Here is a 56396-nt window from a genome sequence, read left to right on the forward strand (position 1 = left end):
CGACGAGCGCGACGGTCTCGACGAGGATCTGGGTCAGCGCGATGTCGGGCGCCCCGTGCAGGACGAACAGCAGCGCGCACCCGTAGCCGGTGACCCCGGCGAGGATGAACGCGCGCAGGCGGCGCCGGGAGCGCACGGTCATGACGGCGGCCGCGATCATCACCAGGCCCACGGCGGGCTGGCCCAGGGAGTCCCAGGCGAAGACCTTCAGGTCGGGACCGTCGACCAGGGCGAGCACCAGCGCGGTCCCGGGTCCGGCGGCGACGACCAGCAGGATGATGGCGAGGTAGGACGCCGCCGATCCTCGTTGGACCGTGCCGGTGACCTCGACCGCGAGCCGGTCGACGCCGCGCAGGGTCGCGCGGTAGACCTGCCCGCCGGACACCGGCAGCTCGACCCGGTGCTGGAAGGCGCACAGCGGGTCGCGCACGACGAACAGCGCGGCCCCGACCACGACGGTCACCGCGGACAGCAGCAGCGGCAGCTCGAGCCCGTGCCACAGGGCGAGGTACTCCTCGTGGTCACCGGCCTCGAACCGGTCGGCGTACGGCTGGAGGGCGTCGGTCAGACCGGCCCCGAGGAAGCCGAGGACGAGCCCGAGGGCGGCCAGCAGCACGGGTCCGGCGGCGAACGGGACGGCGAGCGGGCGCACCGCCGTCGGCGCGACGCCGGGCTTGGTCGCGAACGCGCCCCACCAGAAGCGCACGGTGTAGGCCGCGGTGAGGCTCGACCCGAGCAGCACCCCGGCGACCAGCAGCCACCCGGCCCAGACGGGCACCCCGGCGGTGTTGCCGTCGTGGGTCAGCTCGAGCAGGGCGGTCCACATCGTCTCCTTGCCCAGGAACCCGACGAGCGGCGGCAGGCCGGCCATCGAGGCGCCCGCGAGGGCCGCGGCGACGGCGAGGGCGGGCAGCCGGCGACCGACGCCGCTGAGGGTGTGCAGGTCGCGGGTGCCGGTGAGCCTGTCGACGACGCCGACGACCAGGAAGAGCGTGGACTTGAACAGCGCGTGCGCCAGCACCAGGGCGGTGCCGGCCAGCGCCGCCGTACGGCTGCCGACCGCCAGGACGACGAGCAGGAACCCCAGCTGGCTCACGGTGCCGTAGGCGAGCAGCAGCTTGACGTCGATCTGGCGCAGCGCGCGCCACCCGCCGGAGACCATGGTGGCGACGCCGAGGGTCAGCAGCACCGGGCGCCACCCCGGGGTGTCGGCGAACGCGGGCACCAGGAGCGCGACGAGCAGCAGGCCGGCCTTGACCATGGACGCGGCGTGCAGGTAGGCGCTGACCGGGGTCGGCGCCGCCATGGCGCCGGGCAGCCAGAACTGGAACGGGACGATCGCCGACTTGCTGAGCGCACCGACGAGGATCAACCAGACCGCGACGGTCGTCGCCGCGCCCGAGGGCGGGTCGGCCACGATCGCGGCGAGGGAGAAGGTGCCGGCCACCTGGCCGAGCAGCAACATGCCGACGAGCATGGCCAGGCCGCCGAGCGTCGTGACGAGGAGCGCCTGGATGGCGGCGCGGCGGCTGGCCCGGTTGGTGGGGTCGAACCCGATGAGCAGGAACGACGCGATCGTCGTGAGCTCCCAGAACACGAACAGCAGCAGCAGGTTGTCGGCCAGGACCAGGCCGAGCATCGCCCCGACGAACGCCGAGAAGCTGCTCGCGAAGCCGACCAGGCCGCGCGAGGAGTCCTCGAAGTACCAGGCGCAGTAGGCCAGGACCACCACGCCGACGCCGGCGACGATGAGGACCATCAGCCAGCGCAGCGAGTCGAGGGTCAGGTCGAGGGTGAACCCCAGTGAGGGGATCCAGGCCGACGACTCCTCGACCACGCCGCCGTCGAGGACGGTGCCGGTCTGCGTGAGCGCCCACACCACGGCGGCCAGCGGGACCAGCGCCAGCGCCAGGAACGCGCGTCGGCCCAGCCACCGCACCAGCCCGGGCGCGACAGCCGCTGCGAGGCCGTGAGCCACGACGAGAGCGAGCAGGGAACGGCCTTCCAGAGGTCGATCGGGTGCGAGACTCGTGGTGAGGGTCGAGCAACGCGTGGGAGGACGCCGACGAGCCGGCGTCCGCTGAGTTTACTAGGGGCGACCACTGGCGCCGTCGCCGCCCGAACCGCGTCATCGCGGACGTCGTCCGTCCGCGTGCCCCGCTAGCGTGGTCCGTCATGACGACAGCTCCCTGGGAACCCCCGCTGGCCGGGACCGACGTCGAGCACCTGGTCGGGTCGCTCGAACGCCTGCGGGCGACGTTCCGCTGGAAGGCCGACGGCCTCGACGCCGCCGGGCTGACCACGACGATCGGCTCCTCGAGCCTCACCCTGGGCGGCCTGCTCAAGCACCTGGCCCTGGTCGAGGACTACCACCGCGTCACCAAGATCGGCGGCGGCGACCTCTCCGACGACGCCGACTCGCCCTACCGCGCGCATGACGGCACCGACGACTGGGAGTTCCGTACGGCGGCCCACGACTCCCCCGCCGAGCTCTACGCGCTGTACGACGGCGCCGTCGAGCGCTACCGGAGCGACCTGGCGGCCCGCATCGCCGGCGACGGCATCGACCAGCTGGTCGCCGTCGCCGACGGCGAGGGCCACCACGCCTCGCTGCGGCGGATGGTCTTCGACATGGTCGAGGAGTACGGCCGCCACACCGGCCACGCCGACCTGCTCCGCGAGGCCGTCGACGGGAGGGTCGGAGAGGACCCGCCCGCCGACTGGCGCCCGAGCGCCTGACGGCCCGCTGGCCGCCCGTGGTGCACGCTGGTGCCATGACGGAGCTCAACGTGCTGGACGAGGAGCTCGAGCCCTGCGGGACCGAGCCGATGACCGGGTTCTTCCGCGACGGGTGCTGCCGGCCCTCGGAGCAGGACCCGGGCAGCCACACCATCTGCGCCGTGGTGACGCCGGAGTTCCTCGAGCACCAGCGCGCGATCGGCAACGACCTGGTCACGCCGCTGCCGATGTACGGCTTCGCGGGACTCAGGCCGGGTGACCGCTGGTGCGTGACCGCGCGCAACTGGGCGCGGGCCCACCGGGACGGGGCGGCCGCGCCCGTCGTGCTCGCCGCGACCAGCCGTGCCGTGCTCGAGCTGGTGCCGCTCGACGTGCTGCGCCAGCACGCGGTCGACGTACCGCCGGACCTCAGTGGGCTGGACGGCTGACGCAGCCACGGTGATCGAGGAAGGCGCGCTGGCGCCTGTCTCGAGACCACTCGACCGCAACGTCGGGTCGTGCGGGTGGGTCGGCTGCGGTGGTTTCGAGACGGTTGCCAGCGCAACCTCCTCAACCGACGTGGGCGTCAGGCCACGTCGGTGGTCAGGGCGATGGTGTGGACGAACCCGTCGACGCGCACCTGGACGAAGAAGCGGTAGGTCCCCGGAGTGCCGAGCGCGGTGTGGAAGGTGAGGTCGCTGCCGTCGGCGGTGGTCACGGGCGCGCCGAGGGGGTGGGCGTGGACGAACGCTCCCGTGGCGGTGTCGAAGCCGGTCAGGTGGGCGTAGGAGCCGAGGTAGGTGCCGAGGTTGAGCACGCCCTTGTGCCCGTCGGAGACGACGAGGTCGAACTGCGTGTCCTGGCCCGCCGGCAGGGTCTTGGGAGCCGTGATGGTGACCATGCCGTCGGTGTTGGTGCGTCCCGGCGCCTCGGTCTCGACCGGGGTCTTGCCGGCCACCACGGCCTCGTCGCCGAGCACGACGTGACTGGCCCGCGGGTTGCCCCGGGGGTCGTCGGGCACGAACTCGGCGACCACCCGGTAGCGACCCGGATCGGTCAGGTCGGTGCGGGCGGTCCAGGTGCCGTCGTCACCGAGGACCGGGTGCAGGTGGCGGAAGTCGGTGAGGTCGTCGCGCACGAGGTAGAGGTGGATCAGCTTGGTCTGCTCCTCGACGTAGTCCATGACGGGCTTGCCGCGGGAGTCGAGGATCCGGAACGACAGGTCCCCCGGCTCGCGCGAGACCTTCGGGAACCTCAGGCCGGCCATGGAGTAGCCCCCGGCGCCGGCGGTGGTGCCGTCGCCGATGAACGTGTCGTGGGTGTGCGGGGGGCCGTTGTCGGGGCTCAGCACCTGCCTACCGTCGGTCGGCGGGGCGGGGTCGTCCCCGCCGCACGCGGTCAGCGTCGCCGCCAGCAGCAGGCCGGCGGCCATCGACGTCAGGAGCTTCCTCATCACTTCACCTCGAACTCGACGGTAGTCACGGGGTTGTCGAACTCGGACGTGCGCAGGCTCACCTGCACCACCCAGGTGCCGGGCGTCGGGACGACCGTCTCGACGACGTAGGTGCCGGCGGCGGCGGGGACCACCGGCTGCTGCCCCAGGTCGACGCTCCCGTCGGCCGAGGAGACCGACACCGACGGCTCGGCGTACGCCGTCAGCGGCTCGCCGGACTGGTCCTGCACCTGCACGGTGATCGTGTTGGGCCCGGTGGTGCGTGGGGTCATCGTGGCCAGGACCTTCATGCCGGAGTCCTCCTCGAGCACCCCGACCGACACCCGGGAGGCCACGGGAGCCCGGTCGGGCGGGGCCTCGCGGGGCGACTGGTTGGTCAGGAAGCCCGTCACGCCCAGCAGGACGACGAGCAGCCCGGCCTCCACCCGGACGACGGTGCGCACCCGCAGCACGGCCCCCCGGCGGGCCTCGTGCCCCGAGACCCCCGCCCCGGCCGCCGCGGGCAGGACCCTCCACCGGTTGAAGCCGGCGACGAGGGCCACGACGGCGGCGATGCCGACCTTGATCAGCAGCAGGCGCCCGTAGGTGGTGTCGAACAGCGGCGCCCAGGCGCCGAGGATCCGCCAGCCCATCAGGGTGCCGCTCACGGCGAGCAGGCCGAGCAGACCGGCCGCGACGCCGGAGAAGCGGGTGAGCACCAGCGCCGCGTCGCGCTCCCGGCCGGCGAGCGGCTTGAGGACCAGCACCAGCCCGACGAGGCCGCCGAACCAGGTCGCGCCGGCGGCGAGGTGCAGGAGGTCGGTGGCCACCATCAGCCACACCGGATCGATCGCCCGGGAGTGGCCGACGATCGCCGGCGAGAGCGCCGCGACCGCGGCCGCCCCCACCGCGAGGCGGCGCGTGGTCAGGCTCGCGCGGACCACCAGCACCAGGGCGGCGACCAGTCCGACGGCCTGCAGACCCAGCACGATGACGTCGTCGCCCACCAGGGACAGGTCGACGGCGGCCGAGTCGCCGAGCTGGTCGAGCGGCAGGCCCTGCTGGTAGGCGCCGGTCAGCGGGATCAGCGCGACCCCGGCCACCAGGGCGACCCCGGTGGCCGACCAGGCGACCTTGAGGACCCGGTCGCGCACGGCGACGTCGAGGCGCACGTCCCGCACGGCCCAGGCCCAGAAGAGCACCAGGCCGGCGGCCAGCAGGAGCCCGACGTAGGACAGTGCCTGGAACACGCTCAGGACGTTGCGGACGTCGGCCGGGTCGGCGTCGGGCACCCGGGGGGCGGCGACCTGCGGGCTGGGGGCACCGATCGAGAACGTCAGCGAACCGGCGATCGGGTGCCCGTCGGCCGAGATGGCGCGCCACACGATCACGTAGCTGCCGTCGTCGAGCGACTCCGGCAGGTCGGTGGTGATCACCGCGTCGCGCGAGGAGGAGTCGGAGTCGACCGGCTCCCCCGTCGCGTCGAAGACCTGGACGGCCTTGCCGGGCAGCGAGACCGGCTCGTCGAAGGTGAACGTGACGACGTCGGGCGTCGAGGCCAGCACCGACCCCTCGGCGGGGTCGGTGCTGACCAGGGTCGCGTGCGCGGAGGCCGGACCGGCCGACCCCACCACGAACAGGATCGTGGTGAGGGCGGCGAGCAGCAGCCCCGCGCGACGCGTCATCGACGTCAGGCCGTACGACGGGTGCGCGCGAGCGCCACGGCCGCGACCACGATCCCGGCGAGGCCGGTCGCGAGTCCGGCGATGGCCAGCCCGTTGCCGTCCCCGTCGTCGTCGGAGGCGGCCTCGGTGTCGGTGGCGGCCGAGACCTGCGCGGTGTCGGCGCCCTTGTCGTCCTCGGTCGCGGCAGCGGCGCCGTGGCCGTCACCCTCGCCGGCTGCGGTCACCGCGACCGCCGGCGCCGGGTGCTCGAGGTCGTCCTCGCTCTGACCGTCCTTGGCGACCTCGGTCCAGGCCGTCTCACCCTTCTCGCAGGTCTGGATGACCGGGAACGCCAGGGTCTTGCCCTCGGCGTCCTCGGGCAGCTGCAGGGACAGCTCGAAGCTGTCCCGCTCCCCGTCGGGCAGCGGCGTGACGGCGGTGTAGGTGACCGTGCTGGTGCGCTCGGTGACCTCGTCGCCGTCCTCGGCCACGAGCGGCTCGGCGAGCTTCTCGGTGGTCGTGGACAGCTTGTAGAAGGGGTTGCGCGTCGCCGCCGCCTCGTTGATGCCGTCGGGGAGCTGGATGGCGACCTTGGTCGTCGGGGACCCGTCGCAGCCGTGGGGCACCGAGAAGGTCAGCAGGGTGTACGAGCCGGCGGCCGTGTCGGACGGGGTGACCGAGACGTGGGCCGAGGCCGCACCGGCCGCCAGCAGGGTGAGCGCGCCGGCGGCGCCGGTCGCGGCGGCGATGCGGGTGAGCGGGCGCGTGGGGGTACGTCGTGCAGAGGACATGGTGGATCCGTTCTGGATGGTGTGGGGTCGGGCAGGCACGCCTGACGGGTCCACGACCAGCACGGTCGATCGGAGGGTCAGGCGGTGGCGACCGGCGCCGGCGGTCCGCGGCGCGGCGCCGCGGCCACCACGAACCGGCTCGACAGCGCGCGCGGCAGCGGCACCGGAGCAGCCACCGGGCGCAGCGCGGGTAGCGGCGGCAGCGGCGAGCGGGTCCAGGTCACGACGACCTCGCCCGCCCGGGCGCGCAGCTCCCACAGCAGCGCGGTCAGCAGACCACCCGCGACGTGGACGACGAGCATCGTCGGGTCGAGCAGCGCGTGGGCGTGGTGGCCGTCCGACAGGTGGGCGTGGGCCAGGTGACCTGCGCCGTCCATGGGCGTCGACAGCGCCGTCAGCCACGCGTGCAGCAGCAGCTGCGCCGCCACCAGCACGGGCACGGCGACCAGTGGGCGCACGCGTCCGCGCAGCACCAGCAACCCGGTGCCGAACACGACCGACGCCATCACCAGCAGCCAGGGCACCGACGGCAGGCTGCCTCCGGCCCAGAGGTGGCCGACCGCGAGGGCTGCGGTCACCTCGACGGTCGCGGCGGCGGCGCGCAGGGTGACCCCCTCGCGCGGCAACACCCGGACCGTCAGCACGAGCGCCATTCTGCCTGGTCACACGACCGGCGGACCATGTGGCCCCAGGGCCTCCGGTTCCGACGTGACCCACCCCGCCTCACTTCCGGCACCGCCCGAATCACGAAAGTGACCCACCCCGCCTCACTCCTGGACACCGTCCAGATCATGAAGTGACCCACCCCGCCTCACTTACGGCACCGCCCGAATCACGAAGTGACCCACCCCGCCTCACTCCTGGCCGCCATCGAGATCAGGAAGTGACCCACCCCGCGTCACTTCACCTTCATCGATGCTCGCCAACCGACCCGGGGTGGGTCACCTCCCACTCACCGAGGCCCACCAACCGACGCACCGCGGGTCACTTCCCACTCACCGAGGCCCACCAACCGACGCACCGCGGGTCACTTCCCACTCACCCAAGCCCACCAACCGACGCACCGCGGGTCACTTCCCACTCACCCAAGCCCACCAACCGACGCACCGCGGGTCACTTCCCACTCACCCAAGCCCACCAACCGACGCACCGCGGGTCACGTCACGATCAGCGGTGTCCGCCCACCGACCCAGGCGGGGTCAGCGTCGCGTCGGCCGCATCCGCGCCGCCGGCGCCTCGGCGGAGCGGCGCGAGATGTTGAGCAGCAGCCCCACGGCGAGCATCGAGGCGAACATCGAGCTGCCGCCGTAGGAGACGAACGGCAGGGGGACGCCGGTGACCGGCATGATGCCGAGGCACATGCCGATGTTCTGGAAGGCCTGGAAGCCGAACCAGCAGGCGATGCCCGCGGCGGCGACCCGGCCGAAGACGTCGTCGGCACGCGAGGCGATCCGCAGGGCGCGCCACAGGACGACGCCCAGCAGGGCGATGATGACGCCGGCGCCCAGGAGGCCGAGCTCCTCGCCGGCGACGGTGAAGACGAAGTCGGTGTGCTGCTCGGGGACGAAGCCCGAGCGGGTCTGCGACCCGTGGAAGAGGCCCTGGCCGAAGAAGCCGCCGTTGCCGACGGCGATGCGGGCCTGCTCGACGTTGTAGCCGGCGCCGCGCGGGTCGAGGGACGGGTCGGTGAAGGCGAGGAAGCGGTCGACCTGGTACTGCTCGAGCAGGCCGCCGGCGACCGCGGCGACCGCGCCGGCGACCCCGGCGAGGCCCAGGGCGACCAGCCAGCGACGCGGGGCGCCGGTGGTGGCCAGGACGCCGAAGACGGTCGCGCTCAGCACCAGCATGGTGCCGAGGTCGGGCTGGGCGAGGATCAGGACCGCCGGCACACCGGCGATGAGCAGCATCAGGACGACGTCGACCCCGGTGGCGCCGTCGGCTCCCTTGAGCCGCCGTCCCTCGGAGCGCTCGGCGACCACGAGCGCCATCCCGATGACGACCGCGAGCTTGGCGAACTCCGAGGGCTGGATGGAGGCGCCGCCGACCATCAGCCAGGAGCGCGAGCCGTTGACCACCGTGCCCATGGTCAGCACGAGGACCAGGCCCCCGACCGAGGCGAGGTAGACCAGGGGCGCCACGATCCGCACCCACCGGTGGTCGGTGACGACGACCAGGAAGAGCAGGACCAGGCCGATGACGACGTTGACCACCTGCTTGAGCAGGTAGGCGCGCGGGTCGCCGCCGGTCAGGTCGTCGCGGGTGCTGGTCGCCGACCAGACGAGCAGGCAGCCGATCACCGTGAGCGCGAGGACAGCGAGCAGCAGCAGCCGGTCGGGAGCGGGTACCCGCGAGACCAGCGACGGCGTGGACGCCGCGGCCGGCCGGCTGGCCGGGCTGGGCCGGCTCGTCCGGCCGGGCCGGCTCGTCCGGCCGGTCCGGCTGGGCGTCGTGGTGCTCACGGGGTCTCCTTCACGGCCGGCGGGAGGATCGTGCCGTCCTTGCGGAAGGACGGCAGCCGGTCGGGCAGCACGGTGCCGGGGACGGCCGCCTTGTCGGGCGTGACCTGGTCGCCGTCGACGCCGTAGAGCGCCTCCCAGATCTTGCGGACGCCGGGCCCGACGGTGCCGGAGCCCGTGCCGCCCTGGCTGACCATCATCACCACGACGTAGTCGTCGGAGTAGGAGGCGACCCACGACGTCGACTGCTTGCCGTAGACCTCGGCCGAGCCGGTCTTGGAGCGGATCGGTACCTCGTCGAGCGGGAAGCCGTTCATCTTCCAGGCCATGGTGCCCTCGCGGGTGACTCCGCGCAGGGCCTGGTCGAGGTAGCCCTGGACGCCCTTGGGCAGGTCGACGTGACCGGTGACCTCGGGCTTGATGCGGCGGATCACGGTGCCGTCGGAGGCGACCACGGCCCGGGCGACGCGGGGGGCGTAGAGCGTGCCGCCGTTGGCGATGGCGGCGTACCCGCGGGCGAGCTGGAGGGGCGTGACGATGGTGTCGCCCTGGCCGATGGCGAAGTTGACCGCGTCGGTCACCTTGTACTTGTAGCCCTCGACGCAGAACTCGCTGGCGAACTTGTAGACGAAGTCGCTCGTGTCGGCGTCCTGCGGCTTGTCCGCGATGCCGCAGTAGAACTTCTTCATCGAGCGGTAGTAGGAGCGCTTCCAGTGCCGGTCGGCGATCCGGCCGGAGGCCTCGCCGGGCAGGTCGATGCCGGTCTCGGCGCCGAAGCCGTACTTCTCGGCCTCCTCGACCAGCGGGTCGCGGGCGTCGACGTCGGCGGCGTCCGAGCCGTACTGCTGCCAGTAGTCGTAGCCGACGCGGAAGAAGAAGGTGTTGCAGGAGACCTCGAGGGCCTTCGCGAAGCCGATGTCGCCGTAGGCCGCCGACTCGTGGTTGTGGAAGGCGCGGTTGCCGACCTGGAAGGACGACGAGCACGGCAGCGTGGTGTCGGTCGAGTAGCCGTGGGTCAGCGCACCGGCCGTCATGAACGGCTTCCAGGTCGAGCCGGGGGCGAACTGCCCCTGCGTCGCCCGGCTGAGCAGCGGCGTACCGGCGGCCTCGGAGTAGAGCCGGGAGAGCTGCTTCTTGGTGATGCCACCGACCCAGACCGACGGGTCGTACGTCGGCTGGCTGGCCATCGCGACGATCCGGCCGGTGCTGGCCTCCATCACCACCGCGGCGCCGGAGTCGGCGGCGTAGTTCTTGCCCGAGACCGGGTCGTGGGTGGCGCGAGCGGTCGTGATCATCTCGTGCAGCTGCTTCTCCACGACGCTCTGCACCTTGGCGTCGATGGAGGTGACCAGCGTGTCGCCGGGCTGGGCCTCGACGCTGCGGACGTTGTCGGCGTCGTCCTTGATCTCGCGGCCCAGCGAGTCGACCTTGACCTGCTGGTAGCCGGGCATCCCCCGCAGCCAGCTGTCGTACTGCTGCTCGATGCCGGCGCGTCCGACGACCGAGGCGCCGTTGACGGACTGGTCGCCCGACTCCTTCGAGGCGTCGAGCTCGTCCTCGGTGATCGGGCTGAGGTAGCCGAGCAGGTGGGCGGCGTTGATGCCGAAGGGCTCCGGGTAGGCGCGCACGGTCTGCTGCTCGACGACGACCCCCGGGTAGTCCTCGGGCTGCTCGCGGAAGCGCTGCGCGCGCTCCTGCGCGAGGTCCTGGGCCACCGGGACGGGCTGGTAGGCCGACCCGTTCCAGCACACGCCGGGCTCGGCGCCCTTGTCGCCGCAGGAGGTCAGCACCTTCTCGATCCGGCCGGGCGACATCGAGATCACCTTGCCGACACGGCGCAGCAGGACCCGACGCTCGGCGGCCGGGAGCTTGCCGAGCACGGTCCGGTCGAGGGCGACGACCCAGGTCAGCCGGTTGGCGACCAGGGGCCGGCCCTGGTCGTCGACGATGAGGCCGCGGGTGGGCTGGACGACGATCTCGCGGACCGACTGGGCCGCTGCGCGGCCCTGGTACTCGTCGCCGTCGACGACCTGGAGGTAGTAGAGCCGCACGAACAAGGTGGCGAACAGCGAGAAGACCAGGGCCTGGATCACGATCAACCGGAGTCCGCCGCGGCTGGGGTTGCCCGTCGACCGCGTCATCGGGCGGGTACGCCGTCGGGCTCGAGACGGGCGCGCGCCAGGGCGACCACGGCCAGCACGACCGCGGTGAGGGCGAGGTCCCAGGCGACCCCGGTGAGGACGACCTCGAGCAGGTCGGGAACCGTCGCGGACCGGTCCTGCAGCAGGAGCCCGGTCAGGGCGAAGACGGAGGTGCCGAGGAACGAGCAGGCGGCGACCGCCGCCAGGGTCGCGCCGAGGCCGGCCGGTGCGTCCTGACGGACCCGCCCGGCGACGTACCCGACGAGGAGCAGGGCGAGGGCCCAGCGACCGGCGACGTGGTCGGCGGGCGGTGCGAGGTCGAGCAGCAGGCCGGCGCCGAAGCCCAGGACCAGGCCGACCTGGGGTCCGCGCAGCAGGCCGCCGGCGACGACCACGAGGAGGACCACGTCGGGTCCGACACCGCGCCAGGCGAAGTGCGGGAACACGCTGGTCTGCAGGACGAGGGCGACGACGGCCGCCAGGGCGAGGAGCACGGTGCGCACGGCGCGGGACGACGTCATCGCAGGCTCCCGTCGGCCTCGACCACGGCGCGGTCGCTGCGGGTGCCGGAGGGGACGACGACGCCCACGATGTCGAGGCTGGCGAAGTCGACGTACGGGTCGATCACGGCGCGTTGAGAGGTGTCGCGCAGGCTGGAGAAGACCGACACGACCCGGCCGATCGGGACGCCGGCGACGTAGGGGCTGTCACCGTGCTCGCTGCCCCAGGTGACGACCGTGTCGTGCTTGCGCGGCACCACGGTCTCGTCGACGAGCTCGAGGTCGAGGCGTGCCGTGCGACCCATGACACCGCGGCCCTTGAGGAAGCCGATCTCCATGCTCTCCGCGAGCCGGCCACCGACGGTGGAGTCGGGGTCGACGATGAGCAGCACCGTGGCGGTGGTGTCGGTGACCCGCAGGACGCGGCCGACCAAGCCGTCGTCGTTGACGACCGTGAGGTCGGGGGTGATGCCGGAGTCGGAGCCGGCGTCGATGGTGACCGTGCTGGAGAACGACTGCGAGGACCCGATCGCGATGACCCGGGCCGGCACCAGCGCCTGGCTGAGCTCGGTGGCCGCGGCCGTGAGGCCCTCGAGCTCGGCGAGCCGGGCCGCGTCGTACGGCGCCTTGCGGACGCGGGCGCGCAGCTCGGCGTTCTCGGACTCCAGGGCGGTGAGCCGCCCGCGCAGGTCGTCCTGGCTCTCGAAGCGGTCGGACAGACCGGCGATCGGGCGTACGGCGCTGTCGGCCGCGGCCTGCGCGGGTCCGACGGCCTCGCCGATCGCCCGCCGGGCGGGGTCGAGCGCACCGTCGTCACTGCTGTCGAGGACCATCAGGCTGGCGCAGGCGAGCACCAGCGCGATCACCAGCGCGCCCGGTGGACGACCGGGGCGGTCCTCGCGCGGGGCCCGGCCGTAGCCGCGCCGGCCCAGCGCGCGCAGCGCGGTCGTCACCGGTACCGCCGGTGGTCGGCGACGAGCACGGCCTGCAGGGCCTCGAACTCCTCGACGCAGCGCCCGGCGCCCAGGGCGACCGAGACCAGGGGGTTCTCCGCGACGTGGACCGGCATGCCGGTCTCGTGGCGGATCCGGTCGTCGAGCCCGCGGAGCAGCGCACCCCCGCCGGTCAGCACGATGCCGCGGTCCATGATGTCGCCGGCCAGCTCGGGCGGGGTCTGGTCGAGGGTCACGCGGACCGCGTCGACGATCGCGTGCAGCGGCTCCTCGAGGGCCTGGCGGATCTGGGCCGGGGTGACCTCGACGGTGCGCGGCAGCCCGCTGACCTGATCGCGGCCTCGGACCTCGGCGGGCGACTCGTCGAGGGAGGGGAAGGCCGAGCCGAGGGTCATCTTGACCTCCTCGGCGGTGCGCTCCCCCAACATCAGGGAGTGCTCCTTCTTCATCCAGCTCACGATCGCCTGGTCGAGCTCGTCGCCCGCGGTGCGGATGCTGAGGCTGGTCACGATGCCGCCGAGCGAGATGACGGCGACCTCGGTGGTGCCGCCGCCGACGTCGACGACCATGTTGCCGGTGGGCTCGTGGACGGGGAGGCCGGCGCCGATCGCGGCGGCCATCGGCTCCTCGATGATGTAGACCCGGCGGGCGCCGGCCTGGTAGCCGGCCTCCTTGACCGCGCGCTGCTCGACCGCGGTGATGCCGCTCGGCACGCAGATGACCATCCGCGGCTTGGCGAAGTAGCGCCGCTTGTGGGCCTGCTGGATGAACCATCGCAGCATCTGCTCGGTCGCCTCGAAGTCGGCGATGACGCCGTCCTTGAGCGGTCGCAGCGCCGTGATGTTGTCGGGCGTGCGCCCGATCATCCGCTTGGCGTCGTGACCCACGGCGAGCACCTCGCCGGTGGTGTCGTTGACCGCGACGACGCTCGGCTCGTCGAGCACCACGCCCCGGCGCCGCACGTAGACCAGCGTGTTGGCCGTGCCGAGGTCGACGGCCATGTCACGACCGATGATGCTGTTCGCCATGCGCGCGCGCCTCACTGTCGTGCGCGGGGTCGGGGAAGACGGGGGAAGACCCGAGGCCCGTCACGCGCACGAAACGGCGGACCCGGTAGCGAGCGTAGGCAGTGGGACGCGTGTGACAGCGGAGGCGCATGGGGTGTGTCGCGCCGTACCCCGGCCGAGGCCGCGAATGCCCCACGCCGGTCGAGGTGCGAAGGCCGCCAGGCCTGAGCCTCGAGACCCCCGCCACCGACCCACCCGACTAGACCTGGACAGGACGCCACCAAGGTCTCGAGGCGCGCGACCAGAGCTCCTCGCGCCTCGACCGACGTGGGTCAGGTCAGGTCGTCGACGCCCCGGTCGAGCCACTCGTCCTGCTCGTCGGCGGGGATGTCGTGACAGCCGCCGGTGACGGTGACGAGCAGGAAGTCACCCGCGGCCGGTCGGGTCGTGACCGTCACGGTCAGGTCTCCCCAGGGCGCCGTGAGCCGACGGCCGCCCGGCACGGTGGACTCGACGACGTCGTCAGACCCGCTGAGGTAGGCCGGGACCGGCTGGAGCAGGTCGTCGGGTGCCGCCGGGCCGGCGTCGATGCGCACGGTGGCGACGTACTCCACCGCGGCGATGCCCTCGGGCGCACGACCACGGCAACCGCGGAAGCTCCCGCGGGGGCTCTGCGCCGCACCCACGAGCTCGGCGACCAGGCGCGGGGTGAGTCCGCGCACCAGCTCGCCGGCCTCGGCACGGTCGGACTCGAGCCGGGTCCGGTGGGAGCCGTTCGCGTCGGAGGTGGTGTCGGGGGAGGTCGCGCTGTCGTCGTCGGCCACGCAGCCAGTCAACCCGACCGGCAGCACCACGACCGCCAAGACCAGGCCCAGCCTCATCGGGTGACTTGGGTGGTGGGCTCGCGGTCGAGCTCGGGGTCGTGCACGCCGGCGTACCAGGGGTCGTGGTTGGGATCGGCGGTGAGCACGCCGTCGTAGTTGCCGTTGATGATCTCGCTGAGGTTGTGCAGCGACTCGGTGTCGTGGTCGAAGTAGAGCGAGTGCTGGTCGAAGTCGGGCAGGTCCGGACGCGAGACGTCCTCGGCCTGGAAGCGGTGGGCTCCGAAGTCGTCCTCGGCGGGGTCGTCGCCGAGCCCGGCCCCGCCGAGCGTCTCGCCGTGGAACCAGCCGTGGTTGGCCAGGTACGTGACCGGGTCGCGGCTGTTGGCACCGGCCCAGACGTGGTCGGGGTCGACCCCGGTGTCCGCGGCGCTGTCGGTGTCGCCGCCGACCCCGGGACTGCCGACGAAGACCAGGTCGTCGACGTCGAGGCCGTGGTCGTGGGCGGCGTGGCCCGTCGTGGTCGAGCCGTAGGAGTGGCCGATCGCGGTGAGGTGGGCGTCGTCGCCGTCGCGGGAGGCGCGCAGGCCGTCGACCAGGTCGGCGAGCCGGGCCCCGCCGTCCTCGGCGGCACCCTCGGTGGCCACGCCCGCGCCGTCCCAGCCCTCGCCGGTCCACGGGAGGTTGTCGGGGGCGTCGTACCCGATCCAGAACAGGGTCGCGTTGGACGCGGTCGGGTCGAGGAACCGGCTGGACTCGTAGACCGTGGCGGCGCGGTCGGCCTGGTACGGCGCCGACTCGCCGTCGGTGCCGAAGCCGGGGGTCAGCACGGCCACGTTGTCGGCGGTGTCGACGTTGCCGGCCGAGACCGCGATCGCCCCGTCGCCGTCGAAGGCGGAGGGGTCGTAGAGGTAGATCTGACTCTCGATCGGCAGGCCGGTCACCGGGTCGACGCGACCCTCGATCTCGTCGCGGGCGTCCTGGGCGGCCTCGGCGTTGGCGAGCCACTGGCGCTCGTCGTCGGTCATCACGCCCTGCGCGTCGGCGTTGCGCCAGTCGGCGAGGTCCCGGTCGAGGGCGACGGTGTTGGCGTCGTCCCGGGCACCGGCGGGGATGCCGTCGAGGTTGCCGATCGCTCCCGGCGCGGCGGCGATGATCGCCTGCTGCTGGGCGGTGGTCAGACCGTCCCACCAGGCGTTGACCGCCTGCGGCGAGGCGCCGGCGGGCGGCTTGGTGTCCAGGGCCGCGTCGGCGGGGTCGGCGACGCCGCCGTAGAGACGGTCGACCGCAGCCAGGTCGAGGACCCGGGTGAAGGCGTCGTTCATCGCCCCCTCCTCGGTCGTGATGGCCGTGCTCCAGGCGGTCAGGTCGGACTCGAAGGCATCGACCTCGCCCTGCACCCGCCGGCAGTCGTCCTGCAGGTCGGCGAGCTCCTCGGGAGTGACCTCGCCGGTCGCCCTGGTCTCGAGGTGGGCGATCTGCTGCTGCAGGTGGTCGCGACGGTCGACGAGGTCGACCCGTCGATCGCGCAGGTCGGTCATCTCGTCGGCGTGGGTCGCGACGCGCTGGGCCACACCGCGCAGGGCCAGCGACATGGCGTCGGCCCGACGCCCGGTCGGGACGATCGCGTCGTGGTAGGCGACCGAGGCGGGCCCGTGCCAGTCGCCGATGCGCGCCGTGCCGGCGACGAAGGTGCCGAGGTCGTCGACCTGGGTCGACGCCGCCAGCAGCTGACCCCCGGTACGCCGGATGGCGCCGGGGTCGACGGTGAGCACGGGGACGACGCGGGGCCGGCTCGGAAGGGTCACCACGGCCATGACCTCAGCGCTCCTCGGTCAGGTAGGGGGTCAGCGACCTGAGCTCGTCGAACGCGAGCCGGTCGGTCGCGACGTAGTCGGCGACGGTGACCCGCAGCCCGTCGGCGCGGGCCTCGCTGGTGGTGCCGAGGTCGCGCACGTGCCGCTCCCAGGCGGCCAGGAACCGGGCGGCCGGGCCCGACACCACGGCGGTGAAGCCCGCGGAGCCCGCACCGGCGACCTGCGCGGAGGCCGCCTGCAGGTCGAGGTGCTGCTCGTCCCACGCCTGCGCGGCCCTGCCGACCGAGACCGGTACGACCTCCATCAGCGCTCACCGCCGACCGCGGTCGGGCGGGCGGGTCGGGCGGGTCGGACGAGGGCGACGGCCCGGTCCGGGCCGACCACCAGGGGCTCGTGCGAGACCGTGAGCACGAGGGCGCCGCTGGGCTCGGCGTACGACGCGGTGAGGGTGAGGTCGTCGAGGCGTCCCGCCAGCCGCTCGACGACCCCGGCGGGCCGGGTCACCGCCCAGCCGTGGCTCTCGAGGTCGTGACGCAGGCCGACCAGCAGGTGGGAGCCGTCGCTGCGGCGCTCGACCACCCGACCGACCGGGTGGACCCGACCGGGGTCGGCGGCGTACGACCAGCGGATGCGGGGCTCTGCGGCGCTCGCGGGGGCCATCGTCGACCAGACCTGGCGGGTCGCGCGGGCGACGTTGCTGAACGCCGCCGCGACCTCGTCGTCACCGGCCTCCGGCACGTCCGCCGGTGGGGGCGACGGCGGCAGGACGACGAGATCGACGTCGGGGTGGCGACGGTGGAGCTCCGAGAAGAAGTCGGCCATGGTGGGTCAGCCTCCCCAGCGGGGCGGCACGGAAACAGCCGGTCAGGGGCCGGGCGGCCCCGGGCTGGCGCGCCAGGTCAGAGCGAGGGGAACCAGAGCGCGATCTCGCGGGCGGCCGACTCGGGCGAGTCCGAGGCGTGCACGAGGTTCTCGCGGTTGGACAGCGACAGGTCGCCGCGGATGGTGCCGGGCGCGGCCTTGCGGCCGTCGGTGGCCCCGTTGAGCGCGCGGACCACGTCGATCGCCTCGTCACCCTCGAGCACCAGCGAGACCAGCGGGCCGCTGGTCGCGAAGTCGCGCAGCGGCGGGTAGAAGTCGCGCTCGACGTGCTCGGCGTAGTGCTGGTCGGCCATCGCGCCGTCGATGGCGCGGTGCTCCATCGCCACGATCGTCAGGCCCTTGGCCTCGAACCGGGACAGGACCTCACCCACCAGGCCGCGGCGGACGGTGTCGGGCTTGAGGAGGACGAGGGTGCGCTGCGTCATGCCGCGCACCCTACCGACGTCGGTCGAGGTGCGAGCGCAGCGAGCCCCTGACGTCGGTCGAGGTGCGAGCGCAGCGAGCCTCGAGACCACGTCCCCGTCAGACGAGCTCGGCGGCACGGCGTACGACGTCGGGCGGGACGTCGTCGTGGGAGTCATCGCCTGAGACCGGACCGGTCGACACCCGTCGCAGCGGGATCACGCCGCCCCAGGCACCGGACGCGATGTCCTCGGGCTCGTCGACCGGCCCCCCGGCGCGCAGCTTCATCGACGCCTCGACCAGGGGCACGGCGAGGACCGAGGTCGCCGCGAGCTCCCGGCGCGTGTGGGGGCGCAGCGTGGCGGACCGCCCGGGGACCATGTGGTCGACGGTGAGGGTGAGGGCGTGCGCCTTCTCCTCGGCGTCCTCGACGATGCGCGCCTCGCCGATGACGACCACCGAGCGGTAGTTCATCGAGTGGTGGAAGCCGGACCGGGCCGCGACCAGACCGTCGAGCTCGGTGACCGTCACGCAGACGGTGCGGCTCTCGGCCCCGGTCAGCCAGCGCGCCGCGACCGAGCCGTGGATGTAGAGGGTGCCGCCCTGGTCCGGTCCCTCGAGGTCGACGGCGAAGGCGACCGGGAGCACGACGGGGTGGTCCCCCACGACCACGCCCACGTGGGCGACGAGCGCATCGGCGAGCAGTGCGTGCATCGGCGCACGGTCCTCCTGGGCCCGGTCGCGGCCGCGGCGGACGGTGGTGCGGTCGGTCGGCGAGAGGGGCGTGCTCATGGGGTCCATCCTCGGGGACGAGGCACCGGCGGGGCATCGGGGTTGCTCGCGGTCCCGCGCGGTCACACGAGGGTGCCGCGGAGCAGGCTGTGGGTCGGTGCCGACACCACGGTCTCGTCGTCCTCGACGCTGACGTTGAGCGCGTCGTAGCCCTCCGCCTCGTCGGCGGGCAGCGCGAAGACCGCCCGCATCACCGTCGCGTCGCTCTCGGGCATCACACCGACCTCGCGCGCCCGGCCGCCGACCGTGTCGATCAGCCAGATCGTGTAGTGGGTGCCGGCCGCGGGGGCCGTGAGTCCCGCGAGGGCGATCGCCATCTTCTGCTCGCCCCCCTCGCCCGTCATCGCCGCGGACCCTGCCACCGGTGCTGCCGTGCTGCCGACCGAGACCAGGGGCACGGGCGCGGCCGGCGCGGCCACCTCGGTGCGGCTCGACCCGTCGTCAGTCAGTCCGCGCCCCGCGCCGAAACCCGCGGCCACGAGCAGCACCGCGGCGGCCGCCCCGAGACCGGCCCGCACCAGGCGGCTGCGACGGGGCCGGGCCGCGGCCAGGGCCACCGGCGCGGTCACGGACGCCCCGATGTCGGGAGCCGTGGCGTCGGAGCGGTCCAGGCGCAGCGGTGGGACCTCGCCCGGCTCGACCGGGGCGTGGCGCACGGCGTCGCGCACCTCGCCCATCGCCGCGCCCAGCACGACGAACTGGTCGCGACAGTCGGCGCAGTCGCGCACGTGCGCGAGAGCCGCGCGCCGCTCGGACGGCGGGGTCTCCCCGGTCAGCAGCGCGGACACGTCGAGGTGGGGCTCCCGGTGGTGCTCAGTCACGGGGATCACGTCCGATCTGCTCTGCGAGGGCGCGGAGGCCACGGGCGGCTCGCGCCTTGACTGTACCGAGCGGCGCGTCCACCCAGTCGGCCACTTGCGCGAGGGTGAGGTCGTTGAAGTAGGCGAGGAAGAGCACCTGGCGCTGCTCCGGGCTCAACCGGCCCATGGCCGCCCGGACCTGGCGCGACCTCTCGAACCGCTCCACCAGGTCGTCGTGGTCGACGTGCTCGACCCTCGCCGGGTCGGGCTCGGGCACCTCGGCCACCGGCTCGGGCACGCGGCTGCGCAGCAGGTCGGTGGCTCGGTGCTTGGCGATGCCCATCACCCACCCGGCCAGCGGCCGGGACGGGTCGTACTGCAGGCGGGAGCGCCACACGTCGAGGAACGTGCGCTGCAGCACGTCCTCGACGTCGGCCGGCGGCAGCACGCGGCGCAGGTAGGCCAGCACCGTGGGCGCCAGCTCGGCGTAGACGTCGTCGATCGCGGAGTCGTCGGCGACCAGGCGCCGCCCGAGCGCGACCTCGGGGTCCTCGCGGCTCACGTCGACCAGCTCCGTCTCACCCTCCACACCCTGTCCTGCGCGACCAACGGCCCGCCGGGTTGCACCCCCAAGGTCACCAATTCCGGGTGTCCCTGGGGGTGTCCCTGAGTGCGCCCGACGCCCGGCCCGCGGACCACCGGTGCAACCGGATCGAGGTGACGTCGCGCAGTAGTCATCGAAGCCGGCACCCGGCCGGCCCGATCCCAGGAGTAGTCATGACCACCGTTCCCGTGCCGAACCGCACCCGGCTGCACGCCGCGATTCTCGCCGTCGCCGTCGCGCTCACCGCCGCCCTGGTCGCCGGCGTCGGCTCCTCGAGCGCCGCCCCGGGCTCGACCCGCTCCGCGGCGTACGCCGTCCCGATCGGCGGGCAGACGACGCTCAAGCTGGACGCCGGCACCGCGCAGGTGCTGGCCGACAACGACATCACGGTGGCCCCGGCCAGCGAGGCGAAGGTCGTCAGCAGCGGCATCACGTTCCCGATCACCGGCGGCCTGCTCAACGTGAAGTCCCTGGCCGGCTCGATCAAGCACTCCGGCGGCCTGACCTTCACCGCCGGCGGCAAGTCGCTCACCATCCGCAACTTCGCCGTCAGCACCACCTCGCAGCGGCTCTCGGCGTACGCCGACGAGGCCGGCGCCACCCTGCCGGTCCTGCGCCTGGACCTGAGCAAGGCGACGATCCGGGCGTCGAAGAACAAGCTCGCCGTCTACGCGCTGCCCGCCACGCTGACCCCGGAGGCCGCCACGGCCCTCAACGACTACTTCGGGACCGACCTGTTCGCCGGTGGCCTCAAGATCGGCAACGTGCGCGTCGACGCCACGATCCGCTCGCTGCGCTCCTGACCTCGCCCGGCCCGGCCGCCGTCATCGGACGGCGGTCGGGCCGAGCCCGGGTCAGTCGCGGGTGAGCCGGCGGTGCGTGACGCGGTGGGGACGAGCCGCCTCGATGCCGAGGCGCTCGATCTTGTTCTCCTCGTAGGAGGCGTAGTTGCCCTCGAACCAGTACCACTGGGCGGGGTTCTCCTCGGTGCCCTCCCACGCCAGGATGTGGGTGACGACCCGGTCGAGGAACCACCGGTCGTGCGAGGTGACCACGGCACAGCCGGGGAACTCGAGCAGGGCGTCCTCGAGCGACGACAGGGTCTCGACGTCGAGGTCGTTGGTGGGCTCGTCGAGGAGCAGCAGGTTGCCGCCCATCTTGAGGGTCAGCGCCAGGTTGAGGCGGTTGCGCTCACCACCGGACAGGACGCCGGCCTTCTTCTGCTGGTCGGGGCCCTTGAAGCCGAACGAGGCGACGTAGGCACGGGAGTTCATCTCGAAGTTGGCGACCTTGATGAAGTCGAGCCCGTCGGAGACCACCTCCCACACGTTCTTCTGCGGGTCGATGCCGCCGCGGCTCTGGTCGACGTAGCTGAGCTTGACGGTCTGGCCGACCTTGAGGTCGCCCTTGTCGGGGTCCTCCTGGTCGGTGATCATCCGGAACAGCGTGGTCTTGCCGACGCCGTTGGGCCCGATCACGCCGACGATGCCGGCGCGCGGCAGCGAGAACGTGAGGTCGTCGATGAGGACCCGGCCGTCGAAGCCCTTGCCGAGGTGCTCGGCCTCGAGCACGATGTCGCCCAGTCGTGGCCCGGCCGGGATGTTGATCTCGGAGGTGTCGATCTTGCGGTCGCGGTCGGCCTCGGCCGCCATCTCCTCGTAGCGCGCCAGGCGCGAGCGGCTCTTGGTCTGGCGGGCCTTGGCGTTGGAGCGCACCCACTCCAGCTCGCGCTCGAGCATCTTGGCGCGCTTGACGTCCTTCTGGCCCTCGATCTTGAGCCGTTCCTTCTTGGTCTCGAGGTAGGTCGAGTAGTTGCCCTCGTAGGGGTGGGCCGACCCGCGGTCGAGCTCGAGGATCCACTCGGCGACGTTGTCGAGGAAGTAGCGGTCGTGGGTGATCGCGAGGACGGCACCCGGGTAGGTCTTGAGGTGGCCCTCGAGCCACTGCACCGACTCGGCGTCGAGGTGGTTGGTGGGCTCGTCGAGCAGCAGCAGGCTGGGCTGCTGGAGCAGCAGCTTGCACAGCGCGACCCGGCGCCGCTCACCACCGGAGAGGTGGTCGACGATCGTGTCGGGCGGCGGGCAGCGCAGCGCGTCCATCGCCTGGTCGAGCCGGCTGTCGATGTCGTAGGCGTTGGCGGCCTCGAGCTCCTCCTGCAGGTCGCCGGTCTCCTTGGCGAGGGCGTCGTAGTCGGCGTCCGGCTCGCCCATCTCCTCGTAGGCGGCGTTGAGGCGCGCCATCTTGGCCAGCGTGTCGGCCACGGCCTCCTGCACGTTCTCGAGGACCGTCTTGCCCTCGGTCAGCGGCGGCTCCTGCTGGAGCATGCCGACCGTGGCGCCCGGGTCGAGGATGGCGTCGCCGTTGTTGGCGTGGTCGAGCCCGGCCATGATCCGCAGCAGGGACGACTTGCCGGTGCCGTTGGGTCCGACGATGCCGATCTTGGCACCGTGCAGGAACGAGAGGGTGACGTTGTTGAGAACGACCTTGTCACCGTGGGCCTTGCGCACGTTGCGCAGGGTGAAGACATATTCCGCCATGGTCACCGAGCCTAGTCGGGACCGGGGTGTCCCGCCCGTCCGGGGTGAGGGCGGCGCTCGGGGGTTTTGCCGCCCCGGGCTCACGCCGCCGCCACCTCCCCCTGCGGCGGCGTGACCTCGACCGACGGCGGGCGGTGGAAGGTCGAGGTGCCGCGGGAGAGGTCGTGGCCCACGGTCGCGGCGTCGATGTGCACGTCGAGGGTCTCGACCCCGGCCTTGTTGATGTAGGTGCGCATGTCGACCCGGCCGTGGACGATCACGGCATCGCCGCGGTGGAGCGACGCCGCGCAGTGCTCGGCGAGCCAGCGCCACGCGCTGACGGAGTACCACTGGGTCGGGCCGTCGACCCAGTCACCGGTCTCGCGGTCCTTGCGCCGCGGGGTGCAGGCCACCCGGAAGTTGGCCACGGGAGTGCCGCCCGCCTGGCGCAGCATCACGTCCCCGCCGACCCGCCCCTGCAGGGTCACCGTCGTCTCGTTGTACATGTCGATCTCCTCTGTCTTCTCGCCTGGTGGTGCGCCCACGGTGGGCACGGCACGAGCCAAGGCGCGACCGCCGACAGTCCTGCGGCGCACGGCGGGTGCCTGTGGACGACCGGTCGGGGACCCGACCCTGTGGACGACTCCTGGTCATCCGCACAGGCCGCGCCTCCCCCAGCGCGGGCGTGCCGATCGGTAGCCTCGCCGCTCGTGCGCGTCTACCTCGCGGTCCTCAGCAAGGACGGCACCCCGCTCCCGGACGCCGACACCCTCGCCCGCCTCGCGCGCGTCGCCCTGCCCTTCGCGACCCCCGGCCCGCCCGACCTGTCCTGGTCAGACCGGCTCACCGACCGGCCCACGACCGCCCTCCATGCCTGGCACAACGAGCCGGACCAGCCCGGTCGCCCGCTGCTCACCACCACCGACGCCGGCGCCGCCGGCTTCTCCGGGTACGCCGCCACGCGGCTGGCCGACGGACGTGTGGCCGACGACTCGCCCGGTGTCTGGTCGTCGTACTCGGCCGCACCGGGCCGCGTCCGCGCCGCGACCTGCGCGTCGGGGACCGAGCTGGTCTTCCACGCCGAGACCCCGCACCTCGTCGTGCTCGGCAACCGCGCGTCCCTCGTCCACCTGGTCGCCCGAGCCAGCGAGGGGCCCGGCCACGACGCCGTCGCCCTCGACCCGGTCGGCCTGGCGGCGGTCGTCAACGCCGGGTTCCACACGACCGCACGCACCGTCTTTCGCGGGCTGTCCTCGCTCGACCCCGCCACCACGGCCCTCGGCACGCCCACCGGACTGAGCCTGGCGACCACGCCCACCGCCCACCACGGCCCCGCCTCGGTCCAGGACGTCGCCGACGCCCTGGTCCGCTCGGTGGCCGACCTGCCGACCGAGACCCCGGTCCGGCTCGGTCTCACCGGCGGGCGCGACTCCCGGCTCCTGGCCGCCCTGCTGGCGCGCGCGGGCTCCCCCGTCCTGACCCGCACCGCCGGGCTCCCCGACGACCCCGACGTGGTCGTGGCCCGCGACGTCGCCGCCGCCCTGGGTCTCCCCCACGTCGTGCAGCGGCCGGCCGGGACCAAGCGCGACCAGGACCGTGACCGGCTCGTCGTCGACCCCCGTGAGCGGTTGCGCGAGGCGGTCGGGCTGGGCGAGGGCATGATCAGCGCCTACGACCGGGTCGGTCGTCTCGACCAGACCTACGACGTCGACCTCGTGCCGTTCTCGGGCTCGGGCGGGGAGATCCTGCGCGGCTACTACGCCTCCACGCTCGACGGCATGGAGATCGCCGAGGTCGGGCGCCGCGTGCTCAAGCGGCGGGCACACCCGAGTGAGAAGCTGCTGCACCCGTCGGTCCGCGCCGCCTACCTGGCCGACCTGGCCGAGTGGCGGCGTTGGGTCGCGACGGACCCAGCCACCGCACTGGAGGCGTTCTACGTCCGCCAGCGCACCGGCCGCTGGTCCGGCGTGGCCCGCGGGTCGTCCTCGGCGGGGTCCTTGGCCTGGCGGCCGTTCTTCGACCACGGCGTCGTCGAGGCGGTGCGTCGTACCCCGCTCGCCGAGCGCACCTCCGAGCGCCTCTTCGCCGCGCTGCTCGACACCCTGGCGCCGGAGCTGGCCGACGTCCGGTTCGCCGGCAAGCGCTGGAAGTTCGACGCCAAGCCACCCACCGAGCCCGCTGCCCGGGCCGCCTGGGACGCGCGGTCCCCGCTGACGGGCACCCGCGGCGGCCAGGCGTCCTACGACTGGCGCACCGACGCCCCCGAGGTGCGCGACGAGCTCCGCCGGGTCGTCGAGGAGGCGCCGCCGGCGCTCTGGGAGGTCCTCGACGAGACCGCCGTCACCCGCCTGCTGGCCCAGGAGTCGGCCTCCCGGAGCGAGGTCGTGACGACCTGGCACCTGGCCACGGTCGCCGAGACGGTGACGACCCTCGCCGGCACTACCGGCCGGCTCGCCCCCCGCGAGGGCACGTCGATCACGGTGTCGGCCAGACCGACGGCCCAGCAGCCCCCGCCAGCAGCCACACCCGGCCGGGCCCACCGCCTGGCCAGGACCGTCCTGCGTCGTGCGGCGCGCCACCGCCGGCCACGGAGCTAGCTCTTCAGCACGACCGCGACGTTGCTCCGCACCGTTGAGTACGCCGCCAGCTCGGCCCGCACGGGGGCGACCACGAGCTCGGCCGCGACGTCGTGGACGGCACCACGCAGCCGGCGCTCCGCGACCGCGGCCCGGGTGCGGGCAATGCCCGCGACGAGCACGCGACACCCGAGCGCGAGCACGATCCCGAGCACGATGCCGGCGACGAGCATCAGCAGCGGCACGGGCATCCCGGCGACCTGGGGCGCCTCGTCGGACAGGGTGCCGCCGATGACGAGCAGGGCGGTCCACACCCCGCCGGCGAGCGCGGTGAGGATCAGCAGCCACTGCAGCACCCGGACCAGGCCGGCCCACACGGGCAGCCGGTCGACACCGAGGTCGACCCCGGCCATCGCGCGGTCGAGGCGGTCGCCCACCTCGGGCAGGCGCGAGGTCGAGGCCCGGCGTACGGCGTCGACCCAGGTCGGGCCGAGCCCGACAGCCGCGTCGTCGACGAGCGCGCGCACCTCGGAGTCGACGCGGGCGCGCTGGACGGGGCTGGTCTCGGGCAGCCGGGCGCGACGGCCCCCGGCGAGGGCGTCGCCCGACGAGCCGAGGTCGAGCTGGAGTCGCTTGAGGGGGTCGGGGCGCAGTCGCGAGACCCACGACACGACGGGCCAGGTCGTCGCCCGACCGGCCCGCAGGCGGGTCGACCGCTCGACGGCGTCGACCACCACGGGCACCCCGGCGGCGTCGGCGAAGGCCCGCTCGAGCTCGCCGACCCGCTGGGCCGACAGCTCACGCGGCGCCCCGGAGCCGGCGGCCTCCTCGAGCGCGCCGGCGGCGGCACGCAGGTCGGACTCGATGCGCTGGCGGGTGAGCTTCTTGGCCGCGACCCGCGACGCGATCTCCTGACGCAGGTCGTCGATGCCGATGCCGGCGCGGGCGCTGACGGCGAAGACCGGCACCGAGGTCAGCCCGTCGAGGTCGAGCAGGCGGCGGACGTCGTCGACCATCGACTGGCGGCGGTCCTCGGGGACGGTGTCGATGTGGTTGAGCACCACGACCATGACACCCGCGTGGGAGGCCAGCGGCGCGAGGTAGCGGTCGTGGATCGCTGCGTCGGCGTACTTCTGCGGGTCGAGCACCCACACCAGCAGGTCGGCGAGCACGACGAGCCGGTCGACCTCGAGGTGGTGGCTGACCTCGGTGGAGTCGTGGTCGGGCAGGTCCATCAGCACGACGCCGTCGAGCTCGCGGTCGGCCCGGCCGGCGACGCTCTTGTCGCGGCTGGAGTCGAGCAGCGAGTCGCGCATCGTCTGGTGGCGCGGGGGGATGCCGAGCCAGTCGAGCAGCTCCTCGGCTCCGGTCTTGCCCCACACGCAGGCGGTCGCCCACGACGTGGTGGGACGGCGTACGCCGGTCGAGGACAGCTCGAGGCCGGTCAGGGCGTTGAAGGTCGAGGACTTGCCCGAGCCGGTCGCGCCGGCGATCGCCACCACCGTGTGGTCGGCCGAGAGACGCAGCCGGCCGGCGGCGCGCGCGGCCACGGACTCGGCCTCGTCGACCACGGCGTCGTCGACGCGCCCGCGGGCGGCGGCCGCAGCCGCCTCGAGGCCGTCGATGCGGGCGCCGATGTCGGTGCCGCGCGTGACGAGCTTGCGCGCGCTCTCGAGCAGCGACGTCATCGGCTGGTCACCGAGTCGATCACGGCGTCGGTCAGTGCGTCGATCACAGGGTGTCTCCAGGCGTGGTCCGGCCAGGCTTGGCCTGGTAGCGCAGGTCGTCGACGCGGCGAGCGGCGTCGCGCAGGGCCTCGGCAGCGTCTGGTCGCAGCGCCAGGGCGTCGATGCGGGAAAGATAGCGGGCGCGCTCGTCGGCCAGCAGGGCGGTGATGCGCTGCTCGAGCGAACGGCGGGCCCGGTCGGCGAGGGTGCGCACCGCCTGGTCGCCGAAGACGGCCTCGAGCAGCTTCTGCCCGAGCACGGCCGAGCCACCGGCGACCCCGGCCTCGGCGCCGGTCACGCCGGCGGTGTGGGCGAAGACGACGACCATCAGCGCGACCGACAGCCCGTTGACCCCGAAGGCCAGGAAGCGGGCCGTGGTGCGCTTGTCGGCGCCCTCGGCGCGGACCATCTCGAGCACGTCGGACTGCCACTCGCGCACCATGCGTTCGGTGTGGCGGCGCAGCTCGCGCGAGGCCCGGCCCAGGTCGCCGGGCGCGCTCTCGAGCAGGCCCGCGCCGGCCGGCTGCTGCGACCAGGCGGCGTGAGCGCGCTCGGCGGCAGCCTCGGCGTGCTCGAGCACGAGGGTCTCGAGACCCGACTCGACCGCCACGGTGACGCGCTCGGCCTGCTGGGGCTTGCCCTTGATGGCGTTGACGAGCCGGTCGCGCAACCCGCCGACCCTGGTCTCGAGCGAGCGGAGCAGCTCGCCGGTGCCGACGAACTCTTGCCAGCGGGCCAGGACCTCGCCGCGCAGCAGGGTGCCGTCGGCGGTGGCCGCGACGACGTCGGCGATCGCGACGTCGTAGGCGGCGTCGACGTCGGCCTTGAGCCGGACCGCGATCACCGTCTGGGCCGCACAGGCGTCGGCGACCGGGTAGGCCCGGTGCGTGATGGTGCGTACGGCGCCATCGACGGTCTGGCGCACGACCGCGTCACGGGCGTCGGGGTCGCGAGCGAGGGAGTCGAGCCACGCGCGCACCTCGGCGACGTGGTGGGCGGCCAGCAGCCCGTCGCCGTCGACCTCGCCCTCGGTCACCACGAACAGCGGTGAGTCCTTGAGCCCCCGGCTGGCGAGCATCCGGGCCAGGTGGGTCGACACGGTCTGGATCGCCTCGTCGGGGGTGCGGTCGAGCACGATCGCGACCGAGGTCGAGCGCTCCGCGGCCTGCTTGAGGAAGCCCCACGGCACCTGGTCGGCGTACCTCGCGGCCGAGGTGACGAACAGCCAGAGGTCGGCGGCCGCGAGCAGCTGGGCGGCGAGCAGGCGGTTGCGCTCCTCGACGGAGTCGACGTCGGGGGCATCGAGGATCGCCAGGCCCGGGGGGATCGCGGTCGACGCCACCAGCTGCAGGGAGTCGGGGTCGTCGGTCGTGTGCTGGACGCGGACCAGGTCGGGCAGCAACCGGTCCTGGCCGAACCAGTGGGCGTCGTCGGGGTGGTGCACCAGGACGGGCGAGCGGGTCGTGGGGCGCAGGACGCCCGACGTGGTCACGCGCTCGCCCACCAGGGAGTTGACCAGGGTCGACTTGCCGGCGCCGGTGGAGCCCCCGACGACGGCGAGCAGCGGGGCGTCGAGCGTCATCAGCCGCGGGATCACGTAGTCCTCGAGCTGGTCGATCACCGCTGCGCGCTGGGTGCGCAGCTCGTCGGTGCCGGGCAGGTCGAGCGGCAGCTCGGCGCCGACCAGCGCCTGGCGCAGTCGGACCAGTGCGGTGACCATGCGGGTCTCGTCGACCGAGGCCGCCGCGCTGGTGCCGTGGGGTGGGTGGGGAGGGGTGCTGCTCGTGCCGTGGGTCATGCCGTGGGCACCACCTGTCGGGGCATCGCGACGGAGGGGCCCGGGACGGCCAGCATCACCAGGGCGCCGAGCACCACCGCCACGGTCACGACGACCGTGAACGTGACGCTGTCGAGACGGCGGGCGGGCACGGGCGCAGCCTAACGGCAGCACACCGTACCGCCCGGTCGTGGCTCTGCTCCCGACGTGCTCCCGACGTGCTCCCGACGTTCTCGCGACGGGTGGACGACGATCCGGCGAGCGTAGGGTGAGGGGCGTGAGCGACGAGACCACGACCGAGACCGCGACCGCGACCAGCGCCCCGAGCGGCACCGACTTCGACACCGAGTCGCACGACCCGGCGGTCCCCGAGGCCTACTCGGCGTTCATGCGCACGGGCTGGGACGACCGCGAGACCGCCCGCCCCCGTGGCTCCTTCGCCGACCACACCGCCCAGCGGCGGTCGCGGCTCGCGGCCCTGTTCCCGGGCGAGCGGCTGGTGCTGCCGGGCGGCGGCTACAAGGTGCGCTCCTACGACACCGACTACCGCTTCCGTGTCGACACCGCCCACGCCTACTTCACCGGCAACCAGAGCAGCGACGCCGTCCTGGTCATCGACGACGGCGAGGCCGTCCTCTACGCACGCCCCCGCTCGGGTCGCGACACCGACGAGTTCTTCCGTGACCGCAGCTACGGCCAGCTGTGGGTCGGCAAGCGCCCCTCGCTCGGCGAGATGTCCGACGCGCTGGGCCTCGAGGTCCGCCACGTCGACGAGCTCCCCCGCGCCCTGTCCGGATCGGGCAAGACCCGGGTCCACCGTGGCGTCTCGCTCGAGGTCGACCGGCAGGTCGTGGCCGACCAGAGCACCGACGACGACTTCGCCCGGGTGATCTCCGAGATGCGGCTGGTCAAGGACGACTGGGAGGTCGCCCAGCTGCAGGAGGCCTGCGACATCACCGCCCTCGGGTTCTCCGACTCGGTCGCCGAGTGGGACCGCGTCCTCGAGTTCGGCGAGCGCTGGATCGAGGGCACGTTCTTCCGCCGGGCCCGCGCGATGGGCAACGACATCGGCTACGACTCGATCGTCGGCGGTGGCTCCCACGCCACGACGCTGCACTGGATCGACAACGACGGCCCGATCACGCCCGGCACGCTGGTGCTGCTCGACATGGGCGTCGAGGGCCGCAACCTCTACACCGCCGACGTCACCCGCACCCTGCCGGTCGACGGTCGCTACACCTCGCTGCAGCGCGACCTCTACGACCTGGTCCTGCAGGCCCAGGACGCCGGCATCGCCGCCTGTCGTCCCGGCCTGCCGTTCACCGGCACCCACGAGGCGGCGATGACCGTGCTCGCGCACGGGCTCGACTCGATGGGCCTGCTCCCGGTCTCGGCGCAGGAGGCGCTCGACCCCGAGTCCAAGGTCTACAGCCGCTGGACCCTCCACGGCACCAGCCACATGCTCGGCCTCGACGTCCACGACTGCGGCCAGGCGGCACCGGAGGCCTACAAGAACGCCGACCTCGAGGCCGGGATGGTCCTCACCGTCGAGCCGGGCCTCTACTTCCAGGAGGACGACCTGCTCGTCCCCGAGGAGCTGCGCGGCATCGGCATCCGCATCGAGGACGACATCCTGATCACCGCCGACGGCTCCCGCAACCTGTCGGCCTCGCTCCCCCGCACCTCGGCCGACGTCGAGGCGTGGATGGCGGAGAAGCGCCGCTGAGCCCCGTGGGCGCTAGCCTCCGGGCCGTGACCACGCGCCTGCTCCCGTCCCTCCTCCGTCGTACGACGGCCGCGTCCGTCGCCGTGCTGCTCGGCGTCGCTCTCTCCGCGTGTGGCGGGAGCGACGACGAGGGCGGCCCGGCGGCGCGCGTCACCCAGACCGTCACCGAGACCGCGACCTCGCCCGAGAGCGCGTCGACGTCCGCCGCACCCACCGAGCCCACGACGTCGGCCACCCAGGCACCCGCCGACCTGCCGAGCGAGGCGGAGCTCGAGGCGGCCCTGCTGACCACCGCCGACGTCCCCGACGGCTTCACGGTCAGCCCCGACGACGGCCCCGACGACGACGGCGGGTTCGCGGGCACCTGCCTGGCCGACGTCGGCAGGTTCGAGGATGCCTTCGGCGCGGAGCCGGACGAGGAGGCCGAGGTCGAGCTCGCATCCGAGACCCCGACCGGCCAGGCCGCGGTCACCTCGAAGGTCGAGGCCTACGCCGACGCCGCGAAGCTCGCCTCGGTGTTCGCGACGTTCACCGACACGCTGCAGAGCTGCACCTCGGTCGAGGCGACCGAGGAGGGCGTCACCTACGCCCTCGACATCGCCTACGACGACACCGTCGACCTGCCGGGCGCGGACGACCAGCTCGCCTTCGCCGTCACCGGCACCATCGGCTCCGGAGACCAGACCTACCCCGTGTCCTACCGCTTCGTCGTGGCGCTCGCGGGCCCGTTCGTCTCCGTGGTCGGCGCCTACACGATCGGTGACGACTCCAGCGGTGTCGTCGACACCACCGCGGACCTCGCCGCCGTGCAGGCCGAGCGGGTGGCCGGGCTCGCCTGATCCGCTGGGGCCGAGCAACGGCTGGCACCCCCGGCAGGATTCGAACCCGCGACCGTCCGGGTAGAAACCGGTTGCTCTGTCCAGCTGAGCTACGGGGGCAGTAGGCGCACCTTATCGAGCCCCGACCCGGCCCCGGCGACGGTCCGTCGTACGGAGGTACTAGGACCACCGGACGGCTACCGACCCGGACCCGCCCAGGCCTTGACTGGTCACGCACCGCCGCACGGTGCGTCATCACGACAAGTCCTGGGAGGGACCCCCACATGAAGAAGCTCCGCATCGCCGCCGTCGCCCTCGCGACGGCCGCCCTGCTCGTCCCCGCGTCCGGCGTCGCCCACGCCAAGGGTGGCGACGACGGCGGAAATGACGACAACGGCGGAGGCGGCGGCGGCACGGCGAGCGCCGGCAACTACGCCGTCACCGTCAACGGGACGACCTACGACCCGGCGCCCGGCAAGGACGTCAAGGTCAAGGACCTCACCGTCCGCGGCGTCGTCAAGGTCACCGGCACCCACACCTCGTTCACCATCGACCCGGCCACGCTGGGCGTCACCGACTACACGCTGACCGGCGCCCCGTCGCCCGAGCGGATGGTCACCAGCCCCACCGTCGTGTTCGCCGCCAAGACGCCGGTGCTCACCGCCGCCCAGCTGCGCACGCCGGTCCTCAAGCAGCTCGAGGTGCGCGACGGCACCCTCGTCGCGATCTTCGCCACGACGGCCGGCAAGCTCAAGATCCAGGCCAAGGACGCCCCGCAGGGGGGCATCTTCCAGATGGAGCCCGAGTTCGCCGGAAACGTCGAGCTGGTGCACACCCTCGGCCCCGGCCTCTTCTACTTCGTCAACAGCTACACCGGGAAGATCAACTTCGGCAACGGGGTCGACGCCGTCGCGACCGGGGCCGGCGCACACCGGATGCTGCTCGGCAAGGACAGCCCGCAGGTCGCCACCAAGCTCTTCCAGGACGGCCGCACCACCCGCTGGTCGGTCGCTCCCGGTGGCCGTCTCGGCGGCGTCCTCGGCGAGGACGCCATCGAGCTCTCGCAGGGCGCCACCAACTGCACGAGCCAGTGCCAGGCGCAGAACCAGATCCGCGGCTCGCTGCCGGTCCCCCCGGACCCGAGCAACCCCACGCCGCTCCCCTGATCGGCCCTGATCGGCCCTGATCGGCCCTGATCGGCCCGTCGACTCCCTGTCCACCCGCCACCCACCTCACCCCAGGAGATCCGCCATGAAGCACCTCAGGTACGCCGCCGCCGCCGCGATCGTCGCCGGCCTCGTCACGACCGGAGCCGGGACGGCACCGGCCCACGCCAGTGGGGGCGACAGCGTCCGCGTCACCAAGTCCGGGACGTGCTCCCACGCCCGCTGGACGATCAAGGCCAAGGAGGACGACGGTCGGATCGAGGTCGAGGCCGAGATCGACAGCAACCGCTCGGGGCAGACGTGGAGGTGGGTGCTGAACCACAATGGCTCGCGCTCGGCCACCGGCACGGCCCGCACCGCCGGACGCAGCGGCTCGTTCTCGATCGAGCGCCGGCTGCCCGACGCCAAGGGCTCGGACGCCTTCACCTTCAAGGCGACGCACGGCAGCCAGGTCTGCACGGCCCGGGTCCGCTACCCGGCGTGACCGCGTCGACCCGACCCACGGGCATGATCGGGGCATGAGCCCCCGACGCCTCGTGAGCAGCCCGGTGGCCCAGTTCCTGGCCGCCGGGCTGCTCGTCGTGATCGTGCTCATCGTCGTCACCACGCTCCTGGGCCAGCGCGCCGCGCGCGACGAGGCGATCTCCGACGCGCGCGAGATCACCACGGTGCTGGCCGGCTCGGTGGCCGAGCGCTCCATCCCCACCGGCCTCGTCGACGGCGAAACCGGGGCGATCGACCGCTTCGACCTGCAGGTTCTGCCCCGGCTCGTCGTGGGCGACGTACGCCGGGTCAAGATCTGGGATCGCGACGGCACCGTGGTGTGGTCCGACGAGGCCCGGCTGATCGGTGAGACCTTCGGCCTGGACGAGGAGGAGACCGACGTGCTCGACCACGGCGGCACCGACGCCGAGGTCTCCGACCTGACCGAGCCCGAGAACCGCTGGGAGGTCGACGGCGGCAGCCTCGTCGAGGTCTACACCCGCATCGAGTCCCCGGAGGGCGATCCCCTGCTGTTCGAGGCCTACTTCGACGCCGACGAGATCGACGACCGGCAGGCCGAGCTGGTCGCCCCGTTCCGCACCATCACCGTCGGGGCGCTGCTCGTGCTGGTCGTCGTCGCCACCCCGCTGCTCCTGGTGCTGACCCGTCGCCTCCACCGCGCGGCCGACGAGCGCGAGCGCCTGCTCGTCGCCGCCGCGGACGCCTCCGACGCCGAGCGTCGACGGATCGCCCGCGACCTGCACGACGGCGTCGTCCAGGATCTCGCCGGCACCACGTTCGCGCTCTCGGCCCTGGCCCGCACCGCGGCCGACACCGAGGAGCGCCGTCAGGTGCTCGAGGCGACGCAGAGCCTGCGCTCCAGCATGCGCAGCCTGCGGTCGCTGCTCGTCGAGATCCACCCGCCGGGGCTCGCCGCCGACGGACTGCCCGCCGCGCTGCACGACCTCACCGCAGCCGCGGTCGACGTCGGGGTCGAGGCGACGGTGCACGTCGACGACCTCGACGGCATCGCCGACGACACCGTCGCGCTGACCTGGCGGGTGGCCCAGGAGGCGATCCGCAACACGCTGCGGCACGCCCGGGCGCGGCGGCTCGACGTCGACGTACGCCGTGAGGCCGGCACCCTGGTGCTCACCGTCGGCGACGACGGGGTGGGCTTCGACCCCGCCCGGGTCCGCGGCAGCTCCTACGGGCTGCGCGGCCTGACCAGCCTGGTCCGTGACCAGGGTGGACGCCTCGAGGTCACCTCGTCGGTCGGCTCCGGCACCGTGGTCCGCCTGGAGGTGCAGGGATGACCACGCCGCGGCCGACCGTGCGCGTCGTGCTCGTCGACGACCATGCCCTGGTCCGCCACGGGCTGGCCCAGCTGCTCGACGGCGCCGACGACATCGAGGTGGTCGGCCAGGCCGCCGACGGCGAGGCCGCGATGGCGGTGCTGGCCGAGACCCGACCCGACGTGGTCGTGATGGACCTGCAGATGCCCGGCGTCGACGGCGTCACCGCGACCCGGCGGGTCGTGGCCGACCACCCCGGCACCCAGGTGCTCGTGCTGACGTCGTACTCCGACGCGGAGCGGATCGTCGCCGCCCTCGACGCGGGCGCCGTCGGCTACCTGCTCAAGGACGCCGACCCCGACGACGTGATCGAGGGCGTGCGCGCGGTGAGCCGCGGCGAGTCGCCGATCCACCCGCGGGCCGCCCGGTCGCTGCTCACGGCCCGGCGCTCCTCCCCCACGCCCCTCGAGCTGACGCCTCGCGAGACCGAGGTGCTGTCGCTCGTGCGTGCCGGGATGGCCAACAAGCAGATCGCCCGCCGGCTCGGCATCTCCGAGCGCACCGTGAAGTCGCACCTCACGTCGACCTTCGCCCGCATCGGCGTGCAGGACCGCACGCAGGCCGCGGTCTGGGCCGAGCGCCACGGCGTGGGCGACCGACCGATTAGTTGAGGTGCCAGATGGCCGCGTTGAGCGCGGTCGCGAACGCCACCCACGCGGCGTACGGCGCCATCAGCAGCGCCGCGGTGCGCCGGCGCGTCCAGAACAGCGCGATGGTCACCGCCACGGCCACGAGGAGCACGACGATCTCGACCAGCGCCAGGCCGTAGCGGTCGGCGCCGAAGAACAGCGGCGTCCACGCGGCGTTGAGCACCAGCTGCACCGCCCAGGCGGTGAGGGAGCGGTCCCAGCCGACCCGCTGCCACACCAGCCAACCGGCGATCGCGATCAGCACGTAGAGCACCGACCACACGGGCCCGAAGACCCAGGCGGGCGGGGCGAACGACGGCTGGTCGAGGGCGTCGTACGTCGAGCCGGCCGACGACGCGGCGAGCCCGCCGAGGCCGGCGGCGACCGCGACGGCCGCCAGGAAGCCGAGCAGCGCGAGCCAGGGCGCCGCCGCCGAGGTAGGGGTCCGGTCGGTGGTGCTCATGGGTTCCATGCTGCCGTCCGCGGCGGGCCCGCACCACCGCGGGCGTCCGCCGGTCAGATGACGCCGGTGTGCTCGAGCAGGATCTTGAGCCCGATCCCGATCAGGACCAACCCGCCCACGACCTCGGCCGGGCCGCGGAACTTCACGCCGGCGCGGTGGCCGAGCCACACCCCGACCGCGGTGAGCACGAACGTCGTGACGCCGATCAGCGTGGCGGCCCCGGCGACCGAGACGTCGAGGAACGCGAAGCTGATGCCGACGGCGAGGGCGTCGATGCTCGTGGCGACGCCGAGGAGCATCAGCTCGCCGAACGGCACCCGGCCGTCGCCGTCGTCCTCGTCGTCGTCGCCGAACGCCTCCCAGATCATCTTGCCGCCGATCGCGGCCAGCAGGACGAAGGCGATCCAGTGGTCGATGCTCGTGACGTAGTCGCGGAACCCGGTCGCGACCGCCCATCCCAGGACGGGCATCAGGCCCTGGAAGAGGCCGAAGGTGAGGGCCAGCGCGAGCACGCCGCGGCCAGATAGACGCTTCATCTGCAGGCCCTTGCCGAGGGCGACGGCGAAGGCGTCGGCGGACAGGCCGACGGCGATCAGGAACAGGGTGACGAGTGACATGGCGAGGGCTTCCGGTCGGAGTGCTGCCGGAGTGACCTGCGGGGTCGCTTCGGCACGGTTGAGGTGCCGAAGGTCTCGCTCACCCGGTCCGAGCTGCTGGACCGGGCGGTACGCCGGGTGGCGAGCCACCGGTATGTCGACGTACCTCCGCGCCCTGCACGCAGGACTGGTCGGGAACTACTCCCCTTCGAGTGGCCGAGTCTGGCACATCAGTGCCGGAGGTACACATCGATCTCGTCGTGCAGGCGCGCCTTGACGTCGTCGGGGGCGAACGACGCGGACACGCCGGCCCGGGCCAGGTCGGCCAGGCCCTGCTGGTCGAGGTCGAGGAGGTCGGCAGCGACCTCGTACTCGTGGTTGAGCGAGGTGCCGAACATCGGCGGGTCGTCGGAGTTGATCGTCACCACGACCCCGGCGTCGACGAAGGCGCGCAGCGGGTGCTGGTCGAGCGAGGCGACCGCGCGGGTGGCGATGTTGGACGACGGGCAGACCTCGAGCGGGATGGCCCGCTGGGCCAGGTGCTCCAGCAGCTCGGGGTCGGCGGCGGCCGAGGTGCCGTGGCCGATGCGCTCGGCGCCCAGCAGGCGCAGGGAGTCCCAGATCGTCTCGGGCCCGGTGGTCTCGCCGGCGTGCGGCACCGAGTGCAGCCCCGCCGCCCTGGCCTTCTCGAAGTGGGGCGCGAACTGGGCCCGCGGCACGCCGATCTCGGGGCCGCCCAGCCCGAAGCCGATCAGGCCCTCGGGGCGGTGGTCGAGCGCGTAGCCCAGGGTGGCGTCGGCGGCCGGGAGACCGGACTCGCCGGGGATGTCGTAGATCCAGCGCAGCACCAGCCCGAAGTCACGCTCGGCGGCGACCCGGGCGTCCTCGATCGCCTCGGTGTAGGCCTCGATGGGCACCCCCGCCAGCACCGAGGTGTACGGCGTGCAGGTCAGCTCGGCGTAGCGGACCGACTGGGTCGTGGCCAGCTCGCGAGCGACCTCGTAGGTCAGGAACCGCACGTCGTCAGGCGTGCGGATGAGGGCCACGACCGCCAGGTAGACCTCGATGAAGTGGGCGAAGTCGCGGAACTCGTAGAACGCGCGCAGGGCCTCGGGGTCCGAGGGCACGGTGCCGGGGTGGCGCTCGGCCAGCTCGGCGACGATCGGCATCGAGGCAGATCCGACGTGGTGGACGTGCAGCTCGGCCTTGGGCAGGCCGGCGACGAAGTCGGCGAGGGGGTGGGTCACGACGGGAATGCTCCCAGACCTCGGTGGTCGACGTGCTCGGTGGTCGAGGCGCTCCACGTGTTCGGTGGTCGAGCCGACCTCGGTGGTCGAGCCGACCTCGGCGGTCGAGCAGACCTCGGTGGTCGAGCAGACCTCGGTGGTCGAGCCGACCTCGGTGGTCGAGCTTGTCGAGACCCCGTCACTCGAGCTCGTCGAGGAGCTCCTTGCCGTCGGGGTTGGTGCTGAAGACCTTGCCGTCGACCAGGACCGTGGGCGTGCTGTTGACCCCGGCCTTCTGGGCCTCCTTGGTGGCCTCGCGGGCGAAGTCGTTCTCGCCCGCCTTGATGCCGTCGGACACCGCCGCCTTGTCCGCACCGGCCTGGACCGCCAGCTTGATGAGGGCGTCCGCGTCGGGGAAGGAGGACGCCGTCTCCTCCGGCTGGTTCTCGTAGAGGAGGTCGTGGAACTTCTTGGCGACCTCGGGGCCGGACTCCTTGAGCACCACACCGAACGCCCCGGTGGAGCGCGCGGAGTAGTCGCCGGCCTGGCTCAGCAGGATGAACGGGCGGTAGTCGACCTGCACCTTGCCGTCGTTGGCGAGCTCGGTGAGCTTGGTACGGGTGTTGGACTCGAGCTGGCCGCAGAACGGGCAGAGGAAGTCCTCGTAGATGACGACCTTCTTGGGCGCGTCGTCGGGGCCGATCGTGACGCCGTAGGCGCTGGTCCCCGCGTCGCTGGCGTCGACGTTGTTGTTCTGGCTGACGAAGTAGAAGACCGCGCCGATCAGCACCAGCACGACCGCGACCACACCGCCGACCATCAGGTTGCGACGGCGCTCCTGCGCCTTCGCCTGGGCCTTGAGCTCCGCGAGCCGCTCGGCCCGCTGGGCCGCCTTGGTCTCGGCCCTGTTCTTGCTCGCCATCAGTCCACACCTTCCGGGGTCGGTTCACGGTCGAGCTCGTCGAGCTCGTGCTCGAGGTCGGTCGTCGTACGGCGTCGGAACAGCACCGAGTCGAGCGCGAGCCGGCCGGGGCCGGCCCACACCACCAGCAACGACGCCGCGAGCAGCGCGACGTCGCGGGCGATCTCGTACGGGTACTTCGACGACGCGTCGGGGTCGTAGCCGCCGCCGCCGAAGCAGCCGCAGTCGATCTCGATGCCGCGGGCCCAGACCGACGCGATGCCGATCACGAACCCGACGAACAGCACGGCCGAGATCGCGGCGGCGCCGCGGCTCATCACCCCGACGACGAGGGCGAGGCCGATGACGACCTCGATCGCGGGCAGGGCGTAGCCGACCGGCTCGACCACGGAGAGCGGGAGCAGGTCGTAGGCCTGGACGGCACGCACGCTGCCGAGGGGGTCGGCCAGCTTGGCCATCCCCGCCCAGATCCAGACGCCGCCCACCACCAGGCGCGCCACGAGCGCGACCCACCCGACTGCCGACCTCTTCACATCGCAGCACAGTAGACGGCTCGACTGAACCGGCCCTGAGAGCCCGGTGGGGGCCACGGCCTAGGGTGGCTGACCGTGAGTGCTGCCAACGACCGCCTGGTCTGGATCGACTGCGAGATGACCGGCCTCGACCTCGGGGCCGACGCCCTGGTCGAGGTCGCCGCCCTGGTGACCGACTTCGACCTCAACGTCCTCGGCGAGGGCGTCGACATCCTCGTCAAGCCACCAGCCGAGGCCCTGGAGCAGATGGTGCCGTTCGTGCGCACGATGCACGAGACCTCCGGGCTGCTCGACCAGCTCGAGCAGGGCGTCACCCTCGCCGAGGCCGAGGCCGAGGTGATGGCCTACCTCCGGGAGCACTGCGCCCCCGATAGCCGTCCCCCGCTGGCCGGCAACACCGTCGCCACCGACCGCGCCTTCCTCGCGCGGGACATGCACGAGCTCGACGGGTTCCTGCACTACCGGATCGTCGACGTGTCCTCGATCAAGGAGCTGTCGCGCCGGTGGTTCCCGCGCGCCTACTTCGCGGCCCCCACCAAGCGGGGCAACCACCGCGCCCTGGCCGACATCCAGGAGAGCATCGAGGAGCTGCGCTACTACCGCGAGACCGTCTTCGTCACCCCGCCCGGACCCGACACGACCACGGCCCGCGAGGTCGCGTCCCGCCACGGCGGAGCCCTCACCGGGCTCGGTCCGACGCCCGCCGAGGCCACCGCGAAGCCCTCCTCACCGGTCGCCTCCGAGACCACCGCGCAAACCGATTCTGAGACTGCGCCCTAGACCCTCTACACTTTCTCCCGGTCCTGCCGGTGCTTCGCCGAGCAGGTTCATGGTGGGTATAGCTCAGCTGGTAGAGCGCCGCCTTGTGGTGGCGGATGTCGCGGGTTCAAGTCCCGTTACTCACCCCAACAGATTCGGCCCCTGACCTGCGGCAACGCAGTCAGGGGCCGCTTCGCTTCTCGCACATCAGACCTCGTCCCGGGTCGAGCCGGCCTGCGGTGCGCGGCGCCTCCTCGGTCACGGCGCGGGATCACGTCGCGCGACGAGGCCCTCAGCTCACGGCATGTCGCCGATGCTCACCGGCCGCGCGTCGGGGTGGGCATGCCACCACCGGTGGTTCAGCGACGTGCGGGCGGAGTCGTAGAGGTGGTCGACGAGCCAGCGTCGGGCCTCTGCCCGGGTGACGAAGCGGTGCGCGAAGCTCCGCTGGCCCCGCTCCGAGTAGAAGACCACCCAGCCACCGCCCTCCGGAAGGACGTAGAGGCCCTCGGCCCCGTCGTAGCGGTCGTCCCGGACGGATGTCGAGGCGAGACCATGCCGCTCGACCCACCGGTCGACGTCCTCCCGCGTCACCGAGATCAGGTCGACGAACCTGACCTCGTCGATCGAGACGCCGGTCGGCAGCTGGTCGACGGCCCACCTGAACGTGTTCCCTCCCAGGATCGCGCGGATCTGATCGTCGGGCGGCCGAGGTGTGAGCTGCAGGGACATGTCCACTTCCACGCGTGAGGGCGCAGGTCGTCGACGACCTGATGGTGAACGAGTCTGCTTCATCGGCCGCAGGTTCATCGCGATGCCGCTCGGTCATGCCGCGCGCATGGGCCCGTGCGCGCCGGAGGGACCGACCAGATTCCTCGAAACAGTGGTGTTGCATCCGTGTGAACCCGGCTATAGTGAGGAAATATTCAGAACTGAGAGGATCCTCATGCTGAGACACGACGAAACTCACCAGGGACTCCATGCCGAGCAGGGCCGCCTCGCCGGAGAGCACCGGGGACGCTCGGTGAACCCCGTCATCAAGGTGCAGGACATCGCGTGGCTGGAGTTCGAGAAGCCGGACCTCGCCGCGGCGGAGGTGTTCGCGCGGGCCTTCGGCTTCACCCCGGTGCACCGCACCGCCGGCGAGCTGACCCTGCGGGGCTCACTGCCGGGCGCTCCGTGCGTGATCATCCGCAAGGGAGCCGCCTCACGCTTCGTCGGCCCGGCCTTCCGCGCCGCGGATCGGGGCGACCTGGACCGGCTCGCCGCCGTCACCGGCACGCGGGTCCGTGCGCTTCCCGAGCACCTCGGCGGCGCGAGCGTCGACGTGCGCGAGCCGGCCGGGACCCGGGTGCGGGTGGTCGCCGACGTCATCGAGCACCCCTCGCTCCCCCCTCAGAGCGCGCTCGACCTCAACGTGGGCGGAGCACGGTCGCGCACCAACCGGCCCCAGCGACCGCCCCGCGAGCCGGCGCGTGTCGAGCGCCTCGGGCACGTCGTCCTGCAGACCCCGCGGTTCCGCGCGTCGCTGGACTGGTACCTCGACCACCTCGGACTGATCGTCAGCGACTTCCTGTACTTCCCCGGCCAGCGGGACCGCGGACCCACCATGGGCTTCATCAGGTGCGACCGGGGGGACACACCGGCCGACCACCACACCCTGGCCATGACGCTGGGACCGAGGAACCGGTACGTGCACTCGGCCTACCAGGTGGCCGACCTCGACGCCCTGGCAGCCGGCGGTGAGTACCTGAAGGACCTCGGCTACCAGCACTCCTGGGGCATCGGCCGGCACATCCAGGGCAGCCAGATCTTCGACTACTGGCGCGACCCCGACGGGTTCCTGGTCGAGCACTTCAGCGACGGCGACGTCTTCGACGCGTCCCTGGAGCCCGGCTGGGCCCCGATGACCGCCTCCGGCCTGGCCCAGTGGGGACCGCCGGCCAGCGCCGACTTCCTGGGGATCGCGCCCGGGCGGGAGTCCCTGTCCGAGGCGATGTCCATGGCGCGAGCCTTGCGCGCCGACAACGAGTTCGACCTGTCCCGCCTCGCGGGCCTGCTGAAGGTGGCCCGCTCATGACGCTCTCCGTGCTCCGCACCTCCGAGTCCTGGTGGCTCAGCCGTCCCGACGGCGCCGTACGCATCGAGACGTCGGCCACCACGACCGGTGCGCTGCTGGCCGATCGCGCCGCGGTCGAGGCCGCGCGCACCGGCGGCACACCCGTTCCGACCGACGAGCTCACCCTCGTCTCCCCCGTCACCACGCCGTGTCGGGTCGTCGCCCAGATGACCAACTTCGCCTCGCATGCCGCGGACGCCAACATGGACCCGCGCGCGGTGCCGTTGACCTTCTTCCGCAAGGCGTCGGGGTCGATCAGCGGCCCGTTCGCCGACATCGTCCGCCCGGCCCACGTGACCTTGTTGGACTACGAGGTGGAGATCGGCATCGTCGTGGGACGCGACGTGCCGGTCGGTACGACGGTGACCGCGGACGACCTGCCCGACCTGGTCGCCGCCCTGGTCGTCACCAACGACGTCTCGGCCCGCGACGTCCAGCTGCCCAAGACGCAGTTCTACGAGTCGAAGTCCTACCCGGGCTTCACCCCGGTCGGCCCGGCCCTGGTGATCCTGGAACCCGGTGAGCTCGACCGCTTCTCCGACCTCCGCCTCCAGCTGTGGGTCAACGGTGAGCTGCGCCAGGACGAGACCGTGGCCGACATCATCTACGGACCCCTGGAGGCGCTGCAGGCCCTCAGCCGGTTCCAGCACCTGGCGGCCGGGGACCTGCTGCTCACCGGCACGCCCGTCGGGACCGCGCTCAGCGCGCCTGCGAAGGTCGTCGAGATCGTCGGATCGCTGCTGCCGGCAGCCACCAAGTGGCGACTGTTTTTCTCCAAGCAACGCTCGAACCCTCGCTACCTGCAGGACGGCGACCTGGTCGAGGCAGCCATCGCCACGGACGACGGGGCCGTCGACCTCGGGCGTCAGCGCGGGACCGTCCGGTGGACGCGGTGAGCACCAGTCCGCTGTGGCCCCGCTACGACAGTCCGGACGACCTCGCCGCGATCGAGGCGGTGCCGCTGGCCGAGCGAGGGCTGCCGGCCACCACGTACGAGCTGCTGCGCAGCGCGGCCGAGCGACGCCCCGAGCACGTCGCGCTCGACGTCATGCCCGACGCGGCCCGGTGGCGCGACAGCGTGGCCACGACGTACGCCGAGCTGCTCGCCGACGTCCACCGCACCGCCAACGTCCTGCACTCGGTCGGGGTCGGGCGCGGCGACGCGGTCACCCTGCTCTCCCCGAACTGTGCGGCACTGATCCCCACGATGCTCGCCGCGCAGCTCGCCGGGATCGCCGCCCCGGTCAACCACGCCCTCGCGCCCGACCACGTCCGTCACCTCGTGCGGCTGTCCGGGTCACGGGTCCTGGTCGCCGCCGGACCCGAGCTCGACCCCGGTGTCTGGCGCACCGTCGAGGCCCTGACCGCCGACGGTCTCGTCGACACCGTCCTGGTCCTGCGACCCACGGGGACGACCGGCGAGCCTCCCGCGGTGACGCTGCCCGGGGTGGACGTCTCCTACCTCGCGGCCCGAACCCCGGGTGAGTCGGCCCGCACCTTCACCGGCATCCCGCCGGAGGCCGACGACATCGCCGCCCTGTTCCACACCGGCGGCACGACCGGTGCCCCCAAGCTCGCGGCCCACACGCACCGCGGCGAGGTGAGCGATGCCTGGATGCTCGCCGCGAACGGGCTGCTCGGTCCCGACGCCCGGCTCCTCGCCGCCCTGCCCCTCTTCCACGTCAACGCCCTGGTCGTCACCCTGCTCGCCCCGCTGTTCAAGGCCCAGACGGCCGTCTGGGCGGGCCCCCTGGGCTACCGCGACGTCGACCTCTACGGCTGCTTCTGGCAGGTCGTCGAGCACCACCGCATCAGCACCATGAGCGCGGTCCCCACGGTCTACTCCGTCCTGGCGCAGGTCCCGGTGACCGCCGACATCTCGTCGCTGCGATTCGCGATGGTCGGCGCGTCCGCGCTGCCGGACGCCGTCCGGTCCGACTTCGAGTCACGTACCGGCGTGCCCCTGGTCGAGGGCTACGGGCTCACCGAGGCGACCTGCGCCAGCGTCCGCAGCTTTCCCGGCGCCCCGCGGCGCGGCTCCGTGGGCCAGCGGATGCCCTACCAGCGGCTCAAGACCGTCCGTGTGGAGGAGGACGGGTCCTGGGTCGACCTCCCGCGCGGGCAGCACGGGGTGCTGGCGATCAGCGGCCCGACCGTCTTCGCCGGGTACGTCGTCGGTCACGGTCCGGACGGCCTCGTGCTCGACGCCGGGTCCAGCGTGGTGGACGGCTGGCTCGACACCGGCGACCTGGCCTGGATCGACGATGACGACTTCGTCCACCTGACGGGGCGCGCCAAGGACCTCATCATCCGCGGCGGCCACAACATCAACCCCGCCACCGTCGAGGAGGCCCTTCTCTCCCACCCGTCGGTCACCGGAGCCGGCGTGGTGGGCGAGCCCGACGAGCACGCCGGCGAGGTGCCGGTCGCGTTCGTGACCCTGTCCCAGGACACGACCGAGGACGAGCTGCTCGCCTGGGCGAGCACCCGGGTGGCCGAGCGTGCCGCCGCGCCACGACGCGTCACGGTCCTCGACGCGCTGCCCGTCACCGACGTGGGCAAGCCCTTCAAGCTCGAGCTGCGCGCCCGAGCGGTCCAACGCGCCGTCGCCGCCCGGCTCGACGACGTCCCCGGCCTGCTCGAGGTCCGCTCGGTCGTCGAGGACGGGATCGTCGTGGCAGTCGTCTCGCTCGAGTCGACCGAGTCCGCGGAGGCCATCGGTGAGCGGCTCGCCCGCCTCGACGTACCCACGCGGATCGAGGCGGCGTCGTGAACAGCGTCGTGCTGGCCCTGACCGTCGCGGTCTCCCTCGCCTTCACGGCTGCCGGGGCCGCCAAGCTCGCCGCCACCGACGACATGCGTCGCCGCGCGGACCACCTCGGATGGTCCGTGCGGTCCTACCGCGTCATCGGGACGCTGGAGCTCGCCGGAGCGGCAGGACTCCTCGTCGGCCTGGCCCTCACCGGGCTCGCCGTCGCCGCCGCGGCCGCACTGGTCATGCTCATGGCCGGCGCCGTCGCCGTCCACCTGCGCAGCGGCGACGCCGTGACCGCCGCCGTCCCGGCCGCCGTCCTCGGAGCCGCGACCGTCGTGCTCCTGGTGCTCAGGGTGTTCGTCGTGGACGCAGCATGAGCAGCCGTCCGTCCGTGCCTGCGGCCGTGCCCGTCGTCATCGTCGGCGCGGGGCCGACCGGCACCACCGCCGCCCTCGCGCTGGGACAGCGTGGCGTGGAGTGCCTCGTCCTGGACCGGTGGGACGACGTGTATCCCCAGCCGCGCGCCGTGCACCTCGACGACGAGGTGCATCGGATCATCTCCCGACTGGGGATCGGCGCCGAGTTCCGTAAGATCTCGCGCCCGGGCGGCGGTCTGCGGCTCGTGGATCGCCGGATGCGGGCGCTGGGCGAGTTCGCGCGTGACGGCATCTCACCGGTCACCGGCTACCCCCGCGCCAACATGTTCGACCAGCCGGACCTCGAACGCCTGCTGCGCTCGACGGCGCGCGAGCACCCCTCGGTCGAGATCCGCGGCGGGGTCAGCGTCACCGCCGTCCGGCAGGTCGGCCCCGACCGGGTGCGCGTCCACTTCCAGGACCTCGACACCACCGAGGAGCACACCGTCGAGGCGGGGTTCGTCCTGGGCTGCGACGGCGCCCACAGCGTCGTACGACGATCGATCGGCTCCTCGATGTCCGACCTCGGCTTCGAGCAGCGCTGGCTGGTCATCGACGTCGAGACGACCGTCGACCTGCAGCACTGGGACGGGGTCCACCAGGTGTGCGACGGATCGCGTGCCGCCACCTACATGCGCATCGGCGAGACCCGGCACCGCTGGGAGTTCCAGCTGCTCGACCACGAGGTCGGCACCGACTTCGAGGACCCGGCCCGGCTCGAGCCGCTGCTGCGGGCGTGGATCGGGACCACCGACCTCACGCAGCTGCACGTCATCCGCACCGCCGAGTACACCTTCCGCGCCTGCCTCGCCGACCGGTGGCGCTCCGGGCGCGTCTTCCTCCTGGGCGACGCCGCCCATCTCACCCCGCCCTTCATCGGCCAAGGACTGGGCGCGGGCCTGCGCGACGCCGACAACCTGTCCTGGAAGGTCGCCGGGTTCCTCGGCGGCCGGCTGGCCGCGGACGTCCTCGACTCCTACGGGCCCGAGCGGGCCACCCACGCTCGCGCCATGATCCTGCTGGCCCGCCGGGTCGGCGTCCTGATGACCAGCGGTCGCCGCGTCGGCGATGCCCTGCGCCGGCTCGCCGTGCCCGCCCTCACCGCGACCCCCGTCCTGCGGCGCCACGTCGTCGACAGCGCGACACCACCCCTCACGGGACGCGACTGGGTCGCCTCCTCGCGCGCCGACCGGCTGGCCGGTCACCTCTGCCCGAACGCCGTGGTCGAGGGTCGTCGACTCGACGACGTCCTCGGCACCCGGTGGGCGCTCGTGACGGCACGGGCCCCTGCCCCCAGCCTCGCCGCGCCGCTCGCCGCCGCCGACTGCGCGGTCGTCACCGTCACGGCCGGCCACGAGCTGGCTGCCTGGCTGAGGACCGGGCGAGCCGCCGCCGCCCTGGTCCGGCCCGACCGGACGGTGCTGGCCTCCGGGCCGGACGTCGCCACCGTGGCAGCGACCGCCACGGCCCTCATCGCCCCACGAACCACGGAGATCGCCTCGTGACCACGACCATCCCCGCCTACCGGCGCGACATCTACGGACCCGCCGCGATCGTGGATCCCTACCCGCACTACGCCCGGCTGCGAGCGCTCGGGCCCGTCGTACGGCTGAGCAGGCAGCGGGCCCTCGCGGTCGCCCGCTACGCGGACTGCAAGTCCGTGCTGCTCGACGACACCACCTTCGTCTCAGGTCGCGGCGTCGCCCTGAACCCCGTCGCCAACCGCCTGGGCCGCGGCACCACGCTCATCAGCGACGGCGACGAGCACGTTCAACGGCGCCAGACCCTCGCCCACCGTCTCACCCCCAAGGCGCTGCGATCGATGCGCGAGGAGATCGGGGAGCGCGCCGACGCCGTCGTCGCAGCCGCCGTGGACCGGGGAACGGTCGACGGCGTCCGCGACATCGCCGAGGCCCTGCCGACCTCGTTCGTCCCCGACCTCATCGGCTGGCCCCAGGAGGGCCGCGAACACCTGCTCCGGTGGGCCGGAGCCACCTTCGACTCCCTCGGTCCCCTCAACGCACGCGCCGTGCGCACCGCCCCGGCGAGCGTCGCGATGATGCGGTTCGCCCGGGCGGTGGTTCGACGTCGCACCATGCTCCCCGGGTCGATGGGCGACGAGCTCCTCCAGCGGGTCGACCGCGGAGAGCTGGCGCGCTCGGAGTGCCCGGCCCTGATGGTCGACTACCTCGCCCCCTCCCTCGACACCACCATCAGCGCGATCGCCAGCTCGCTGATGCTGCTGGCCCAGCACCCCGAGCAGTGGCAGGCGTTGCGTGACGATCGCTCGCTGGTGCCCAACGCGGTGAACGAGGTCGTCCGGATCCACTCGCCGCTGCGCGCGTTCGCCCGGGTGGCGGCGGCAGAGACCCACATCGACGGCGTCACGATCCCCCGGGGAGCACGCGTCGTCGTGCTCTACGCCTCCGCCAACCGCGACGAGCGCCAGTGGCAGGACCCCACCCGCTTCGACGTGACTCGCGACGCGACCCCGCAGCTGGGGTTCGGGCACGGCACCCATGGGTGCGCCGGCCAAGGACTCGCCCGGCTCGAGACCCAGTCGATCCTGCACTCGCTGCTCGAGCGCGTCGAGCGGATCGAGCTCGTCGGGTCTCCCGTGTGGGGCCTCAACAACATCATCCACAAGCTCGACCAGCTTCCCCTGCGGCTGGTCGCCCGACGAGACGGAGTACAGGCATGAAGATCCTGGTCGACTACGACCGCTGCGAGGGCCACGGACTGTGCGCCGAGCAGGCCCCCGCCATCTTCGAGATCGACGACGACGGCGACCTGATCTACCACCTCGGCGACGCCGAGGTCCCCGAGGCCGAGGTCGATGCCGCACACCGGGCCATCGCCCACTGCCCGGTCGCCGCACTCCGCAACGCATGACACCGCGCAGCGTGGTGCTCGTCGGCGGGTCGACGGCGGGTTCGACCCTGATGCGCGAGCTGCGCCGCCGCGGGTTCGAGGGCGACCTGACCCTGATCGACCCGGCCGACGGCACGCATCGACCGCCCCTGTCCAAGGCCGTCCTCACCAGCAGCACCGACAGCGCCGACAGCGCCGACAGCGCCGAACGGTCGGTCGTCATCGACCACGCCGGACTCGGCATGACCCACCATCGCTCGGCCGCCGTCGGTCTCGACCCGGACGCCCGCCACGTCGTCACCGCGGACGGGGAGCACCACCGGTACGACGCGTTGGTCGTCGCGACCGGCGCGCACGCCCGACGCCTCGCCGAGCCCGGCCAGCGGGGCGAGGTCGTGCTCCGCACCCTCACCGACGCCCGTGACCTCCGCCGACGTATGGCGGACTCCACGACAGCGGTGGTCGTGGGTGGTGGCTTCCTCGGGTTCGAGGTCGCCACCGCGATCGCCCACCGCGGCACAGCGGTCACCATCGTCGATCCGCAGCCACCGCTGCCGTTGCTGGGGCCCTACCTGGCGGCCCGCATCGTCGAGCGGGCCGAGGCGATGGGCATCACCGTCCTGACGTCGTCGGCCACGCTCATCGGCAACCCCGTCAGCGGCGTGGAGCTCGGCGACGGGAGGCGGCTCGAGGCCGATCTCGTCGTCAGCTGCGTGGGTGACCTGCCGGCGACATCGTGGCTCGCAGGGACCCCGCTCGGGACGCCCCGCGGAGTCCAGATCGACGAGCTCGCTCGGACCTCGGCACCGGGGGTCTACGCCATCGGCGACGTCGCGTTCGTCCGCTCCGGCGGCGTTGCGCGACGAACGCCGCAGTGGGCCAACGCCGTCACCCAGGCACGGGTCGCCGCAGCAGCGGTCCTCGGGCAACCCGTCGCCGACCCGATCGTCGATCCCTACTACTGGACCGACATCGCCGGTCTCCCCGTCAAGATCGTCGGTCCGTTGCCCACGCGGGGCACCCCCGCAGTACTCGAGGACGCGGGAGACGCCGGGGCGATCCTTGCGTGGGAAGGGCCGACGGTCGCCGCCATCGGGCTGCGCCGACCGGCCTCGAAGCTCCGAGCGATCGCGCGCAGCCTCGCTACCATCAGGACATGACGCGACCACCCACGGTCGGCACCCGCTTCGACCAACGGCGCGCCAAGACCCGGGCCTCCCTGATCACAGCGGCCCAGGCGCTGCTGGCCGAGGGCCGATCCTCCGCGACCATCCAGGAGGTCACGGAACGCGCCGACGTCGGCACGGGTTCCTTCTACAACCACTTCAGCTCCCGGGACGACCTGTTCGTGGCAGCGATCGCGGACGCCGCCGAGCGCTACGCGCAGCTGCTCGACACCCTCGGCACCGACCGGGACGACCCGGCCGCCTTGTTCTCGCGCAGCTTCAGGCTCACCGGCCGACTGCATCGGCGCGAGCGACAGCTCAGCCGCATCCTGCTCGCACACGGCCACCAGCTGTCGCAGGCCGACTCGGGATTCGCGCCCCGGGCACGGCGGGACATCGAGGCGGCACACCATGCGGGAAGGTTCCACGCGCCAGACATCGACCGCGCCATGGTCGTGGTGACGGGGTCCATGATCGAGCTCGGACACCTGCTTCACGACCGACCGGATCGCGACGACGCAGCAACAGTCGATGCGGTCACATCGGACGTGCTCGTGGCACTCGGCATGTCACGAACCGAAGCGGAGGCACTGTGTGACGAGACGCTTCCGATATTGCCGGCGCTCACCGGCTGACCCCATACCGATCGAGCGAGGCAGTGGCGGGTCCGCTCGTCCGTGCAGTCGACCGACCGGCCGGTTGGATAGCCTCCCCCGCGTGAGCGACGTTGCGTGGTCCGAAGGCCGCTGGACCCACGACCCTGCCCACGTCGAGGTCGTCGGGGACGGCCTCGTCGTCACCGCTCGTGCAGGCAGCGACGCCTGGCGCACCACGTCCTACGGCTTCGTCCACGACAGCGAGCATGCTCTCCTGACCGCTCACGAACAGGACACCGCGTTCGAGGTGTCGTTCGACCTCGACTTCTCGAACCAGTTCGACCAGGCCGGCATCTTCCTCCGCGTCGACCCGGAGACGTGGATCAAGGCCGGTGTCGAGCTCAGCGATGGCGTGGAGAACCTCGGCGCCGTCGTCACGCGCGGCGAGTCCGACTGGTCGCTGTCGCCCGTGCCGAGCTGGGCCGGGCGCCGCGTCACCGTTCGTGCGAGCCGGGCCGGCAACGCGGTGACCATTCGCGCCCGGGTCGACTCGGAGCCCTGGCAGCTGGTCCGGGTGGCACCGTTGGACGCCTCCGCGGTGGTGCACTCCGGGCCGTACTGCTGCGCCCCGTCGGCTGATCCCCTCACCGTTCACTTCACGTCCTGGCGTCGAGCGGCCGCAGACGCGGGCCTCCACCCCGACGGCTGAGGGAGTACGGCGTCCCGGCTCCCTACGCCCGGGTGCGATACCTGACCTGAGTCAGGCATCATGGGGACGTGAGCACGATCGAGACGGTCCGTCGGTTCAACCGCACCTACACCCAGCGCATCGGCGCGCTCGACGACTCGTTCCTAGGCCTCGGACTGCCGCTGGGGTCGGCCCGGCTGCTGTTCGAGATCGGCGTCCCCGGTACGCCGGGCGCGGGCGTCGGCGAGCTGCGCGAGCGGCTGGGGCTCGACTCGGGCTACCTCAGCCGGCTGCTGCGCGACCTCGAGTCCCGTGGCCTGGCGCTGACCGAGCCCGACCCGGCCGACCGCCGCCGGCGGCTGGCGCGCCTCACGCCCGACGGCCACGCCCTGCGCCGGCGCCTCGAGACCCGCTCCGACGACCTCGCCGAGCGGCTCGTCGCCCCGCTCACCGACCGCCAGCGCGACCGGCTCGTGGCGGCCTTGGCGACCGCCGACCTGCTCGTGCGCGCCGCGACCGTGACGCTGCAGCAGGTCGACCCGTCCGGTCCGCTCGCGACCCTGGCCGTGGGGCACTACCTCGCCGAGCTCGACGATCGGTTCCCCGACGGGTTCGACCCGGGCACGCCCGCGCCGCTCGACACGTTCACCGTCGCCACCAGCGACGGGGCGCCGGTCGCGTGCGGCGGGCTCCAGCAGATCGCGCCGGGGGTCGACGAGGTCAAGCGGATGTGGGTCGACCCCGCCTGGCGCGGGGCCGGGCTGGGGTCACGGCTGCTGCGCCACCTCGAGGACGCCGCTCGCGGGCGCGGGCGGGGCGTCGTACGGCTGGACACGAACGGGACGCTCACCGAGGCGATCGCGATGTACGAGCGGGCGGGCTACCGGCGCATCGAGCGCTACAACGACAACCCCTACGCCGAGGTGTTCTTCGCCAAGGAGCTCTCGTAGGCCTCGCGGGTCCAGAACGCCAGCCGCGCCGGCTTGGTCGACAGCGTGATGACCGGGCCGAGCTCGAAGCCGAGCCGCTGCACGAGCGCGACGGCCTTGGCGTTGCGGTCGTCGGGCTCGGCCACCACCCGGCGTACGGCGGGGTCGGCGAAGACCTGCTGGGCCAGGAAGCCGACCACCTCGGCGGTGAAGCCGGGCCGGGCCAGTGTGGCCGGGGCGAGCATGAAGTGGATGCCGACGTCACCCTCGAGCACCGCGAAGTGCTCCCCGACCTCCTCGGCCCGGGGGTCGTAGGTCTGGAAGAGCGCGACGGGCCGGTCGTCGTCGCGGACGAGGTAGGCCGCGTGGGTGGGCTGCTCGGCGATCCACTCGTAGACCTCGCGAACCTCCTCGAGCGTGTGGTCCTGCATCATCCAGAACTGCGCGCGGTCCTCGACGACCCAGGCGTGGACCACCTCGGCGTCGCTCGCCGGGTCGAGCGGGTCGAGTCGCAGGGTCATGTCGGCTCCGGGGTGTCGAGGGTCAGCAGGTCCCAGTCGGTGACGATCGGCGCGAGGCGGGCCTCGGCCCACAGCGGCAGCTGGTCGACGTGGTGGGCATCGCCCGGCACGGCCGAGGCGCCCATCGGGACGACCCAGCCGCCGGCGGTGCGGTCGGCGAGGTCCCAGACGTAGCGGGCGACCGCGCCGCGGTAGGCACCGTCGCTGAGGCCCGGCAGCGAGCCCACGCAGCGCACGCAGTCCTGGTCGCCGCTGAGCGGGACGGCGGGAACAGGTGGTGCGGTGCGCTCGGAGGAGAGGTCGAAGGCGTGGACCGGGTCGAAGACGTGGGTGGCGCCCCAGCTCTCGGGCCAGCCCGTCGCGAGCACGTCGTCGTCGGCGAGCCGGGCGGTCTCGGCCAGGTCGATGCCGAACGGGGTGCCGGCCGCGGCCAGCGCCGGCAGGGCCAGCCCGACCATCACGGTGACGTCGAACCACGGCGCGACCAGCGGGTCGGGTGCCGGCTCGCGCAACGGGTCGAAGACCGGGTGGGCGGCGATCCGCGTGACGAACGCCGAGCGCCAGGCGGCGTAGGCCGCCGCGTCGGCGGACTCGGCGCGCATGTGGCCGTCCCAGTCGGCCAGGCGGGCGGGCGCTAGGTGGCGCAGGGCGTCACGGCCGCCGAGGAGCGCGTCGTCGTGGATGGCGGTGAAGTCGTCGACCGTGAGGCCGGTGCGCTCGCCCAGCAGCTCGCGGATCCGGTCGGCGCGGTGGGGCGGCGCGAAGTCGCGGCCGATCTCGGCGCTCTCGGGTCCGCGGCGGTCGTTGGCGGTGACGACCTGGCCGGCCGGGCCGACGTCGACGCGGTGCCGGTCGGTGCGCCAGCCGGTCCAGCGGCGCCCGCCGTCGGGGGTGACCTCGCGGGTCGGCACCCGGCCGGCCCAGCGGTAGCGGACGCTGCCGTGGACGTCGGCGATCACCACGTTGTTGACGGGCTCGACCCAGTGCTCGAAGGCGGCGTCGACGTCGTCGACGGTGCGGGCGCGCAGCAGCGGCAGCAGCGACTCGAAGCCGACGTCGCCGAGCACGGTCGACGGGCCGCGGAAGCCCACGCCGGGCAGCACCGTCGGCCCGTCGTGGTCGGGACCCACCTCGTCGAGGTCCTGGTAGTCGGCCATCGCGTTGGTGATCGCCCAGGCGACGTCGCCGGCATGGGCGAAGTGCTGGACGCCGGGCACCCCGGCGAACGAGAACCCGACGACGTCGAACGGGTCGTCGGGGTCGTCGCAGGCCAGGCGGACCTGGTGGTAGACGCCGGGCGACTCGAACGTGCGGTGGGGGTCGCCGCCGATGAGCGGCAGGCCCGAGGCGGTGCGGTCGCCGCCGACGGCCCAGGCGTTGCTGCCGGCCGGCAGCGGACCCTCGTGGGACAGCAGTGCCGCGTCGGCGCCGAGCGCGGCCTCGACCCGCCGCTCCCACAGCGTGCTGCCGATGTCGGCGAAGAGGACCTGCTGGGCGTGGAACGTCGCCAGGGGCATCCACACCGGCCATGGCTCGGGCTCCAGGTCCACGGTGACCAGCTCGGGCGGCACGGTGGCCGCCGGGTCGGCGAGCGCGGCGTTGACCCCCTCGACGTACGCCGTCACGAAGGCCTGCGTCTCAGCGCCCAGGCCGTCGAAGGCCCGGCGGGCGGTGTCGACGATGCGCACGTGGCCGGCGAAGCGGTCCCACGCGTCCCCGGCCACGCCGAGCACCCCGGCGGTGGTGCCGGTGGCCCGGCGACGCAGCCACTCGAGCTGCCACGCGCGATCGCGGCCGACGGCGAGGCCCTGGCCGCGGGCCAGGTCGAGGACGTCGGTCGCCCGCACGTGCGGGACGCCGAAGGGGTCACGATAGATCCGAGCCATGGTGAGGCGACCCTAACCTGCGCCGGCCGTGAGGCCAGAGGGAGCGACGGGCCGGGTGTCGCGCCGGGGCAGGCGGACGGCGACCGTCGTCCCCACCCCCACGGCCGAGGCCACCTCGATCGTGCCGCCGTGGTGCTCGACGATTCCCCGCGAGATCGACAGGCCCAGACCACTGCCCTGGATGGCGCGCCGCTGGGCCAGTGAGGAGCGGAAGAACCGGGTGAACAGCTGCCCCTGCTCCTCCTCCGGGATCCCGATGCCGGTGTCGGCCACCCGCAGGACGGAGTGGGTCGCGCCGTCCTCGGCGACGAGCGTGACGGTGACGGATCCCCCGTCGTCGGTGAACTTCACGGCGTTGCTGAGCAGGTTGACGACCAGCCGCTCCACCATCTCCTCGTTGCCGTACGCCGGGACGGGCCCTCCGGGAGGGCCAGCGTGACGTCGAGCCGGCGCGACCGCTCCCACGACGGCGCCACCACCTGGTAGGCGGTGCGGACCGGGTCGCGCAGGTCGAACTCGTCCTCGTCGCGCAGGCCGCCCTCGGTGACGTGCGACAGGGTCAGCAGGTCGTCGATGAGGGACAGCAGGCGTTGGCTGTTGGACTGCACGCGCAGCAGGGCGTCGACCTGGGCGCTGTCGAGCGTGCCGAGCGTGCCGTCGGCCAGCATCTCGAGGTAGCCCAGGATGCTGGTGAGCGGGGTGCGCAGCTCGTGACTGACCGTGGAGACGAACTGGTCCTTGACCGCATCGACGTCCTGCAGGCGCTCGACCGCGCGGCGCTCGGTCTCGAGGGCGTCGCGCAGCGCCTGCTCGGTGTCGAGCCGGTCGGTGACGTCCTCGGAGGTCGCGACGAACCCGGTCGTCTCCCCCTCGGGGGCCAGCCGGGTCAGCGTCATCGCGTGCGTGCGCTCGATGCCGTCCTTGCGCCGGAAGCGGACCAGGGTGTTGACCAGGCGCCGATGGACCATGGCCTCGGTGACGGCGCCGAAGTCGTCCTCGACCTGGAGCTCGGCGGCCTTGTCGCTGATGGCCTGGTGGCTGTGCAGCATCCGGGTCCCCCGGCCCAGCACCTCCTCGGCCCGGTAGCCCAGCAGCCGCTCGGCCCCCGGGTTGAACAGGGTCACCCGCCCCTGGGGGTCGGTGCCGACGATGGCGACCCCGGAGGCGCCGTCGACGATGCCTCGCACGAGGTCACGCTCGTTGGCGGTACGGCGGGCGGCGTCGCGGTACTCCCCGACGCGCAGGACACACGGCACCACGATCACCGCGCAGCTGGCGCAGAAGGCCGACAGGAACACCCCGCGCAGACCGGCGGGCAGGTCGTAGCGGAGCGGGATGTCGGCGAACGGGCCGGCGTCGTTGCTGGTCAGCACGACCGCCAGCACCACGACCCCGAGCAGCTGGACCAGCGACTCGAGGGCCGTGACACGCAGGGCACCCCACGCCAGGAGCGGGATCACCAGGAAGACGATCGCGGGGGACGCCTCGGGCACGAGCAGGAACGGCGTGGCGACCACGATCGCCACCCACTGGGCGATGCGCTCGCCACGGCGCGCGATCGCCGCCTGCGTGGGCAGCCGCAGGAAGAACGGGACGAAGCACAGGTGGGACGCAGTGTGGGCCAGGCCCACGCTCAGCGCGGCCCGACCCGGGTGCTCCAGGCCGTCGGCGACGGCGAACACGGCCACCAGGGGCGCGGCGACGACACCGGCCAGGACGCAGGCCGCGAGGTAGCGGCGCAGCTCGTCGTCGGTGCGCAGCTCGGGGCGCCGTCCGTCGGCCCGCTGCAGCAGCCGGGCCGCCAGGAGCACCTCGACCATGGTCGTCACGACCGCGCCCAGCACGAGCGTGCCGGGCAGACCGCTCCAGGAGGTGGCCGCGGCGGCGACCAGCCCGACGGCCAGGGCCACGACCGGCCGCCACCGCGGGACGGACAGGACGACCGCCCCGGTGCCGAGACCGATCGGCCACAGTCCGGCCAGGTGCTCTGGACCACCCCCACGGGACGTGAGCCAGCCGAGGACGGCGAACAGGAGCAGCAGCCCCACGACGCCTGCGCCCCGCTGCTGGCGCACGGGGCGCGTCACCCACCTCGACACCCTCCTCAGTGTGCCGGTCGGCGCCTCCCCCCACACGCGAACCCCCAGGTCGTACGGTGACCGGGTGACCTCGGACCCACGCAGCGACCACCCCACCTATGACGTCGTCGTCGTCGGAGGGGGCCACAACGGTCTGGTCGCCGCGGCCTACCTGGCCCGCGCCGGGCTCTCCGTGCAGGTGCTCGAGCGGCTCGACCACACCGGGGGCGCCGCCGTGTCGGCCGCGGCCTTCGCCGGGCACCCGACGCGGCTCTCGCGCTACTCCTACCTGGTCTCGGTGATGCCGGAGCAGCTGATGGCCGACCTGCGCCTCGACATCCAGCTCCTCTCGCGCCGTACGGCGTCGTACACCCCCACGCTGCGCGACCAGAGGCCCGGCGGCCTGCTCGTCGAGCGGCACGAGCGCGACGCCACGCGCGCCTCGTTCCTCGAGCTGACCGGCGGCGAGACCGAGTACGACGCCTGGCGCGAGTTCTACGCCGACGTCGCCGAGATGGCCCACGTCGTCGCGCCGACGCTGCTCGAGCCGCTGCCCCACGAGCGCGACGTGCGCGACCGGGTCGACCCCGGCATCTGGCGCGACCTCGTCACGCGACCGCTCGGCGAGGCCGTCGAGCGCCGGTTCACCGACGACACCGTGCGCGGGGTGGTCGCGACCGACGCGCTGATCGGCACCTTCGCCTCGCTGCACGATCCCTCGCTGGTGCAGAACCGCTGCTTCCTCTACCACCTCATCGGCAACGGCAAGGGCGAGTGGCGGGTGCCCGTCGGCGGCATGGGCTCGCTCAGCGGCGCGCTCGAGAAGGCAGCGCGCTCGGCCGGCGCCGACATCGTCACCGAGGCCGGGGTGAGCGCGATCCGCGCCGACCAGACCGGCGGCGGCGAGGTCGACTGGACCGCCCCCGACGGCACCACCCACACCGTCGGCGCGCGCTTCGTGCTGGCCAACGTGGCGCCGTGGGTGCTGCGCATCCTGCTCGGCGAGCCCGAGGACCCCGACACCAAGCCCGAGGGCTCTCAACTCAAGATCAACCTGCTGCTCGACCGGCTCCCCCGGCTGCGCTCGGGCGTCGACCCGACCGTCGCCTTTGCCGGCACCCTGCACCTCGGCGAGGACTACTCCCAGCTCGAGGCGGCGTACGCCGACGCGGCGGCCGGACGCGTGCCCGCGGCCATGCCCGGCGAGGTCTACTGCCACTCGCTGAGCGACCCGAGCATCCTGGGCGACGTCCCGCCCGGCACCCACACGCTGACCTACTTCGGCCTGCACACCCCGGCGTCGCTGTTCGACGCCGACC

56 protein-coding genes and 2 tRNA genes (2 of these 58 only partly in view) are annotated in these 56396 nt (G+C 73.1%); 24 read left to right on the plus strand and 34 right to left on the minus strand.

Translation table 11 applies throughout. The features are described from left to right. Positions 1 to 2008 carry the 5' portion of a Na+/H+ antiporter subunit A gene (locus FJQ56_RS03875; RefSeq protein WP_342776441.1) on the minus strand. The gene continues 911 nt to the left of window position 1, outside the view, so only the first 2008 of its 2919 coding nucleotides appear in the window; the start codon lies at positions 2006 to 2008; the stop codon falls past the left edge of the window. A gap of 167 nt (positions 2009 to 2175) precedes the next feature. On the opposite strand from FJQ56_RS03875, the gene FJQ56_RS03880 reads away from it, so the two are divergent. Both FJQ56_RS03880 and FJQ56_RS03885 read left to right on the plus strand, forming a co-directional pair. Next, positions 2176 to 2739, plus strand: coding sequence for a mycothiol transferase (locus tag FJQ56_RS03880; RefSeq protein ID WP_140007863.1), 564 nt, complete (start codon positions 2176 to 2178; stop codon positions 2737 to 2739). A 35-nt stretch (positions 2740 to 2774) separates the two neighbouring features. After that, positions 2775 to 3167 carry a DUF2237 family protein gene (locus FJQ56_RS03885; protein WP_140007864.1) on the plus strand — a complete coding sequence of 131 codons (393 nt, stop codon included), beginning with the start codon at positions 2775 to 2777 and terminating at the stop codon, positions 3165 to 3167. A 137-nt stretch (positions 3168 to 3304) separates the two neighbouring features. On the opposite strand, the gene FJQ56_RS03890 is transcribed toward FJQ56_RS03885, so the two are convergent. The 17 genes from FJQ56_RS03890 to FJQ56_RS03970 all read right to left on the minus strand — a co-directional run bounded on the left by FJQ56_RS03890 (position 3305) and on the right by FJQ56_RS03970 (position 19765). Then, entirely contained in the window at positions 3305 to 4171 is an 867-nt protein-coding gene (locus FJQ56_RS03890; protein WP_140007865.1) for a hypothetical protein, read from the minus strand. After that, positions 4171 to 5835, minus strand: a complete 1665-nt coding sequence (locus tag FJQ56_RS03895; protein WP_140007866.1) for a copper resistance protein CopC — start codon at positions 5833 to 5835, stop codon at positions 4171 to 4173. Before FJQ56_RS03895 ends, FJQ56_RS03890 begins: the two co-directional genes overlap by 1 nt. A gap of 5 nt (positions 5836 to 5840) precedes the next feature. After that, a complete protein-coding gene (locus FJQ56_RS03900) occupies positions 5841 to 6605 on the minus strand; it encodes a DUF1775 domain-containing protein (RefSeq protein WP_140007867.1) in 765 nt (254 codons plus the stop codon). 77 nt (positions 6606 to 6682) lie between these two features. Further along, positions 6683 to 7249 (minus strand): hypothetical protein, encoded by a 567-nt coding sequence (locus tag FJQ56_RS03905; protein WP_140007868.1) that lies wholly within the window; start codon positions 7247 to 7249, stop codon positions 6683 to 6685. Positions 7250 to 7804: 555 nt separating this feature from the next. Further along, complete coding sequence (rodA, locus tag FJQ56_RS03910) at positions 7805 to 9064, minus strand: rod shape-determining protein RodA (RefSeq protein WP_246083974.1); 1260 nt, start codon at positions 9062 to 9064, stop codon at positions 7805 to 7807. Beyond that, positions 9061 to 11202 carry a penicillin-binding protein 2 gene (mrdA, locus tag FJQ56_RS03915; RefSeq protein WP_140007869.1) on the minus strand — a complete coding sequence of 714 codons (2142 nt, stop codon included), beginning with the start codon at positions 11200 to 11202 and terminating at the stop codon, positions 9061 to 9063. Before mrdA ends, rodA begins: the two co-directional genes overlap by 4 nt. Then, entirely contained in the window at positions 11199 to 11723 is a 525-nt protein-coding gene (gene mreD / locus FJQ56_RS03920) for a rod shape-determining protein MreD (RefSeq protein ID WP_140007870.1), read from the minus strand. The genes mrdA and mreD overlap by 4 nt, the downstream gene beginning before the upstream one ends. After that, positions 11720 to 12655, minus strand: a complete 936-nt coding sequence (gene mreC, locus FJQ56_RS03925; protein ID WP_246083975.1) for a rod shape-determining protein MreC — start codon at positions 12653 to 12655, stop codon at positions 11720 to 11722. Before mreC ends, mreD begins: the two co-directional genes overlap by 4 nt. Beyond that, positions 12652 to 13683 carry a rod shape-determining protein gene (locus FJQ56_RS03930; protein ID WP_140007871.1) on the minus strand — a complete coding sequence of 344 codons (1032 nt, stop codon included), beginning with the start codon at positions 13681 to 13683 and terminating at the stop codon, positions 12652 to 12654. Before FJQ56_RS03930 ends, mreC begins: the two co-directional genes overlap by 4 nt. 311 nt (positions 13684 to 13994) lie before the next feature. Next, positions 13995 to 14486 (minus strand): hypothetical protein, encoded by a 492-nt coding sequence (locus FJQ56_RS03935; protein ID WP_140007872.1) that lies wholly within the window; start codon positions 14484 to 14486, stop codon positions 13995 to 13997. 53 nt (positions 14487 to 14539) lie between these two features. Beyond that, positions 14540 to 16294 (minus strand): alpha/beta hydrolase, encoded by a 1755-nt coding sequence (locus FJQ56_RS03940; protein ID WP_140007873.1) that lies wholly within the window; start codon positions 16292 to 16294, stop codon positions 14540 to 14542. A gap of 10 nt (positions 16295 to 16304) precedes the next feature. Beyond that, the gene (locus FJQ56_RS03945; protein ID WP_140007874.1) at positions 16305 to 16604 is read right to left on the minus strand and encodes a hypothetical protein; all 300 of its coding nucleotides are present in this window, start codon (positions 16602 to 16604) and stop codon (positions 16305 to 16307) included. After that, the gene (locus tag FJQ56_RS03950) at positions 16604 to 17122 is read right to left on the minus strand and encodes a hypothetical protein (RefSeq protein WP_140007875.1); all 519 of its coding nucleotides are present in this window, start codon (positions 17120 to 17122) and stop codon (positions 16604 to 16606) included. The genes FJQ56_RS03945 and FJQ56_RS03950 overlap by 1 nt, the downstream gene beginning before the upstream one ends. A 77-nt stretch (positions 17123 to 17199) precedes the next feature. Continuing rightward, positions 17200 to 17607 carry a nucleoside-diphosphate kinase gene (ndk, locus tag FJQ56_RS03955; RefSeq protein ID WP_211350742.1) on the minus strand — a complete coding sequence of 136 codons (408 nt, stop codon included), beginning with the start codon at positions 17605 to 17607 and terminating at the stop codon, positions 17200 to 17202. A gap of 97 nt (positions 17608 to 17704) precedes the next feature. Next, positions 17705 to 18376: a pyridoxamine 5'-phosphate oxidase family protein gene (locus FJQ56_RS03960; RefSeq protein WP_140007877.1), complete on the minus strand. Its 672-nt coding sequence runs from the start codon at positions 18374 to 18376 to the stop codon at positions 17705 to 17707. Positions 18377 to 18438: 62 nt separating this feature from the next. Continuing rightward, the gene (locus FJQ56_RS03965) at positions 18439 to 19197 is read right to left on the minus strand and encodes an anti-sigma factor (RefSeq protein WP_140007878.1); all 759 of its coding nucleotides are present in this window, start codon (positions 19195 to 19197) and stop codon (positions 18439 to 18441) included. Continuing rightward, positions 19190 to 19765: an RNA polymerase sigma factor gene (locus tag FJQ56_RS03970; protein ID WP_170215247.1), complete on the minus strand. Its 576-nt coding sequence runs from the start codon at positions 19763 to 19765 to the stop codon at positions 19190 to 19192. Before FJQ56_RS03970 ends, FJQ56_RS03965 begins: the two co-directional genes overlap by 8 nt. A gap of 188 nt (positions 19766 to 19953) precedes the next feature. Here FJQ56_RS03970 and FJQ56_RS03975 point away from each other — a divergent pair, with 188 nt between their 5' ends. Next, positions 19954 to 20583: an HtaA domain-containing protein gene (locus FJQ56_RS03975; RefSeq protein ID WP_140007880.1), complete on the plus strand. Its 630-nt coding sequence runs from the start codon at positions 19954 to 19956 to the stop codon at positions 20581 to 20583. 51 nt (positions 20584 to 20634) lie between these two features. Here the strand turns inward: FJQ56_RS03975 and ettA are convergent, their stop codons facing one another. Then, positions 20635 to 22317 carry an energy-dependent translational throttle protein EttA gene (gene ettA, locus FJQ56_RS03980; RefSeq protein WP_140007881.1) on the minus strand — a complete coding sequence of 561 codons (1683 nt, stop codon included), beginning with the start codon at positions 22315 to 22317 and terminating at the stop codon, positions 20635 to 20637. Positions 22318 to 22397: 80 nt separating this feature from the next. After that, positions 22398 to 22802 (minus strand): single-stranded DNA-binding protein, encoded by a 405-nt coding sequence (locus FJQ56_RS03985; protein WP_140007882.1) that lies wholly within the window; start codon positions 22800 to 22802, stop codon positions 22398 to 22400. A gap of 204 nt (positions 22803 to 23006) precedes the next feature. Between FJQ56_RS03985 and FJQ56_RS03990 the strand changes: the two genes are divergently transcribed. Continuing rightward, positions 23007 to 24893, plus strand: coding sequence for an asparagine synthase-related protein (locus FJQ56_RS03990; protein WP_140007883.1), 1887 nt, complete (start codon positions 23007 to 23009; stop codon positions 24891 to 24893). On the opposite strand, the gene FJQ56_RS03995 is transcribed toward FJQ56_RS03990, so the two are convergent. Genes FJQ56_RS03995 through FJQ56_RS22865 form a run of 3 tightly spaced genes read right to left on the minus strand, consistent with a single transcriptional unit; the run spans position 24890 to position 28528 of the window. After that, positions 24890 to 26560: a GTPase gene (locus FJQ56_RS03995; RefSeq protein ID WP_140007884.1), complete on the minus strand. Its 1671-nt coding sequence runs from the start codon at positions 26558 to 26560 to the stop codon at positions 24890 to 24892. The genes FJQ56_RS03990 and FJQ56_RS03995 overlap by 4 nt on opposite strands. 43 nt (positions 26561 to 26603) lie before the next feature. Next, positions 26604 to 28397, minus strand: a complete 1794-nt coding sequence (locus FJQ56_RS04000; protein WP_246083976.1) for a dynamin family protein — start codon at positions 28395 to 28397, stop codon at positions 26604 to 26606. After that, a complete protein-coding gene (locus tag FJQ56_RS22865; RefSeq protein WP_281284653.1) occupies positions 28394 to 28528 on the minus strand; it encodes a hypothetical protein in 135 nt (44 codons plus the stop codon). Before FJQ56_RS22865 ends, FJQ56_RS04000 begins: the two co-directional genes overlap by 4 nt. A 125-nt stretch (positions 28529 to 28653) precedes the next feature. On the opposite strand from FJQ56_RS22865, the gene FJQ56_RS04005 reads away from it, so the two are divergent. Continuing rightward, positions 28654 to 30102, plus strand: a complete 1449-nt coding sequence (locus tag FJQ56_RS04005) for an aminopeptidase P family protein (protein WP_246083977.1) — start codon at positions 28654 to 28656, stop codon at positions 30100 to 30102. A 26-nt stretch (positions 30103 to 30128) separates the two neighbouring features. Beyond that, positions 30129 to 30941, plus strand: coding sequence for a hypothetical protein (locus FJQ56_RS04010; RefSeq protein WP_140007885.1), 813 nt, complete (start codon positions 30129 to 30131; stop codon positions 30939 to 30941). Between the two features lie 22 nt (positions 30942 to 30963). On the opposite strand, the gene FJQ56_RS04015 is transcribed toward FJQ56_RS04010, so the two are convergent. Continuing rightward, positions 30964 to 31040, minus strand: a tRNA-Arg gene (locus FJQ56_RS04015). Between the two features lie 164 nt (positions 31041 to 31204). On the opposite strand from FJQ56_RS04015, the gene FJQ56_RS04020 reads away from it, so the two are divergent. The 4 genes from FJQ56_RS04020 to FJQ56_RS04030 all read left to right on the plus strand — a co-directional run bounded on the left by FJQ56_RS04020 (position 31205) and on the right by FJQ56_RS04030 (position 34535). Next, complete coding sequence (locus FJQ56_RS04020) at positions 31205 to 32086, plus strand: hypothetical protein (protein WP_140007886.1); 882 nt, start codon at positions 31205 to 31207, stop codon at positions 32084 to 32086. Between the two features lie 85 nt (positions 32087 to 32171). Then, on the plus strand, positions 32172 to 32570 hold the full coding sequence (locus FJQ56_RS21990) for a hypothetical protein (RefSeq protein WP_170215248.1): 399 nt from the start codon (positions 32172 to 32174) through the stop codon (positions 32568 to 32570). Positions 32571 to 32604: 34 nt separating this feature from the next. Beyond that, on the plus strand, positions 32605 to 33885 hold the full coding sequence (locus FJQ56_RS04025) for a sensor histidine kinase (protein ID WP_170215249.1): 1281 nt from the start codon (positions 32605 to 32607) through the stop codon (positions 33883 to 33885). After that, entirely contained in the window at positions 33882 to 34535 is a 654-nt protein-coding gene (locus FJQ56_RS04030; protein ID WP_140007888.1) for a response regulator, read from the plus strand. Before FJQ56_RS04025 ends, FJQ56_RS04030 begins: the two co-directional genes overlap by 4 nt. Here FJQ56_RS04030 and FJQ56_RS04035 read toward each other — a convergent pair. The 5 genes from FJQ56_RS04035 to FJQ56_RS04055 form a co-directional block, all read right to left on the minus strand. Then, on the minus strand, positions 34528 to 35016 hold the full coding sequence (locus tag FJQ56_RS04035; protein WP_211350743.1) for a TspO/MBR family protein: 489 nt from the start codon (positions 35014 to 35016) through the stop codon (positions 34528 to 34530). The two genes, FJQ56_RS04030 and FJQ56_RS04035, sit on opposite strands and share 8 nt — an antisense overlap. Positions 35017 to 35069: 53 nt before the next feature. Further along, entirely contained in the window at positions 35070 to 35633 is a 564-nt protein-coding gene (locus tag FJQ56_RS04040; protein ID WP_140007890.1) for a manganese efflux pump MntP, read from the minus strand. A gap of 209 nt (positions 35634 to 35842) precedes the next feature. Further along, positions 35843 to 36859, minus strand: a complete 1017-nt coding sequence (locus FJQ56_RS04045) for an adenosine deaminase (protein WP_211350744.1) — start codon at positions 36857 to 36859, stop codon at positions 35843 to 35845. Between the two features lie 178 nt (positions 36860 to 37037). Then, complete coding sequence (locus tag FJQ56_RS04050) at positions 37038 to 37760, minus strand: DsbA family protein (protein WP_140007891.1); 723 nt, start codon at positions 37758 to 37760, stop codon at positions 37038 to 37040. Further along, the gene (locus tag FJQ56_RS04055; protein WP_140007892.1) at positions 37760 to 38293 is read right to left on the minus strand and encodes a DoxX family protein; all 534 of its coding nucleotides are present in this window, start codon (positions 38291 to 38293) and stop codon (positions 37760 to 37762) included. The genes FJQ56_RS04050 and FJQ56_RS04055 overlap by 1 nt, the downstream gene beginning before the upstream one ends. 75 nt (positions 38294 to 38368) lie before the next feature. Between FJQ56_RS04055 and orn the strand changes: the two genes are divergently transcribed. Then, positions 38369 to 39073: an oligoribonuclease gene (gene orn / locus FJQ56_RS04060; RefSeq protein ID WP_281284654.1), complete on the plus strand. Its 705-nt coding sequence runs from the start codon at positions 38369 to 38371 to the stop codon at positions 39071 to 39073. Positions 39074 to 39125: 52 nt separating this feature from the next. Next, positions 39126 to 39201: transfer RNA gene (locus FJQ56_RS04065), tRNA-His, on the plus strand. A gap of 148 nt (positions 39202 to 39349) precedes the next feature. Here FJQ56_RS04065 and FJQ56_RS04070 read toward each other — a convergent pair. Next, the gene (locus FJQ56_RS04070; RefSeq protein ID WP_140007893.1) at positions 39350 to 39862 is read right to left on the minus strand and encodes a hypothetical protein; all 513 of its coding nucleotides are present in this window, start codon (positions 39860 to 39862) and stop codon (positions 39350 to 39352) included. Between the two features lie 214 nt (positions 39863 to 40076). On the opposite strand from FJQ56_RS04070, the gene FJQ56_RS04075 reads away from it, so the two are divergent. The 11 genes from FJQ56_RS04075 (at position 40077) to FJQ56_RS04125 (ending at position 50613) form a co-directional block, all read left to right on the plus strand. Further along, the gene (locus FJQ56_RS04075) at positions 40077 to 41132 is read left to right on the plus strand and encodes a VOC family protein (protein ID WP_246083978.1); all 1056 of its coding nucleotides are present in this window, start codon (positions 40077 to 40079) and stop codon (positions 41130 to 41132) included. Beyond that, on the plus strand, positions 41129 to 42067 hold the full coding sequence (locus FJQ56_RS04080) for a fumarylacetoacetate hydrolase family protein (protein ID WP_140007895.1): 939 nt from the start codon (positions 41129 to 41131) through the stop codon (positions 42065 to 42067). Before FJQ56_RS04075 ends, FJQ56_RS04080 begins: the two co-directional genes overlap by 4 nt. Next, positions 42064 to 43944, plus strand: coding sequence for an acyl-CoA synthetase (locus FJQ56_RS04085; RefSeq protein WP_140007896.1), 1881 nt, complete (start codon positions 42064 to 42066; stop codon positions 43942 to 43944). Before FJQ56_RS04080 ends, FJQ56_RS04085 begins: the two co-directional genes overlap by 4 nt. Next, positions 43941 to 44303 (plus strand): DoxX family protein, encoded by a 363-nt coding sequence (locus FJQ56_RS04090; RefSeq protein ID WP_140007897.1) that lies wholly within the window; start codon positions 43941 to 43943, stop codon positions 44301 to 44303. The genes FJQ56_RS04085 and FJQ56_RS04090 overlap by 4 nt, the downstream gene beginning before the upstream one ends. Beyond that, the gene (mhpA, locus tag FJQ56_RS04095) at positions 44300 to 45847 is read left to right on the plus strand and encodes a bifunctional 3-(3-hydroxy-phenyl)propionate/3-hydroxycinnamic acid hydroxylase MhpA (protein ID WP_211350745.1); all 1548 of its coding nucleotides are present in this window, start codon (positions 44300 to 44302) and stop codon (positions 45845 to 45847) included. The genes FJQ56_RS04090 and mhpA overlap by 4 nt, the downstream gene beginning before the upstream one ends. Next, positions 45844 to 47043 carry a cytochrome P450 gene (locus tag FJQ56_RS04100; RefSeq protein ID WP_246083979.1) on the plus strand — a complete coding sequence of 400 codons (1200 nt, stop codon included), beginning with the start codon at positions 45844 to 45846 and terminating at the stop codon, positions 47041 to 47043. The genes mhpA and FJQ56_RS04100 overlap by 4 nt, the downstream gene beginning before the upstream one ends. Then, positions 47040 to 47234, plus strand: coding sequence for a ferredoxin (locus tag FJQ56_RS04105; RefSeq protein WP_140007898.1), 195 nt, complete (start codon positions 47040 to 47042; stop codon positions 47232 to 47234). The genes FJQ56_RS04100 and FJQ56_RS04105 overlap by 4 nt, the downstream gene beginning before the upstream one ends. Next, entirely contained in the window at positions 47231 to 48373 is a 1143-nt protein-coding gene (locus tag FJQ56_RS04110; protein WP_140007899.1) for an NAD(P)/FAD-dependent oxidoreductase, read from the plus strand. Before FJQ56_RS04105 ends, FJQ56_RS04110 begins: the two co-directional genes overlap by 4 nt. Continuing rightward, positions 48370 to 49014 (plus strand): TetR/AcrR family transcriptional regulator, encoded by a 645-nt coding sequence (locus FJQ56_RS04115; protein WP_140007900.1) that lies wholly within the window; start codon positions 48370 to 48372, stop codon positions 49012 to 49014. The genes FJQ56_RS04110 and FJQ56_RS04115 overlap by 4 nt, the downstream gene beginning before the upstream one ends. A gap of 82 nt (positions 49015 to 49096) precedes the next feature. Continuing rightward, entirely contained in the window at positions 49097 to 49684 is a 588-nt protein-coding gene (locus tag FJQ56_RS04120; protein ID WP_246083980.1) for a DUF1349 domain-containing protein, read from the plus strand. 68 nt (positions 49685 to 49752) lie between these two features. After that, positions 49753 to 50613 carry a bifunctional helix-turn-helix transcriptional regulator/GNAT family N-acetyltransferase gene (locus tag FJQ56_RS04125; protein ID WP_140007902.1) on the plus strand — a complete coding sequence of 287 codons (861 nt, stop codon included), beginning with the start codon at positions 49753 to 49755 and terminating at the stop codon, positions 50611 to 50613. On the opposite strand, the gene FJQ56_RS04130 is transcribed toward FJQ56_RS04125, so the two are convergent. The 4 genes from FJQ56_RS04130 to FJQ56_RS22365 are packed head-to-tail and all read right to left on the minus strand — an operon-like array spanning position 50577 to position 55086. Continuing rightward, positions 50577 to 51113: a GNAT family N-acetyltransferase gene (locus FJQ56_RS04130; RefSeq protein ID WP_140007903.1), complete on the minus strand. Its 537-nt coding sequence runs from the start codon at positions 51111 to 51113 to the stop codon at positions 50577 to 50579. The genes FJQ56_RS04125 and FJQ56_RS04130 overlap by 37 nt on opposite strands. Then, positions 51110 to 52999: a penicillin acylase family protein gene (locus tag FJQ56_RS04135; protein WP_140007904.1), complete on the minus strand. Its 1890-nt coding sequence runs from the start codon at positions 52997 to 52999 to the stop codon at positions 51110 to 51112. Before FJQ56_RS04135 ends, FJQ56_RS04130 begins: the two co-directional genes overlap by 4 nt. A gap of 12 nt (positions 53000 to 53011) precedes the next feature. Further along, a complete protein-coding gene (locus FJQ56_RS04140; protein ID WP_170215250.1) occupies positions 53012 to 53386 on the minus strand; it encodes a sensor histidine kinase in 375 nt (124 codons plus the stop codon). Further along, a complete protein-coding gene (locus tag FJQ56_RS22365; protein ID WP_246083981.1) occupies positions 53347 to 55086 on the minus strand; it encodes a histidine kinase dimerization/phospho-acceptor domain-containing protein in 1740 nt (579 codons plus the stop codon). The genes FJQ56_RS04140 and FJQ56_RS22365 overlap by 40 nt, the downstream gene beginning before the upstream one ends. A gap of 76 nt (positions 55087 to 55162) precedes the next feature. On the opposite strand from FJQ56_RS22365, the gene FJQ56_RS04150 reads away from it, so the two are divergent. Then, positions 55163 to 56396, plus strand: the 5' portion of a protein-coding gene (locus FJQ56_RS04150; RefSeq protein ID WP_246083982.1) for a phytoene desaturase family protein. The gene runs 356 nt beyond the window's last position; 1234 of the gene's 1590 nt are visible here — the first part of the coding sequence; it begins with the start codon at positions 55163 to 55165; its stop codon lies off the right edge, out of view.

Origin of the sequence: Nocardioides plantarum (genome assembly GCF_006346395.1) — a bacterium.
In the GTDB taxonomy this organism is placed as follows: Bacteria; Actinomycetota; Actinomycetes; order Propionibacteriales; family Nocardioidaceae; genus Nocardioides; species Nocardioides plantarum.

Coding starts and splice junctions, on each gene's coding strand:
- FJQ56_RS03880 (WP_140007863.1), top strand. CDS start 2,176: ATGACGACAGCTCCCTGGGAACCCCCGCTGGCCGGGACCGACGTCGAG.
- FJQ56_RS03885 (WP_140007864.1), top strand. CDS start 2,775: ATGACGGAGCTCAACGTGCTGGACGAGGAGCTCGAGCCCTGCGGGACC.
- FJQ56_RS03890 (WP_140007865.1), bottom strand. CDS start 4,171: ATGAGGAAGCTCCTGACGTCGATGGCCGCCGGCCTGCTGCTGGCGGCG.
- FJQ56_RS03895 (WP_140007866.1), bottom strand. CDS start 5,835: ATGACGCGTCGCGCGGGGCTGCTGCTCGCCGCCCTCACCACGATCCTG.
- FJQ56_RS03900 (WP_140007867.1), bottom strand. CDS start 6,605: ATGTCCTCTGCACGACGTACCCCCACGCGCCCGCTCACCCGCATCGCC.
- mrdA (WP_140007869.1), bottom strand. CDS start 11,202: ATGACGCGGTCGACGGGCAACCCCAGCCGCGGCGGACTCCGGTTGATC.
- mreD (WP_140007870.1), bottom strand. CDS start 11,723: ATGACGTCGTCCCGCGCCGTGCGCACCGTGCTCCTCGCCCTGGCGGCC.
- FJQ56_RS03930 (WP_140007871.1), bottom strand. CDS start 13,683: ATGGCGAACAGCATCATCGGTCGTGACATGGCCGTCGACCTCGGCACG.
- FJQ56_RS03945 (WP_140007874.1), bottom strand. CDS start 16,604: ATGGAGGTCGTACCGGTCTCGGTCGGCAGGGCCGCGCAGGCGTGGGAC.
- FJQ56_RS03950 (WP_140007875.1), bottom strand. CDS start 17,122: ATGGCCGACTTCTTCTCGGAGCTCCACCGTCGCCACCCCGACGTCGAT.
- ndk (WP_211350742.1), bottom strand. CDS start 17,607: ATGACGCAGCGCACCCTCGTCCTCCTCAAGCCCGACACCGTCCGCCGC.
- FJQ56_RS03960 (WP_140007877.1), bottom strand. CDS start 18,376: ATGAGCACGCCCCTCTCGCCGACCGACCGCACCACCGTCCGCCGCGGC.
- FJQ56_RS03975 (WP_140007880.1), top strand. CDS start 19,954: ATGACCACCGTTCCCGTGCCGAACCGCACCCGGCTGCACGCCGCGATT.
- ettA (WP_140007881.1), bottom strand. CDS start 22,317: ATGGCGGAATATGTCTTCACCCTGCGCAACGTGCGCAAGGCCCACGGT.
- FJQ56_RS03985 (WP_140007882.1), bottom strand. CDS start 22,802: ATGTACAACGAGACGACGGTGACCCTGCAGGGGCGGGTCGGCGGGGAC.
- FJQ56_RS03995 (WP_140007884.1), bottom strand. CDS start 26,560: ATGACGTCGCTGCTCGAGAGCGCGCGCAAGCTCGTCACGCGCGGCACC.
- FJQ56_RS04000 (WP_246083976.1), bottom strand. CDS start 28,397: ATGACCCACGGCACGAGCAGCACCCCTCCCCACCCACCCCACGGCACC.
- FJQ56_RS04020 (WP_140007886.1), top strand. CDS start 31,205: ATGAAGAAGCTCCGCATCGCCGCCGTCGCCCTCGCGACGGCCGCCCTG.
- FJQ56_RS21990 (WP_170215248.1), top strand. CDS start 32,172: ATGAAGCACCTCAGGTACGCCGCCGCCGCCGCGATCGTCGCCGGCCTC.
- FJQ56_RS04025 (WP_170215249.1), top strand. CDS start 32,605: ATGAGCCCCCGACGCCTCGTGAGCAGCCCGGTGGCCCAGTTCCTGGCC.
- FJQ56_RS04030 (WP_140007888.1), top strand. CDS start 33,882: ATGACCACGCCGCGGCCGACCGTGCGCGTCGTGCTCGTCGACGACCAT.
- FJQ56_RS04035 (WP_211350743.1), bottom strand. CDS start 35,016: ATGAGCACCACCGACCGGACCCCTACCTCGGCGGCGGCGCCCTGGCTC.
- FJQ56_RS04040 (WP_140007890.1), bottom strand. CDS start 35,633: ATGTCACTCGTCACCCTGTTCCTGATCGCCGTCGGCCTGTCCGCCGAC.
- FJQ56_RS04050 (WP_140007891.1), bottom strand. CDS start 37,760: ATGGCGAGCAAGAACAGGGCCGAGACCAAGGCGGCCCAGCGGGCCGAG.
- FJQ56_RS04070 (WP_140007893.1), bottom strand. CDS start 39,862: ATGAACCTGCGGCCGATGAAGCAGACTCGTTCACCATCAGGTCGTCGA.
- FJQ56_RS04080 (WP_140007895.1), top strand. CDS start 41,129: ATGACGCTCTCCGTGCTCCGCACCTCCGAGTCCTGGTGGCTCAGCCGT.
- mhpA (WP_211350745.1), top strand. CDS start 44,300: ATGAGCAGCCGTCCGTCCGTGCCTGCGGCCGTGCCCGTCGTCATCGTC.
- FJQ56_RS04105 (WP_140007898.1), top strand. CDS start 47,040: ATGAAGATCCTGGTCGACTACGACCGCTGCGAGGGCCACGGACTGTGC.
- FJQ56_RS04110 (WP_140007899.1), top strand. CDS start 47,231: ATGACACCGCGCAGCGTGGTGCTCGTCGGCGGGTCGACGGCGGGTTCG.
- FJQ56_RS04115 (WP_140007900.1), top strand. CDS start 48,370: ATGACGCGACCACCCACGGTCGGCACCCGCTTCGACCAACGGCGCGCC.
- FJQ56_RS04130 (WP_140007903.1), bottom strand. CDS start 51,113: ATGACCCTGCGACTCGACCCGCTCGACCCGGCGAGCGACGCCGAGGTG.
- FJQ56_RS04135 (WP_140007904.1), bottom strand. CDS start 52,999: ATGGCTCGGATCTATCGTGACCCCTTCGGCGTCCCGCACGTGCGGGCG.